The organism is Pseudomonas sp. MF08875, from assembly GCF_059862525.1.
This window is the reverse complement of sequence record NZ_JCBCUW010000030.1, coordinates 1-56,572: the sequence shown is the minus strand read 5'-3', so window position 1 is coordinate 56,572 and position 56,572 is coordinate 1. Positions and strand designations below refer to the sequence as shown.

Here is a 56,572-nt window from a genome sequence, read left to right as displayed (position 1 = left end):
CGCTCAGGCCCAGGCTTTCGCCCACCATGTAGCCGTTATTGAGGATGTTGTAGTGGCTCAGGGTCGCGCCCTTGGGGAACCCCGTAGTGCCGGAGGTGTACTGGATATTCACGGCCTGGTCGAAATGCAGGCTGTGTTGGCGTTCGTGCAGTTGCGCCGCAGTCACCGCCTCGCCCAGCGCCGTCAGTTGCGACCAAGGCAGGAACCCCGACGGCGGCTGCGCCTGCAGGCTGATGACCCCTTGCAAGTGCGGCAAGCGCTCGCTTTGCAGCAGGCCGATGGATTGCTCGGCCAACTCCGGCACCAGCGCTTGCAGCATGGCGTGGTAATCGCTGCTCTTGAACGCCCCGGCGCACACCAGCCATTGGCAGGCGGACTGCTTCAACACGTATTCCAATTCGCTGCTGCGGTAGGCCGGGTTGATATTGACCAGAATCACGCCGATCTTGGCGCTGGCGAACTGGCTGATGCACCACTGCGCGCAGTTGGGCGCCCAGATGCCGAGGCGGTCGCCCGGGCGCATGCCCAGGGCCATCAACGCCCGCGCATGCAGATCGACCGCGTGCGCCAACTGCGCCCAGGTGTAACGCAACTGCTGGTGGCGCACCACCAGGGCCTCCCCCTCGGGGTAACGGGCAACCGTGTTGTCGAAGGCCTGACCGATGGTCTGGGCGAGCAAGGCTTTTTCCTGGGAGCCGCGGCTGTAGCTCTGGCTTGGGTGCACACCTAGTTGATCCATGACGACCCCTATTGTCTTTTTTTGGCGGGATGGACGGGGAGCGCTGAGCTCCACACAAAGCGCCCTTACTCTCGCGCAAGTTGACGTTAACGTAAAGGTCGGGACGGAAAATTCTCCAGCAGTGCGTTGTAAAGCGACCGACGGCAAGGGGACTCAGGCGTTGCCGGCTGACGACATTGACGCCGGCCTAGAAATCCCAGCGCGTAGTGAGCATCACGTTGCGCGGGTCGCCGTAGTACGACGCGTTGAAAAAGCCAATGTTGGTCATGTACTTCTTGTCGAACGCGTTGTTGACGTTGAGGGTGGCCGAGAGGTTTTCGCTGACCTGGTAGCGGGCCATCAGGTCCACCAGCCAGTACGCTTCCTGGCTGTACTTCTCCTGCGTGCCCTTGCCGTAGTTGCTCAGGATGCGCCAACCCTGCGCCTGCCAGCGCGCGCCGCCGCCCAAGGTCAGTTGGTCGAGGGCGCCGTGGAGTTTGTAGCGGGTGTACACATTCAACTGGTCCTCGGGTTCGAAGGTGGCCACTTTGGCACCGCTTTCGTCGCGGCTGATCTTGTGGGTGTAGCCGCCCTGCAATTGCCAGCCCGGCGCCAGTTCCCCGGAGATTTCCGCCTCGAACCCCTTGGTCTTGGACTTGATGCCCATCACCGCATAATCGATCACGTCGTAGTTGGGATTGGCGTTGTATTCGGTGTCTTCTTCGGCGCGGTTTTCTTCGTGCACCTCGAAGTACGCCAGGCTGGAATTGAGCCGCCCGTCAAAGAATTCACCCTTGATACCGACCTCGTAGTTCTTGCCTTCGTTAGGGTCCAGCGGCTTGTTGTTACGGTCGCGGTTGTCCCGTTGGGGCAGGAAGATCTCGGTGTAGCTGGTGTACAGCGAGAAGTTGTCGTTGAGGTCATAGACCAGCCCGGCATAGGGCACGACCTTGCCGCTTTTCTGGACGTCGGAGGTGCCGGTCACCTGGAAGTTGGCCACCCGCGCGCCCAGCAGCAGCGACAAGTCATCGGCCAGGCTGAAGCGCCCGGTGAGGTAGCCGGCGCTCTGGCGTGTGGTTTCGTCGTTGTAGCGCGACACTTTGCTCCAGTCCGGCTCGCGGCCGTCGCCGTCCCAGTTGAAATAGTCGTAGGCGTTGCCGACCTGGATGGCATCGGTGAAGTTCTTGCCGGTCCAGTGGGAGGTGGACAGCGAGGTGCCCACCACCAATTGGTGTTCACGCCCCAACAGGTCGAACGGCCCGGAAACGTACAGGTCGCCGCTGTTGCTGACGGTTTCGCCGGTGTACTTGCGCGACAGCAGCGAGGCGATGCCGGTGTCGGCGTTGGGCGGCATCAGCGCGCCCAGCGGTGCGTTGTAGCCGTTGATCTGGTGGTTGTACTGGCCCTTGGCGACCCAACCGTTGGCAAAGCTGTGCTCCAGGGTGGCAAATGCGGTACGCGTGTACTGCGACCAGTTGCTGAAGTGGGCGCCGTTGTTGTAGGACCGCGGCGTGCTGATGCGGTTGCCCTTGGAGTCGTACAGCGCGGCGCTGCCGGACCAGCTCGAACCCTGCGGGTCGGTGTCCTGGTAATCGCCGCCCAGGGTCAGCAGGGTGTCGGGGCTCAGGTCCACTTCGAGAATGCCGTAGAACACGCTGGTCTGGCGCTGGTAGTGGTCCATGAACGAATGCTTGTCCGAATAGGCCGCCACGGCGCGGCCACGCACATTGCCGGTTTCGCTCAGCGGGCCGCTGACATCCAGTTGCGAACGGTAGTTGTCCCAGGAGCCGGCGCCCAGTTCCACACTGGCCTTGAACGTGTGGGTCGGTTTTTTGCGCACCAGGTTGATAACCCCGCCCGGGCCGCCCGCCCCGGCGAGCAGGCCCGGGGCGCCCTTGAGCACTTCCACGCGGTCATAGATGGCCATGTCGCTTTGGGTCTGGCCGGCGGAGTACTGCGGGTCCTGCAGGGTGGGGATGCCGTCGTACTGGAAGTTCTGGATGGCGAAACCGCGGGAGTAATAGCTGGTGCGGTCGCTGTCGTAGGCGGTCACGGTGATGCCTGGCGTGTGGCGCATCACGTCATCGATGGAGGTCAGGCCGAAGTCGTCCATGGCCTGGCGGGTCACCACCGAGATCGACTGCGGGGTTTCCCGCGGCGTAAGCACCAGGCGCGTGGCGGTGGCGATACTGCCGGTGGTGTACGAGCCCGAGCCTTCGGTGATGGTGCCCAACTGGTTGGCGCTGACCTGGGTGGCGCCCAGTTCCAGGGCCGTGCCGGAGGTGGGTGCCGCTTGCAGCAAATAGCCATTGGCGCCCTGCACCACCTCGTAGCCGCTGCCCTGCAACAAGGCTGCGAAGCCCTCCTCCACCGGGTAACGGCCGTGCAGGCCCTGGCTGCTCAAGCCACCAAGGTTGTGGGACTGGAACAGGATCGCCACGCCCGCTTGCTGGGCGAAGCGGTTCAGCGTATTGCTCAGCGGCCCCGCCGGGATGTCGAATGGTTGAGCAACCGCTTGGCTGGCCTGGGCCCAATTGACACTTAGGGCGCCCGCCGCCGTGGCGGCAACCAGGTGGATGGCTAGCGCCAGCGGACGCAGGTTCGAGGAAGGGGTCGGCATGGTGAAGGCAGTCCTTTATTCGGTTATGTACCTCCCTTGACGGGCAACCCGAAAAAAAGCGGAAGCAATGCGAATAATTATTTTTCAGCACCTGGCGACGGCTTCACCCACAACAGCCAGGGCGTGAATTGGCGCACCTGCACCGGCAAGCTCTCGGCGATCAGTTGCAACGCCCGGTCGGTGTCGTCCAGGGGCAGCACGGCCGACACCCGCAGGTGCGCCAGGGCAGCGCGGTCGAACTGCACCCGGCCGTGGCGGTGGCGGGCCAATTCATCCAGCACCTCGGGCAGCGGGCGGTCGTCCACCACCAGTTGATGGCGGCGCCAGGCTTCGTCGATGCTGCGCGGGTCGATCGCACCCAGGCGTTGCACGCCATCGGCGCGGATCAACGCCTGCCCTCCCGCTGCCACTTCCAGGGTTTGCCGCGCGTCCAGGCTCTGCGCGGCCACGCGCGAGTGGAGCATGGTCAACACGGTGGTGTCCTGGTCGCGGCGCACCACAAAACGGGTGCCCAGGGCGCGCATCGTGCCTTGGGCGGTCTGCACGATAAACGGCCGCGCAGCGTCAGGGGCCACCTCCACCAGCACCTCGCCCTGGAGCAATTCGATGCGCCGCTGCTGGCCGTCGAAGTGCAGGTTCACCGCGCTGGCGCCATTGAGCACCAGGGTGGACTGATCCTCCAGGCGCACGGTTTTCCAGTCGGTGGGGCCGCTGCTCAAGTCCGCCGTCCAACGGCCAGGGTAGGAACTGTTGAGTAGCAGCATCGCCGGCACCACCAGGCACGCGGCCAACGCCCAGTGGCGCATGGCACGCTGGCGCACCGCCCGCTTGCCGCTGCCGGCGAACGCCGCGCTGAGCCCGGCCTTGGCCGCCGCCGGGCGGCCGCGCAAGGCTTGCATGCGCCCCACCACTTCCTGCATCCGCGCCGCCGCCGCCGCGTGTTGCGGGCCTTGCTGTTGCCAGCACTCGAACGCCGCCCGCTGTTCTTCGCTCAGCGGCCCTTCATGCAGGCGCAGCATCCATTCGGCAGCCTGCTCGTCGATCTGTTGGCGCGAAGACATGGGCATAGCGCGCTCAAACATCCAGGCTGTGGCTGCAATGCAGCAGTGCTTGAATCAGGTACTTGCGCACCGTGCGTTCGGACAGCCGCAACTGGCTGGCAATCTGCCGTTGGGTCAGGTCGTCCAGGTAATACAGCACAAACGCCTGGCGGGGTTTTTCCGCCAGGCCTTCGAGCAGGAAGGCGATCTGCTCCAGGGCTTGCAGGGTGGCATGGAGCTGTTCCGGCGACTGGAAGCCTTGCAGGGTATCGACGGTCAGCATCAGTTCCTGCAGGTAAGCACTCTCGATCTGCCTGCGCCGCGCCTGGTCGATCATCAGCCGCCGCGCAGTGGTGCTCAGGTAAGCCCGGGGCTCGCGAATGGCCCCCACCGACTCGCGGGTAGCGAGAATCCGCGCAAAGGTGTCCTGTGCCACGTCGGCGGCATTGTGGGCACAACCCAACTTGCGCCGCAGCCAGCCCAGCAGCCAACCGTGGTGCTCGCTGTAGAGGTCGTGAATCACGCGCTGATACGGCGGCTCGACGAGGGGCATAGGAATTGGCTCAAAAGTTATTAAGAATCATTGCTAATGGTAAGGAGAAGTGTCCGCACAAAGCAAGGCACAACACTGGCAGGTTGCCTTCATGGGCCAGCAGCCGATTGACAGTCTGCAGGCTCAGGTTTACGTTAACGTAAAGGTGAGAGCGAGTCCCGCGCCCTTCCCGCCCGACAAAAACATCAAAAGGTGACCCATGAGCTACCCCTCCCTGAATTTCGCCCTGGGCGAAACCCTCGACATGCTGCGCGATCAGGTCCAGTCCTTCGTTGCCAAAGAAATCGCCCCGCGTGCGGCGCAGATCGACATCGACAACCTGTTCCCCGCCGACCTGTGGCGCAAGTTCGGGGACATGGGCCTGCTGGGCATCACCGTGCCTGAGGAATACGGCGGCGCGGGCCTGGGCTACCTGGCCCACGTGGTGGCCATGGAAGAAATCAGCCGCGGTTCGGCCTCGGTCGCGCTGTCCTACGGCGCCCACTCCAACCTGTGCGTAAACCAGATCAACCGCAACGGCACCCACGAACAGAAAGCCAAGTACCTGCCCAAGCTCATCAGCGGCGAGCACGTCGGCGCCCTGGCCATGAGCGAGCCCAACGCCGGCTCCGACGTGGTGTCGATGAAGCTGCGCGCTGACAAACGCGGCGACCACTACGTGCTCAACGGCAGCAAGACCTGGATCACCAATGGCCCCGACGCCAACACCTACGTGATCTACGCCAAGACCGACCTGGACAAGGGCGCCCACGGCATCACCGCGTTCATCGTCGAGCGCGACTGGAAGGGCTTTAGCCGCAGCAACAAGTTCGACAAGCTCGGCATGCGCGGTTCCAACACCTGCGAGCTGTTCTTCGATGACGTGCCCGTGCCCGAGGAAAACATCCTCGGCGTGCTCAATGGCGGCGTGAAAGTGCTGATGAGCGGCCTGGACTACGAGCGCGTGGTGCTCTCCGGCGGCCCCACCGGCATCATGCAGGCCTGCATGGACCTGATCGTGCCCTACATCCACGACCGCAAGCAGTTCGGCCAGAGCATCGGCGAATTCCAGCTGATCCAAGGCAAAGTCGCCGACATGTACACCCAGCTCAACGCCAGCCGCGCCTACCTGTACGCAGTGGCCCAGGCCTGCGAGCGCGGCGAGACCACGCGCAAGGACGCCGCCGGGGTGATCCTCTACAGCGCCGAGCGCGCCACCCAAATGGCCCTGGACGCCATCCAGATCCTGGGCGGCAACGGCTACATCAACGAATTCCCCGCCGGGCGCCTGCTGCGCGACGCCAAGCTCTACGAAATCGGCGCCGGCACCAGCGAAATCCGCCGCATGCTCATCGGGCGCGAACTCTTCAACGAAACGAAATAAGGGCAGCGGCAAGGGGTGAGCGACAAGCTGCAAGCCACCCGCAGCAGCCCTACGCTCTTGCCGCTTAAAGCTTGCCGCTTGCCGCTTGCCGCTATGACGGAGTCATCCATGCATTTGCATTCCCAGCTCAATCCCCGTTCGGCGGATTTCGCCGCCAACAGCGCGGCCATGCTTGAACAGGTCGCAGCCCTGCGCACACTGCTTGAGTCGATCCGCCAAGGCGGCGGCGCCAAGGCCCAGGAGCGCCACACCTCGCGGGGCAAACTGTTGCCCCGCGAACGCATCAATCGCCTGCTCGACCCCGGTTCGCCCTTCTTGGAGCTGAGCCAACTGGCGGCCCATGAGGTGTACGGCGAAGACGTGCCAGCAGCGGGCGTGATCGCCGGCATCGGCCGTGTCGAAGGCGTCGAGTGCATGATCGTGGCCAACGACGCCACGGTGAAGGGCGGGTCCTACTACCCGCTGACAGTGAAAAAACACCTGCGCGCCCAGACCATCGCCCAGCAGAATCGCCTGCCGTGCATTTACCTGGTGGACTCCGGCGGCGCCAACCTGCCGCGCCAGGACGAAGTCTTTCCCGACCGCGAACACTTCGGGCGGATCTTCTTCAACCAAGCCAACATGAGCGCCCAGGGCATCCCGCAGATCGCCGTGGTCATGGGCTCCTGCACCGCGGGCGGCGCCTATGTGCCGGCCATGGCCGACGAAGCCATCATGGTGCGCGAGCAGGCGACGATCTTTCTCGCCGGCCCGCCGCTGGTCAAAGCCGCCACCGGCGAGGTGGTGAGCGCCGAGGATTTGGGCGGTGCCGACGTGCATTGCCGCACTTCCGGGGTGGCCGACCACTACGCACAAAACGACGAACATGCCCTGGCCCTGGCCCGGCGCAGCGTCGCCAACCTTAACTGGCGCAAATTGGGCCAGGTGCAGCAACGCACGCCCATCGCGCCGCTGTACGCCAGCGATGAGTTGTACGGCGTGGTGCCGGCGGACGCCAAGCAGCCTTTCGACGTGCGCGAAGTGATCGCACGCCTGGTGGACGGCTCGGTGTTCGATGAATTCAAGGCCTTGTTCGGCACCACCCTGGTGTGCGGCTTCGCCCACCTGCACGGTTACCCCATCGCGATCCTGGGCAACAACGGCATCCTCTTCGCCGAAGCCGCGCAAAAAGGCGCGCACTTCATCGAACTGGCCTGCCAGCGCGGCATCCCGTTGCTGTTTTTGCAGAACATCACCGGTTTCATGGTTGGCCAGAAGTACGAGGCCGGCGGCATCGCCAAGCACGGCGCCAAACTGGTGACAGCCGTGGCCTGCGCCCAGGTGCCCAAGTTCACCGTCATCATCGGCGGCAGTTTTGGCGCCGGGAACTACGGGATGTGCGGGCGCGCCTACGACCCGCGCTTTTTGTGGATGTGGCCCAACGCGCGCATCGGCGTGATGGGCGCCGAACAAGCCGCCGGCGTGCTGGTGCAGGTCAAGCGCGAACAGGCCGAGCGTAGCGGCCAGGCGTTCAGCGCCGCCCAGGAACACGAGATCAAACAACCGATCCTCGACCAGTACGAACACCAGGGGCACCCGTACTACTCCAGCGCCCGCCTGTGGGACGACGGCGTCATCGACCCCGCGCAAACCCGCGACGTGCTGGGCCTGGCCCTATCCGCCGCGCTGAACGCGCCTATCGAACCGAGCCGCTTTGGCGTGTTCCGGATGTGATCGCTCCCGTGGCAGGCGCCAGCGCGCGGCCACCAGCACCGTGGAGACAGACAACGATGAACAGCTTCAACACCCTGCAACTGAGCCGCGACCCGCGCGGCTTTGCCACCCTGTGGCTGAACCGCGAGCAGAAAAACAACGCCTTCAACGCCGAAATGATCCGCGAACTGATCCTGGCCCTGGACCAGGTGCAAACCGACCCCAGCCTGCGCTTTTTGCTGCTGCGCGGGCGCGGCAAGCACTTCAGCGCCGGCGCCGACCTGGCCTGGATGCAGCAATCGGCCGAACTGGACTACAACACCAACCTGGACGACGCCCGGGAACTGGCGGAGCTGATGTACAACCTGGCCAAGCTGAAAATCCCCACCCTGGCGGTGGTTCAGGGCGCGGCGTTCGGCGGCGCGCTGGGCCTTATCAGCTGCTGCGACATGGCCATCGGTGCCGACGACGCGCAGTTCTGTCTTTCCGAAGTACGCATCGGCCTGGCCCCGGCGGTCATCAGCCCCTTCGTGGTGCAGGCCATCGGCGAACGCGCGGCGCGGCGCTATGCCCTCACCGCCGAGCGTTTCGACGGCCAGCGTGCGCGGGAAATCGGCCTGCTGTCCGACAGCTACCCGGCCACGGAGCTGGAGCAACGGGTCGAGCAATGGGTCGCCAACCTGCTGCTCAACAGCCCCGCCGCCATGCGGGCGAGCAAAGACCTGCTGCGTGAAGTGGGCAGCGGCGCCTCCACACCGGCCCTGCGCCGCTACTGCGAAAACGCCATCGCCCGTATCCGCGTCAGCCCCGAGGGCCAGGAAGGCCTGCGCGCCTTCCTGCAAAAACGTACGCCCAGCTGGCAAACCGACACCACCGCCCAGGAGCCCCGTTGATGAGCGCCCCCCGTATCACCACCGTGCTGGTGGCCAACCGCGGCGAAATCGCCTGCCGGGTCATGCGTACCGCCAAGGCCATGGGCCTGACCACCGTGGCCGTGCACAGCGCCACCGACCGCCAGGCGCGACACAGCCGCGAAGCGGACATTTGCGTTGACCTGGGCGGCAGCAAGGCCGCCGACAGCTACCTGCAAATCGACAAACTGATCGCCGCCGCCCAGGCCAGCGGCGCCCAGGCGATTCACCCCGGCTACGGCTTTCTCTCGGAAAACGCCGGGTTCGCCCGCGCCATCGAGGCCGCCGGGTTGATCTTCCTCGGCCCGCCCGCCTCCGCCATCGACGCCATGGGCAGCAAGTCCGCGGCCAAGGCCCTGATGGAAACCGCGGGCGTGCCCCTGGTGCCCGGCTACCACGGCGCCGAGCAAGACCTGGAAACCTTCCGCCTCGCCTGCGAGCGCATCGGCTACCCGGTGCTGCTCAAGGCCACGGCGGGCGGCGGCGGCAAAGGCATGAAAGTGGTCGAGCACGTCGGCGAACTGGCCCAAGCCCTGGCCTCGGCGCAGCGCGAAGCACTGTCGTCGTTCGGCGACTCGCGCATGCTGGTGGAAAAGTACCTGCTCAAACCGCGCCACGTGGAAATCCAGGTGTTCGCCGACCAGCACGGCCACTGCCTGTACCTCAACGAGCGCGACTGCTCGATCCAGCGTCGCCACCAGAAAGTCGTCGAGGAAGCCCCGGCCCCCGGCCTGAGCCCAGCCCAGCGCCAGGCCATGGGCGAATCCGCCGTGCGCGCCGCACAAGCCATCGGCTACGTGGGCGCGGGCACCGTGGAATTTTTGCTCGATGCCCGCGGCGAATTCTTCTTTATGGAGATGAACACTCGCTTGCAGGTCGAACACCCGGTCACCGAAGCCATCACCGGCCTGGACCTGGTAGCGTGGCAGATCCGCGTCGCCCAGGGCGAGGCGCTGCCCATGACCCAGGCCCAAGTGCCCCTGCACGGCCATGCCATCGAAGTGCGGCTGTACGCCGAAGACCCCGGCCACGACTTTCTTCCGGCCGCCGGGCGCCTGGCGCTGTACCGCGAATCCGCGCCGGGCCCGGGGCGGCGCGTGGACAGCGGCGTGGCACAGGGCGATGTGATTTCACCGTTCTACGACCCCATGCTGGGCAAGCTCATCGCCTGGGGCGAAAACCGCGAACAGGCGCGCCTGCGCTTGCTGGCCATGCTCGATGAGTTCGCCATCGGCGGGCTGAAAACCAATATCGGCTTTTTGCGGCGCATCATCGCCCACCCGGCCTTCGCCGAGGCGCAGCTGGACACCGGGTTCATCCCGCGCCACCAGGCGCAACTGCTGCCAGCACCAGGCGAACTCAGCGACGAGTTCTGGGAAGCCGCCGCCCAGGCATTTATCCAGAGCCAACCGGCCCTTCAGCGTGACGATGAGCGCGATTCGCCCTGGGCGGCCACCACCGGCCTGCGCTTGGGCTTGGCGGCCCAAACCAGCCTGCACCTGAGCTGCGAGGAACAGGACCGCGCCGTCAACCTCGCGCCCGACGGCGCCGAACTGCACGGCGAATACCTGCACCGCACCCAGCAGGGCGTGCGCCGCCAGCACCGGGCCATCCGCCAGGGCGACAGCCTGTACCTGCACTGGGGCGGCGAACTCCACTGCATCAAAGCCTACGACCCCATTGCTGCCGCCGACGCCAGCCACAGCCAACAGGGCGGGCTGACGGCCCCAATGAACGGCAGCATCGTGCGGGTGCTGGTGGAAGTCGGCCAACAGGTAGAAGCCGGGGCGCAACTGGTGGTGCTCGAAGCGATGAAAATGGAACACAGCATCCGCGCGCCCGAGGCCGGTGTGGTCAAGGCGTTGTTCTGTGCTGAAGGGGAAATGGTCAGCGAAGGCAGTGCGCTGGTGGAGCTGGAGTGACCGCGAAAAACCACGGCCCGGTGTCAGGCACCGGGCCGTGGGCTGTCAGAATTTGGCAGTGGCCTGCATGACGACGCCGATGATCCGGCATTCTTCGCTGTACAGCGCCTTGGGGTACGTCGGGTTGAGCGGCACCAGGTAACGCTGGCCGCCCTCCTCGATCAACTTGCGGAAGGTCGCCTCAGCGCTGCCCGGCCAACGGGCGATCACCAGTTTGCCCGGCACCGCCTCCACCGCCGGGTCCACCAGAATCAACATGCCCTCGGCAACGCTCAAACCGCTGGGGGCGGTCATGGCATCGCCAATGACCCGTAGCCAGAACGCCGCGCCCTGGGCGTGGTAATCGGTCAATTCATAACGATTGGGGTTGTACGCCCCGGGTGGGGATTCGCGCGTCTGGCAAGGGTCTTTCCAGTCGCTTACCGGGTAGCGGAAGTACGGGTTGTACTTTTCTGCCAGGGTCAAACCGTAGGCCTCGTCTTCGCCATCCAGCGTCTGTTGTGTGGCTGGCTCGCGGATCACCAGCGCCACTTCGAGAAACCCCAGGCCCAGTTCCTCGAGCACACGGTTCATGTCGGTGATTTTCGGCTCGCGACGTTTGTTGAGCCAATGGCCCACGCCACCTTGGGACATGCCCAGGCGTTCTGCGAGTTTCTCTTGAGTGATTTTAAGCTCACTCATTTTGGCCTTGACCAATTCGATCCATTTATCCATGGCCGGAACAATACTTTGTGTACTCGGGCCCTCAATACACATATTGTAGTATTTAATTTTTCGGAATAAATACGTGATGTACTAACTTTACCGGTGACTCATTTCAATACGTACCGGAGTACCCGCCCCATGACAATACCCAACGACGACCCACTGGACATGGACCTACGCCCCGTCGCCGCGTCCAATAAAGACTGCACCGCCGCCCAGCGCGCCCTGGATTATTACTTGAAACCAACTGTTTCAGTGGGCAGCGCCGACGCGCCGGCCCTCGAGGATTCGCTGTTCGAGGTCAAGGCTGGCATCAGCGGCGAAGAAGCGATGATCCACGCCTCGGACCTGCTGCGCTGTGCCGCGGCCGCAGCCTACGAATCGGCAGGCAGCCTCAACGGCACGCCCAGGGACCTGGCGTTCTCGGTGGTCTACATGATTGATCTGGCCAAGGCCATGGTCGACAGGTCCCTGAACGGGAACCGGACCGCATGAACAGCACGCGCAATCAGCGTGAGGTTCCAGGTGTGCGGGGGTAGCGAGAAGGCGCCAGAAAATAATTTCGGCAAAGCACAGAAAGTCATTTGACTTTCAAATGATAATGATTATTATTGCAGCAACTGATCGCGAGATCAGTGATAGACCAAGTGACCTTAGGTCGGTCGCCTGGGCTATCTCCTCATCAGGCTAATCACGGTTTTTGACCCGGCTCTTTGGCCGGGTCTTTTTTTTGCCAGTTTTCTGGCTTGCGCTTCAGGCTAATGAAGACGGTGGGCAGTGGTCACTGCCTCTGAATGGCCGCGATGATAGCAAAAGAATATCGCGTTGCAAGGCTGCGGCGGCATGTATCCCTATTTAGCACTTGAGAATCAATCGCATAAACCCTAAGCTTGCCCAGCGTCAAGGATGACGCCCCCTTCCCCATTTCCCTGATCTACCCCCCTGTTTTTCCCGGCCCCGGGTGTAAAGTAGCCGCCACAACAATCATATTCAGGGACCCAGACTATGACCGTGGCGCACCGCAGTTTTCAGATCACCGACGCTTTCGACAGCGGCAATATCAAGGTGCTGGACACCAGCAACCCACTCCAAGTACTGCTGGAGATCAAGCCCGACACCCACAGCCAGCACTTTCAATGGTTCCACTTCAAGGTCAGCGGCCTGCATGTGGGCCAAGAGCATTGGTTTCGTCTGGGCAACGCCAGCAAGTCCTTCTTCAACAAGGCGTGGGACGGCTATCAGGCAGTGGCGTCCTACGATCACGTCAACTGGTTCCGCGTACCCACCATCTTCGAAGGCGACACCCTGCGCTTCAGCCTCGAGGCCGAGCACACCCACGCCTGGTTCGCCTACTTCGAGCCCTACAGCCGTGCCCGCCACGACTGGTTGATCGACCACGCCCTGACCAAAGCCGGCACCGAACTGCTGGCCACCGGCAAAAGCGTCGAGGGCCGCGACATCCCGTTGCTACGTAAGGGCAGCGGCGCCGAAGGCCGGCGCAAGGTCTGGATCATTGCCCAACAACACCCCGGCGAGCACATGGCCGAATGGTTCATGGAAGGCGTGATCGAGCGCCTGTGCCGTCACGACGACACCATCCTGGAAAAACTCCTGGCCGGCGCCGACCTGTACCTGGTGCCGAACATGAACCCTGACGGCGCCTTCCACGGCCATTTGCGCACCAACGCCAAGGGCCAGGACCTCAATCGGGCGTGGCAGAACGCCAGCGAAGAACTGAGCCCGGAAGTGTTCTTCGTCCAGCAGCAAATGAAGCTGCATGGTGTTGACCTGTTCCTCGACATCCACGGCGACGAGGAAATCCCCTACGTGTTCACCGCCGGTTGCGAAGGCAACCCCGGCTACACACCACGCATCGAAGCCCTGGAAAAGCATTTTCGCGAGCACCTCAAAGGCCTCACCAAAGACTTCCAGAGCAAACACGGCTACACCCGCGACCTGCCCGGCCAGGCCAACATGACCCTGGCGTGCAACAGCGTTGGCCAGGCCTTTGACTGCCTGTCCCTGACCCTGGAAATGCCGTTCAAGGACAACAACGATGCGCCGAACCCAATCACCGGTTGGTCAGGCAAGCGTTCGATGCAACTGGGCAAAGACGTGTTGAGCACCGTGGCCGCGCTGGTGGGCACCCTGCGCTAAGGCGCATCAACGGCAATGGGCCAAGCGTTCTGCCAGGGCCTTGGCCTGAATCGCCACATCCGTCACCGCCGTGCTTTCCCACCACATACCTCGCAGAGGCGGGCCCAGGGCGAACAGGCACTGGGCCACCTGGCCCTGGGCGTCGATCAGCGCACCGCCCGGGTCGGCAGCGATCCCCAGCGCCAGAGGGCCAGGCTGGATCAGGCCGCTGGCCAGCAATTGCTGGGGCAGCGGCTTGGCCACCCGGCGCCAGTCGTATTCGATGCCGCTGGAGTTAATCAGCGCTGCCCCGCACACCACTTCGCTCTGGGCCTGGCCGCGGCGGCGCAGGCGGATGCACACCTGGCCCGATGGCGCGGGCTCCAGGCCCTGGAAGGACGCGGCGTGGATGCGCAGTCGCCCTTGCTGATGCAAGCGTGCCACCAGGGCCGCACTCAGCGGTGGCGAACGGTGGTGATGGCTTTCCCACCAGGGCCGCACATGGCGCACGAATTGGCGGCGCTGGGCATCACTGGCCTGGCTCCACAGGCGCGGGATATGGCTGCGCACCGTGTCCAACGGCGCTTGCCAGTCCACCCCCTGCTGTTGGGCCGCGCGGCATTGGCGACGCAGTTCGCGCAGCAGTTGACGGGGGCTGCGCAGGCTTAGGTCCTGGGCGAGGAAGTCCACCCAGGCCGGGGGCTGACGGCGCACATGGGGCAACAGGCCATGACGGGAAAACACCTCGATGGGCCCGCGGTGCCCGGCTTGCTCCAGCGACACCAGCGCATCGACCATGGTCAACCCGGAGCCGATTATCAGCACCGGCGCCTGGGGGGCCAGGCGCGCCATGGCGGCCACGTCCCATGGGTCGAGGGCCGTCGCGTTGACACCAGTGGCGTGAATTTGGGGCGTGTGGGCCGCGGCAAACATGCCGGTGGCCAACACCGCCACATCCCCCTGCAAGCACTGGCCATCTGCCAGTTGCACCTGCACACCTGGGCCATCGGGGCTTACCCGCACCGCTTCGCCACGGATGTGCTCGACGCTGGAGCCCTGAGGCTCGCCCACAGCTTGCGCCTCGGCCAAACGCTGCTGCACGTACAAACCGAAAAGGCCCCGGGGCGGGAACAACTCGCTGACCGACACCCGTTGCTCATGGGCCTCGGGCCAGCCGCCGCCGTCGATGAACTCGCTCAGCCATTGGCTCAGGTCATCGGCGTTGTCCGGGTCAACGCTCATGCGCGCCGCGTTGCCGTTAAGGGTGTGGCCCAACTCCACCGCGCTATAGGCCTCGCCCCGCCCTAGTTCGGCGCGGGGTTCGATAACCCGCACCCGCCGGCGCCCCGGCAGGCGCATCAACTGCGCCGCCAGCAGGGTACCGCTCAGGCCGCCGCCGACAATCAGGATATCTGTGTGCCCTGCCCGATCGCTCATGCCGTTCTCTCTGTGGTTATCCATTGCGCCCACCCTCTTGGCGTGAATCATAAACCGGGGCACGCATCTTAATTTCACAAGCAGTACTAAAGGCCAGTATTGCACCGCCACCTGCGTCTATAAAAACAAGGGCGGGGTTGTTATTCGCCCTGAACTAAACAGGCCATGGGCCCCGTTTTAATGGGGTTATACGGGTAACAGGCTTGTATTGATTCGGACGAATAGAGGCACAAATCCTCCAGTCTTCCGACGAAAAAACCTACCATCATCATCATTTCCTACACAAAAAACACGACAACCTTACAAGTCATGAAAATGTTGCCGACATTAATTTATTTTTCGCCTGAGTACAGTTCCGCCGCTGCAAATACGGAACACAACAACTCTGGAGCTTTACAATGAAAAAACTGTGGATGCCCGCACTGGTTGTCGCTGCACTTATCACCACCAGTGGTTGCACAAGTCATAACATCAATCAACCAACGGCTCCCCTAGTTGGCCAAGTAGATGCCAAGTTGAAGGCCGATGTTAAAGTCGGCGAAAAAATCACTGGCCAGTCCTCCACCAACATCCTGTTCGGATGGCTGCAAGTGGGCGGCGACAGCCAGTTCGCCGATGGCGTTGGCTACGGTGGCAGCAGCGGCTCGGGTTTCAGCCTGCTGGACCCAGTGGCGTCGGCCAAAGCCGCAGCGGCTTACAAGGCTGTAAAAAGCTCCGGTTCGGACCTGATTGTTGCACCGCGTTATGAAGTCAATGTCGCCGACTACTTCATCTTCAAGAAAGTGGACGTGACCGTTACCGGCAACAAAGGCACCATCAATAACATTCGCTGAAACGCGTAATGCTTTGGTTCTCCAGAAATAACACCCGGTGTTTCCCCAGGCATCGGCAACTCCTTCAAGTAGCGCTCACTCCCACTCTTGATAAGGGGCTGCTTTAGGTGTTGTTTCTGGACTTCCACACTAGCGAGGCCTGGCCTCGCTAGTGCTTTTTAGATCACCACATTTCGCACAAACCGCACCGGCCCAGGCCCGTCATTGCGATAAGCATGGGGTTGATGGCTGGCAAACATATAGAACTCTCCCGTACCAATCCGCTGGTCGCCCCCGGTCAACTCCAGGGTCAGGCACCCCTCAAACACATAGAACTGCTCGCTCCAGCCAACGGCATCCGGTTGCGAGGGATAGCGCTCGCCCGCCTCCAGGCGCCATTCCCACAGTTCCACTTCCCGCGTGGCGCTGGCCTTGGACAGCAGTACCGCTTTACTACCGGCAATTTCGCCGACCCAGGCCAACTCATCGATGCGGCTCGGGTCGCGGGCATCAGGGGCTTGGATCAGGTCGCTGAACACCACGTCCAACGCCTCGGCGACCCGGTCCAGGGTGGTCAGGCTGACATTCTTTTCGCCGGCCTCAATGGCCACCAGCATGCGCCGGCTCACCCCGGACTTTTCCGACAGCGCACTCTGACTGAGCCGGGCGGCATGGCGCAGGCGCCGTACGTTCTGGCTGACATGTTGTAGGACCGAAGTACGGGGGGCGGTTTCTTTGTGCACTATATTGCTCACCAAATGGCGTTGGGCAGTATACTGCCCAACATTTCGCGCATTGTGCGTCTCACTCCAGGTGTGTGCAAGGTCATGACATCAGCGAAACCCTCGTCTTCCTCCCCTCTGTTCTCGCGGTTCAGCAAAGCCGAGTGCGTACTGGTGTTTATCACCATGATTTGGGGCGGCACCTTTTTACTGGTGCAACATGCGATGACGGTCAGCGGCCCGATGTTTTTTGTCGGCCTACGCTTTGCCGCCGCCGCTGTCATCGTCGCGCTGTTCTCGGCCCGCAGCCTGCGCGGGCTGACGTTTTTTGAGTTGCGCGCCGGAGCCTTTATCGGCGTGTCGATCATGCTCGGCTACGGCTTGCAAACCGTGGGCCTGCAAACCATCCCCAGCAGCCAATCGGCGTTCATCACGGCGCTCTATGTGCCTTTTGTGCCGCTGCTGCAATGGTTGGTGCTGGGGCGCCGCCCTGGGTTGATGCCGAGCATTGGCATCATGCTGGCCTTTACCGGGTTGATGCTGTTATCGGGGCCAGCAGGTGCTTCGTTGAATTTCAGCAGCGGCGAAATTGTCACCCTTATCAGCGCCGTGGCGATTGCTGCGGAAATCATCCTCATCAGCACCTATGCCGGGCAAGTGGATGTGCGCCGGGTCACCTTGGTGCAACTGGCCACTGCCTCGGTGCTGGCCTTTGTGATGATTGTGCCCACCGGCGAGGCGATTCCGTCGTTTTCCTGGCTGCTCCTGGCCAGCGCCGTGGGCCTGGGCGCGGCGAGTGCGGCGATCCAGGTGGCAATGAATTGGGCGCAGAAGAGCGTTTCACCCACTCGGGCCACCCTGATTTACGCCGGTGAACCGGTGTGGGCCGGCATCGCCGGGCGCCTGGCGGGGGAGCGCTTGCCTGCCATCGCCCTGTTCGGCGCGGCACTGATCGTGGTCGCGGTGATCGTCAGCGAACTCAAAACCAAGGGCCAACGCAACACCCCGCCCGGACCGCAAGAAACCCTGGAAAACGAATTGCAGCCCTGACTCCTGTAGTAAGCGGGCTCGCCCGCGCTCAGGCGCGTAGCGACCGTAAATAGGCCGCGCGGCCACTCTATTAGGGCTGCTGCGCAACCCAGCGCGGGCAAGCCCCCTTGCTACTGGGTTGGAGCAACATGGAATCGGTTTTTTCCATACACTCTGTAGGATTCTGCCACAGCTTGGCGGTTGGTGATCTGGGGCACGGCATGTATGATCCTTCGCAAACTTCCGCAGATTAGAAGCCTATGTCCCTGATAGTTCTACTGCTTCTGCCCTTTATAGGCAGCTGTCTAGCGGCCCTGCTGCCGCACAACGCACGCAACACCGAATCCCTGTTGGCCGGCCTCGTTGCCCTGGCCGGCACTATTCAAGTCGCCCTGCTCTACCCGCAAATCGCCGATGGCGGCGTGATCCGTGAGGAATTTTTCTGGTTGCCCAGCCTGGGGCTGAATTTTGTCCTGCGCATGGACGGTTTCGCCTGGCTGTTTTCCTTGCTGGTGTTGGGCATCGGCACCTTGGTGTCGTTGTATGCGCGCTACTACATGTCACCGGACGACCCGGTGCCGCGTTTCTTCGCGTTTTTTCTGGCGTTCATGGGCGCCATGTTGGGCCTGGTGATTTCCGGCAACCTAATCCAGATCGTATTTTTCTGGGAACTGACCAGCCTGTTTTCGTTCCTGTTAATCGGCTATTGGCACCACCGTTCCGACGCCCGCCGCGGTGCCTATATGGCGCTGATGGTGACGGGCGCGGGCGGTTTATGCCTGTTGGCGGGGGTAATGCTGCTCGGCCATGTCGTAGGCAGCTATGACCTGGACAAGGTCTTGGCGGCCGGTGATCTGATCCGCGCCCATGCCCTCTACCCCGTTTTACTGCCCCTGATCCTGATCGGTGCGCTGAGCAAGAGCGCGCAGTTTCCCTTCCATTTCTGGCTGCCCCACGCCATGGCCGCGCCGACGCCGGTGTCGGCTTACTTGCATTCGGCAACCATGGTCAAGGCCGGTGTGTTCCTGCTGGCGCGGCTGTGGCCCGCGCTGTCAGGCAGTGAGCAATGGTTCTACATCGTCAGCGGCGCCGGCGCCTGCACCCTGTTGCTGGGTGCCTACTGCGCGATGTTCCAGAACGACCTCAAGGGCCTGCTGGCCTATTCCACCATCAGCCACTTGGGGCTGATTACCCTGCTGCTAGGCCTCAACAGCCCGCTGGCGGCGGTGGCGGCGGTGTTCCACATTCTCAACCACGCCACGTTCAAGGCCTCGCTGTTCATGGCCGCCGGGATCATCGACCACGAAAGCGGCACCCGGGACATCCGCAAGCTCAGCGGCCTGATAAAACTGATTCCATTCACCGCCACCCTGGCCATGGTGGCCAGTGCCTCGATGGCTGGCGTGCCGCTGCTCAACGGTTTCCTGTCTAAGGAGATGTTCTTCGCCGAGACGGTGTTCATCTCCGCCACCGCGTGGGTGGAAACCGCGCTGCCGGTGATCGCGACCATTGCCGGTACGTTCAGCGTCGCCTATTCCCTGCGCTTCACCGTGGACGTGTTCTTCGGCCCGCCTGCCACCGACCTGCCCCATACACCCCACGAACCGCCGCGTTGGATGCGTGCGCCGGTGGAGTTGCTGGTGTTTACCTGCCTGTTGGTGGGGATTTTTCCGGCACAAATGGTCGGTTCGCTGCTGGCCGCTGCGGCACTGCCGGTGGTGGGCGGCACCTTGCCCCAGTACAGCCTGGCCATCTGGCACGGCTGGAACGCGCCGATGATTATGAGCCTGATCGCCATGACCGGCGGCATCGTGCTGTACCTGGTGCTGCGCAATCAGTTGCGCCACGGCCGCTTCGCCCATGCGCCGCTTATCAACCGTTTTAACGGCAAGCGCCTGTTCGAGCGTGGCCTGGTCATCATGATGCGTTGGGCCCGGCGCCTGGAGCGCTTCATCAGCACCCGGCGCTTGCAGACCCAGTTGTTTTGGCTGGTGCTGGCGGCGGTGCTGGCCGGCCTGATCCCCATGCTCCACAGTTCCCTGAGCTGGGGCGACCGGCCGAAGATCCCCGGTTCCATCGTGTTCGTCACCCTCTGGCTGCTGGCTATCGCCTGCGCCCTCGGCGCCGCGTGGCAGGCCAAGTACCACCGGCTCGCGGCCCTGACCATGGTCAGCGTCTGCGGCCTGATGACCTGCGTGACCTTCGTCTGGTTCTCCGCGCCAGACCTGGCCCTGACCCAGTTGGTGGTTGAGGTGGTGACCACGGTGCTGATCCTGCTGGGCCTGCGCTGGTTGCCACGGCGCATCGAAGAGGTCTCGCCATTGCCCAGCAGCCTGCGCAAGGCACGGATGCGGCGCCTGCGCGATTTGCTGCTGTCCACAGTGGTCGGCGGCGGCATGGCGTTGTTGTCCTACGCGATGCTGACGCGCCAGACCCCCAACGACATTTCCTCCTTCTACCTCAGCCGCGCCCTGCCTGAAGGCGGCGGCAGCAATGTGGTGAATGTGATGCTGGTGGATTTCCGGGGTTTCGACACCCTGGGCGAAATCACCGTGCTGGCCGCCGTGGCGCTTACCGTCTACGCCCTGCTGCGCCGCTTCCGCCCACCCAAGGAGAGCATGCAGCTCCCCGCCCAGCAGCGCCTACTGGCGCCGGACGTGGTCACCGACCTGGTCAACCCACGCCAGGCCAGCGACACCGCGCTGGGCTTCATGATGGTGCCGGCGGTGCTGGTACGCCTGCTGCTGCCGATTGCCCTGGTGGTGTCGTTCTACCTGTTCATGCGCGGGCACAACCAACCTGGCGGTGGTTTTGTCGCCGGGCTGGTGATGTCGGTGGCGTTCATCCTGCAGTACATGGTCGCCGGCACGCAGTGGGTCGAGGCGCAGATGAGCCTGCGCCCCATGCGCTGGATGGGCACCGGGCTGCTGTTCGCCAGCGTCACGGGGTTGGGCGCCATGGCGGCGGGCTATCCGTTCCTGACCACCCACACCTGGCACTTTGCACTGCCGCTTTTGGGGGATATCCATATCGCCAGCGCGCTGTTCTTCGATGTGGGCGTGTACGCGGTGGTGGTCGGCTCCACCCTGTTGATTCTCACTGCCCTGGCGCACCAATCGGTGCGTGGCCACAAGCCTGGCATCCCATCCAAACCCGTCCTCGCGCCTGGAGCCGCCTAATGGAAGAAGTCATTGCAATTGCCATTGGGGTGCTCGCCGCGTCCGGCGTCTGGCTGGTGCTGCGGCCACGGACGTTCCAAGTGGTGATGGGCCTGTGCCTGCTGTCTTATGGGGTCAACCTGTTCATTTTCAGCATGGGCAGCCTGTTTATCGGCAAGGAGCCGATCATCAAGGACGGCGTGCCGCAGGATTTGCTCAACTACACCGACCCGTTGCCCCAGGCCCTGGTGCTTACGGCCATCGTCATCAGTTTCGCCATGACCGCCCTGTTCCTGGTGGTCTTGCTGGCCTCCCGGGGCTTGACCGGCACCGACCATGTCGATGGCCGGGAGCCTAAAGAATGAACGGGATGACCCACCTGATCGCTGCCCCCATCCTGTTGCCGCTGCTCACCGCCGCGTTGATGCTGATGCTGGGCGAGAAGCGGCGCCCGCTCAAGGCGCGCCTGAACCTGTTCTCCAGCATTCTGGGGCTGGGCATCTCCATCGCCCTGCTGCAATGGACGATACGCACCGAGGTGCCCGGCGCCATCGGCGTCTACCTGCCGGGCAACTGGCAAGTGCCCTTCGGCATCGTGCTGGTGGTCGATCGTCTGTCGGCACTGATGCTGGTGCTGACCGGGATCATCGGCGTGTGCGCCCTGCTGTTTGCGATGGCGCGCTGGGACCGTGCCGGTTCGAGCTTCCACGCCTTGTTCCAGATCCAGTTGATGGGCCTGTATGGCGCGTTCCTCACGGCGGATCTGTTCAACCTGTTCGTGTTCTTCGAGGTACTGTTGGCCGCCTCCTACGGCTTGATGCTCCATGGCTCTGGGCGCCCGCGGGTGTCGGCGGGCCTGCACTACATCTCGATCAACCTGCTGGCCTCTTCGCTGTTTCTGATTGGCGCGGCGCTGATTTATGGGGTGACCGGCACCCTGAACATGGCCGACCTGGCGCTGAAGATTCCCCTGGTGCCCGAGGCCGATCGCGGCCTGCTGCACGCCGGTGCGGGAATCCTGGCCGTGGCGTTTCTGGCCAAGGCCGGGATGTGGCCGCTGAATTTCTGGCTGGTGCCGGCCTACTCCGCCGCCAGCGCACCGGTGGCGGCAATGTTCGCGATCATGACCAAGGTTGGCGTGTACACCTTGCTGCGCCTGTGGACCTTGCTGTTTTCCGGGCAGGCCGGCGCCTCGGCGTACTTTGGCGGCGATTGGCTGATCTACGGGGGTATGGCCACCATTGTCTGCGCCGCCCTGGCGATTCTCGCCGCCCAGCGCCTGGAGCGCATGGCCAGCCTGAGCATCCTCGTCTCCGCCGGGATCCTGCTGTGCGCCGTCGGTTTCGCCCAGCCCAGCCTGGTTGCAGCGGCGCTGTTCTACCTGGTCAGCTCGACCCTGGCCTTGAGCGCACTGTTCTTGCTGGCCGAGTTGATCGAGCGCTGCCGTTCGGTCCATGAATCGGCATTGGAAGACGAGGCCGAAGCCCTGCCGCGCATCCCGGCATCGGCGCAACCGATCAAGGGCACCAACCTCGATGACGATCAAAAAGCCGTAGTCGGCCAGGTAATCCCCTGGACCATGGCGTTCCTGGGCCTGAGCTTCATCGCCTGCGCGCTGCTGATTATCGGCATGCCGCCACTGTCGGGGTTTATCGGCAAGCTGAGCCTGATGAGCGCCCTGCTCAACCCCATGGGCCTGGGCGCCGACAGCGACGCGCCGATCCCGGGCGCGGCCTGGGGCCTGCTGGCGCTGCTGATTCTCTCGGGGTTGGCGTCGTTGATTGCCTTCTCGCGCCTGGGCATCCAGCGCTTCTGGACCCCCGAAGAACGCCCCTCGCCGTTGCTGCATCGCCTGGAGTGCGTGCCCATCATCTTGCTGGTGGGCCTGAGCATCGGTATGACCTTCAAGGCCGAGCCGCTGCTGCGCTACACCCAGGCCGCCGCGCAGAGCCTGAATAACCCCGAGCAATACGTGATGGCCGTGCTCGGCACCCGGGCAGTTCCCAGCCCCGAAGCCCGTGCCGCAGGCGCGCAGGTGCAACCATGAAACGTCTGTTCCCGGCTCCCTGGCTGTCCCTGGCGCTCTGGCTGTTGTGGCTGGTGCTGAACCTGTCCTTGAGCGCTGGCAATCTGCTGCTCGGCGCGCTCCTGGGGCTTGTCGCACCCTTGATGATGCGGCCGTTGCGGCCGCTGCCAATCCGCATCCGCCGCCCCGGTGTGATCCTGCGCCTGGTCCTGCGGGTGGGCCAGGATGTGCTGGTGTCCAACTTGTTGGTGGCGTGGGGCGTGCTCAGGGCCGGGCGCTGCCCGCCGCGCTCGCGCTTTGTCAAAGTGCCGCTGCAACTGCGCGACGCCAATGGCCTGGCCGCGCTGTCGATGATTACCACGGTGGTGCCCGGCACGGTGTGGTCGGAACTGGCCCTGGACCGCAGCGTACTGCTGCTGCACGTGTTCGACCTGGATGACGAAGCGCAGTTTATCCAGCATTTCAAGGCGGCCTATGAGCGGCCATTGATGGAGATCTTTGAATGAGCCCCCTGCTCGCCAACGCGATACTCGTGAGCCTGTTCATTTTTTCCCTGGCCATGGTCCTGACCCTGGTGCGCCTGTTCCAGGGCCCCTCGGCCCAGGACCGGGTTCTGGCGCTGGACTACCTGTACATCATCGCCATGCTGATGATGCTGGTGCTGGGCATCCGCTACGCCAGTGACACCTACTTCGAGGCCGCGCTGCTGATCGCCCTGCTGGGTTTTGTCGGCTCGTTTGCCTTGGCCAAGTTCCTGCTGCGCGGCGAGGTGATCGAATGAACAGCGTCAGCCAATTGTCGATCTGGATCGAACTACCGGTGGGCATCCTCTTGGTGCTCAGCAGCCTGTTCACCCTGGCAGGCGCCTGGGGCATGGTGCGCATGAAGGACTTCTTCCAGCGCATGCACCCGCCGGCCCTGGCCTCCACACTCGGGGCGTGGACCGTGGCGCTGGCCTCGATCCTCTACTTTTCGGCGCTCAAGGAAGGCCCCGTGCTGCATGCCTGGCTGATCCCGATCCTGCTGTCGATCACCATGCCGGTGACCACCCTGCTGCTGGCCCGGGCGGGTCTGTTCCGCAAGCGCATGGCCGGCGACGACGTGCCGGCGGAAATCAGCAGCCGCCGCACCGATGGCGGCAATTAACCCCAGGCCACTGCCAGCAAGCCCAGGCCCAGCAACACGCACAGCGGCGAGTAGGCCCAGGTATCGCGGCGGGCAAAGGTGGAACCGCGGATACGCTTGAAAAAACCCACGGCCTTGAAATCGCCAATGGCCCGCAGGAACATCCCCAGGGCCACCGCACTGAGAAACCACTGCAAGGCCCCATGGGTGATGGCCGGCAAGCCCAGGCCGGCGCGCAGGCACACCAGGGTGGCAATCACCCACAGCACCACCGCCACCTTGAACGTGCCCGCAGGCGTGGGCACGAATGCCGGGCGCATTTCCCCGGTTTTGCCCGGCACCTTGGGCACCGCCGCATCACACCCCGCCTTGCCGCCCAGCGACCAATAGACGTGAACCAGGCTGAGCACGGCGAACACCGCCGCCAACGTGTAGGCAATCAAAAGCGTCATGAACCGTCTTCCTTGCGATCAAGAGGAAGCAAAGCATGCCTGCGCGCGGGGGATTTTGTAAGGCTCAGTTGCCGGCGCTGGCCTGCAATTGCGCCAGTTCCCGGCGCACCATGTTCGCGTAGGCCGGCGGGCGCAGGCTGTAGAGCTGGGCGGCGACCCAGTTCAGCCATGCAGCCTGCAGGGTGGCCTTTTGCGCGAAGAGTTGCTGCGCCTGGGCCTTGGCGCTGGCCTCATGCTCACGGTGAAAGTCGGCACGCCCAGGGAGTGTCACTCGCTGGCCTTGAAGGTCAGTTCGCCCTTGCGCCATTTGGCGGCTTTGGCCGTGGCGGCCTTGAGGGACTTGGTAAGGCCTTCGCTCAGTTGTTGGTGGGCGGCGAACACCGTCACCACGCTCTGCCCTTCCTTGAACACGATGCCGTGACCGTCGGCGGTGGTAACAAAGGCGTAGTCACCCAGGCCATAAACCGTGAGCTTGATTTCGCGGAACTTGATTTCCAGCTTGCCGCCTTCACGGCTGGGCAACACCGCGGCGCGAAAATGATCGCCGACCTTGAGTTCCAGCCCAGGCTTGTCATCGACTACCAGCGCGGTTTCGGTGTCGAGTTCGGCAATGTAAATGCCTTCGGCGGTTTGTTCGGTGATGTAAACAAAACGTGATTGAAACTGTTTGACCAGTTTTGCGCGTAAATCGCCGAGCACGAACAACGCGTGCATATCCAGATTACTTACTGCCAAGGAGACGTCCCCGAATATAAAAATGACTCCGCCTGCGCGAACGGCAGACAGCACAAAAAAACGACCAGGTCGACAGTGTCACCCTATGGGCTAAGGCTCATCCCCCTGAGAACCGGCCCAGGAAGCCTAACGGAGCGAGGTCGATACTGCGCGCTTAAGCAGTCATCAGGCCTTGTAGGAATTCACCCCTATAGCGTCCAGAAAAAAATGGACTATCGATCCTGGGGAAAAACCGCGACAAAAAAAGCACTTTTCCGGCAGAAGGCATGCAAAAAAATGCCTTAGATAAAAGGCAGCCGCTGCGCAAAGAACGCAATTCTAGAGCAGCGACGCTGACCGAAACCAGCTATTCAACGAATTTACGCCGGTACGAACCGAGAAAAGGACTTCCCATGCACACTTTCCAACCTTGCGCGCAACACCCCCTCACCCGCATCGGCAATCAGGTGCCCAGCGCCAGTACCACAGACTTTTCTGCCCAGCCGGAGCGCGAATATATACCTTTGCTGCGTTATCAAGTGATACCTGCAGGTAAGAATTTTTTCCATATCCAGGAGATATCCACGGGTCGGATACGAGGATTCCGACGTCTTCATCGTGAGGCTTGTGCTCTGGCCCGGCATTTGGAAGAACTTATCTGACGTCTACACAGCCCCGACAGCCCTGTTGTTTTGTCGTCCCCCTGACTTAACTCAGCTACCGCCGGGCAACAACTGCCATACTGCCCCGATTCTTGAGGGGGGCCTGCCAGCCACCCCTCAAAACCCACAATAATTTCCAGGGGAACGCGCTACGTGACGGAATTTGATATCGGTGAGTTTTTCATCCATGGCGAGGCCAGGGAAGTGGAAGGCGAATTCCAGGCAGTGATCGTGATGCGCGCCAAGCCGCCGCTGAAAACCGTGACTTGCCATCAGGTCGAGAAAGATCGCTGGTTCAAGACCGCCGAAGTCGCCGCCGTGGCCGCGCGGGAAGCGGCGCTGTCACTCAAGGCCGCCGTTGACCAGGGTGCGTTGAACGCCTGATACCGAGCGCCGGGCCTTCAGAATGCGCCCGGCAGACCGATACAGCAGGCGAGCCCCCGTTTAAGAGCATCATGATGATTAACTTGAATCCGCCCGCTCGCCTGCCCGAGACCCTCGCCCCTACGGCGCCCGTCTTCCAGGAAGCCGCTCCTCTGAACGCCAGAATGCCCAGCACCTCAGCCCCCAGCTCGGGCAGCACCCTGGAAGCGAAGAAAGAGCGGGTCAAGCAGCTGAAAAAACAGATCGAGCAACTGCAACAGAAGTTGCGCCGCGCCACTGCCCGCGCGGCGGCGGTGAAAAGTGCCCGCTACACCTCGCAAACCGCTCGGATGCAGGCCGTGTCCGCAGCCCAGGCCAAGGTGCTGGCCTTGAGCAGCGCAATCACCCTGGCCACCACGGCCCTGCTCCAGGCTGAAATCAGCCTGATCGGCACCGTAGACACCTCGGCCTGAAGCCTCAGCGCGGCGCCTCGGGTTTGTAGCCCAGGCGCAAGCCGCCCCAATGCCGGCCCTTGAGCATGATCGGCACTGACAGGTCGTGCATCAGTTCGCCAGTATCGCGGGTGTAGGTCTGCAACAGCACAGCCTGCTCATGGCTACCGCAACGGATGCCGGTGCGGTCGGCGAATTTGCGCTTGGTGCGGTTGCCCACCGCGTCCACCTGCTGGTCGCCCGTCAGCGGTTGGCTGAACACCTTGTTGTGGGTCGGCACATAGCCCTGTTGAGTGCAGGCGATGGCAAACACCAGGCCATCGTGGCGCGGCAGCAGCGACTCCTGGATCGGCGGCAGGACCTGATCGGTGTAGCGGTCGAAGCGGGTCTGGTATTTGGTGGGCGAGGTGTTGGGAATGGCCTGGTAATGGCGGTCGAACAAATCGTCGAGGCTGATGCGGCCCTGGTCGATGTCCGCCTCGAACTGCTCGGCAATTCGGCTCGCGCCTTCGCGGGCCAGGTCGTAGACACGCTGGTGGTAGTCATCCAAGCCCACTTCCGCCAGGCGTTCGCTGATGGTTTCGGCCTGGCCTTCCATCTGCACCGCCGCCACGGCCAGGTTTTGCGTTTGCTGGTCGCTGATGGCCAGGTCGCTGCGCATCTGCTCCACGGCGTGGAACAGGCTGTCGAGTTGCTCGCGGTTGGTTTGCGCGCCCTTGGCGATGTCGCTGACCTGATCCTCCACCCCCGCCGCAAGGCGCGCGATGTGGTCCAGGGACTGGCCGGTGAGCTCCACCTGCTCCACGCCGGTGTTGAGGTCGGTGGACAACTGGCGGATCTGCTCCACCACTTGGGCCGTGCGCTGCTGGATATCGGCCACCATCACCCCGACCTCATCGGTGGCCGTGGCAGTACGCCCGGCCAAACCGCGCACCTCGTCCGCTACCACGGCAAAGCCGCGCCCGTGTTCGCCGGCCCGTGCCGCCTCGATAGCCGCGTTGAGGGCCAGCAGGTTGGTCTGGTTGGCGATGGACTGGATCACCAGGGTCACCCGCTGGATTTCCTCGCTGCGCACGCTCAGGGCCTCGATCAACTGGCGGCTGTCGCTGGCGCGCTGGCTAAGCAGGTGCATGCGGCTGATGGACTCGGCCAGCACCGCCCGCCCCTGGGCGCTGCTCTGGTGCGCCTCGCTGGCCGCGCTCAGGGCCTGGAGGCTGAGTTGGGAGGTGGTTTTCTCGGTGTCGATCATCACCTCGGCGCTGCCGACGATGCGGTCGGCGGCATCCAGTTGCGACTGCAACTTGCCCGCCAGTTGCTTGACCGCATAGGCCACGCCAGCGGCAGACAGTGCGTTATGGCTGGTGGTGTAAGACAGGTCTCGCGTCAGTGCGGCCATGTTTGTGTCCGCTTGTGGCTCGACGTCCTCGGTGGCCTTGCGCAAGCGCAGGCGCGGCAGCCAGACGATCACTATGGCCAGCGGCAGGCACAGGTAGGCAGGCCAGCCACCCAGGGCCATGGCGGCGAACAACGCAGTGAGGCCCAGGCTTTGCAGGGTCGGCGCCCACCAGCGCGCCGGGGAGCGGGCCTTGGAAGGCTGGACCAGGGATCCATCTCTTGTCATGTCTATTATCCCGCTGCTTTTTATTGTGTCCGGATTAAACGCCACTATCAGGCCATTATCCATGGTCCCTTAGTCGTGGGTTTGCAGCAGATCAATACAAGTGCGTGGCGCGGGATGCAACCGTCGCCCGCGCGGCGGGCAAAGGCTGGCAGAACGGGGATCAGGCTTGACGCTGGTGCTTGTCGATTTGCTCGTGGCGCTCTTGCGCTTCGATGCAGTACTTGGTGGTCGGGCTAATCAGCAGGCGCTTGAGGCCGATCGGCTCGCCGCTGTCGTCGCACCAGCCAAAGGTATCGTCGGCGATCCGGCCCAGGGCCATTTCCAACTGCGGCAGCATGCGCTGGTCGCGGTCGATGACGTTCACCAGCCAGTGACGTTCTTCCTCGACCGACGCCGCGTCAGCCGGGTCGGCCGGGGTGTCCAGGCTTTCAATGGCAATGCGGCTCTGCTCGATACGCTCGTGGGTTTCGACCTTCATGCCCTGCAACAGCTCGGTGAAGAAAGCCAGTTGCTCGGCATTCATGTAGTCATCCGCCGGCATGGCCAGCAACTTATCCTTTGTCATTGATTTCTCTATAAAAAATACGTGCATTAAGGCGAATAAGGGAGCGTTCCGCTCGACCTCTGCAGGCCATCGCAAAGGCGCCATACATTCCAAGCGCCACCCGGCACTCAATTTACGAGGGGCGGCAGTCTAAGGCCGACTTGAGGGCGCAGCAACTGAAATGACAGCGAATGTGTCCTACAACAGCGTTTCAGTGCGCTGGCGCAGGGTTTGGGCGGTCATCGGAGTGCGTTTATAGCAATAAATTCAATGATTCGGGGCGCCAGGCAAGACAAACCGCTATCGCAAACCCCCCCTGCTGGCTTACTTTCAGGCACAAAAAATCGCTTTCACACTGGCCGATACTCCGGGGGCTTACTTACGTTTGTAGCTTTTATTACCCGCAGGTGTCAGGCAGTACACACCGCCTCGCGGCCCGGTGCAGAAGCTGCCCGTGCCACAGGCACAGCCCTCGGCGTCTTGCACCAGAGTGTTGGCCCGGGTCGCGGTACTGCCGCCGTATCGGGCCGAGCAACTTCTTTTTGAAGCACTGATGGAGCCGTCGTTGCACAGAAACAGCTCGCCATCGCAGCGGTCAATACCGCCTTTCTTGCCCGAACATGGCGTGTTGCCGGCCCAGGCATCGGCGCTGATGAGCAACGACAAAGCGACCACAAGTAACGGCATCCAGCCACGGCATTTGAGTGCGCCCACGGTTCAACATCCTTTTTGAGAGATGGCCTAATGATATCAGCGTTTTTTCGCCCCACGGGGGTTTAACCGATGAGCCGCGTGCTCATCATCGACAGCGACACGGCTACGGCCCGGCAACTGGGCGCCGTGCTCCAGAGCCTTGGCCTTGAATGGGATTGGCGCAGCGACCCGCGCGAAGGCCTCGAGTGCGCGGTGGGCGGCCAGTATGCGCTCATCATCCTCGCCCCCTCCCCGGCAGGCCTGGATGCGGCAGCCATGGCCAGCACCCTGCGCGCCCTCGGCGTATTGACGCCGCAGTGGGTGTTGGACAACCCGCCACCAGCGCCTGCGGACTTGCTCGCCGGCGTGCGCCGTTTACTGCAAGCGCGGCCCGCAGGGCCTGGGGAGCGGCTGCGCCTGGCCAACCTGGAACTGGACTTGCGCCAACGCCAGGCCCACCGCGCAGGCCAACTGCTGGCCCTGCAACCTACCGAATACAAAGTATTGGAATGCCTGATGCGCCACAGCGGCACCCTGCTCTCACGCCAGCGAATTTTTGAAACCGTGTGGGGGTATCGCTTCGACCCGGGCACCAACCTGATCGACGTGCATATCGCACGTCTACGCCGCAAGGTCGATAGGCCGGGGCAGATTGCGTTGATCCGCACCGTGCACGGGCGCGGGTACTTAATGGTGGCGCCCGCCTGAGTCGCCTCCGGCTCCTTTTAACCGCAGGCCCAGGCCTGACATGGCTACATCGCCGCGAGGCCGTTGCTTTGCAGCTCGTAGCGCAGTTCTTCGATCAGGGCATCGACGTCCCGAGAGGTCATCAAGCGCTCCAGGCGCAGCCCTGTCACCACCAGGTCCACACGATCACTGTAGGGGTCATAGATACGCACGGTCAGCGACGGTCCCGGATGCACATCGCACTCACAAGCCAGGGGCTCGAAACTGCGGGCCAGGGTTTCACGCAACGCGGCAAGAGCAGTCAATGGCGAACCCTCGGCAGGGGCGCCGTCAACGTCCATTGGCACAGGCCCGCGTGGCGCGGGAGGCAGGTTTGTTGGTACATGGCCTTTCCTTTTATGGCTTCGAATCGACGACGACACCCCCATGGGCGGTGTCGCCAGCCCAAAGATTAGGAAACGCTCACGCCAGGCAACAGCCGAATTTGCACTGCTTGTACTAGTGCATTTGCACCCAGGGCTTATTTGCTGCCGCGCCGTTCGCCGGCGAACAGGCCGCGCTCACGGGCCCAGACAATCGCCTCGCTGCGGCTGTGCACGTCGAGTTTGGAGTACACCGTGGCCACGTGATTGCGCACGGTGTTGGGCGCCAGGCCCAGGCGTGCGGCCACTTCTTTATCGGCCAGGCCTTCGCAGATCAAGCGCAGCACATCGCGCTCGCGGGCCGTGAGGTCGGTGAAGGACACACTCGAAGGTGTGGCCGAGCGCACGCTCTTCACGTTGGCGAGTTTTTCGATCAGGGTCTGGCTGAACCACGAGGCATCCTGCATCACCTCTTCAATGGCGGCCACCAGCTCAAGCTCGGTGCGCTTGCGCTCGGTGATATTCATCAGCACCAGCAAGTAACAGGCGCTGTCGTGGATGCTGACCGTGTCCGCCGACACCACGCAATCGATCAACCCGGCCTGTTTGCTGCGGATCTTCAGGTCATGGCCCTCGACACTGCCGTTTTTTTGCAACTGGGCGAACAGCCGCGAGCAGGCTTGCTGGTCGTCGATCACACCTATTTCGTCCACGGTTTTACCCAGCAACTCCTGCGCGCTGTAACCGGTAATGGTGAGGAAGGCTTCGTTGACGTCCAGCAGGCACTGGTCCTCGGCGCGGCACACCAGGGTCGGCACGGGCGTGAGGCGAAACGACTTGGCAAAGCGCTCCTCGCTTTGGCGCAATGCCAGTTCGGCGCGGCGCCGCGGCTCCAAGTCCATAAAGGAAAACAGCATGCAGTCCTGGCCGTTCAAATCCAGCGGCTGGCCCGCGACGATCACCAGTTTGCTGCTGCCATCGGGCAGGCGCAGCTCGGCCTGCATCTGCGGGATGGTCGCGCCGCGGCTCAGGCGTTCGACGGCCAGGTCCTTGTCGTCGGCGCCTTCAAGCACATCCAGTTCATACACCGAGCAGCCGATTACCTGGTCGCGGCCGTAGCCGGTCATCTCCACAAAGCCCTGGTTGACCTTGAGGTAGCGCAAGTCGCTGAGGCGGCAGATCACCGCCGGCGCGGGGTTGGCGTTGAAGGTTTTCTCGAAACGCTGCTCGGCGCTGGCCCACTCGGTGGCGTCGCTTAGGATCAGCACCAAAGACTCCGGCTCGCCGCTGCGATCGGTGAGGATCATGCTGCGGATGCGATGCACCCATGTGCGCTCGGGCGTGGCGCGGCGCACCACTTCCACCAACAGGTCGCTGAACACTTCGCCCTTGGCGACGCGGCTGATGGGGTAGTTGTCGACGGACAGAGGGTGGTTGTTGCGATAGCGCAGGGCGAAATGCCGGGCGTACTCGCGGGCATTGGCACCCAACTCGCTGACCTGGCTGACGCCGTGCATGGCCAGCGCAGCGTCATTGGCCCAGAGGATGCTCTGGTCGGTTTCCATCAGGATCACGCCGTCCGACAGGCCGGAAATGATCTGTTGCAACTGGCGGCGCGTGGTTTCGGTGGCTAGAACATCCCGGCTCATGGCATCTCCTCAAAGTGCATGAAGAGTACGACCGCGGGCGGTGGCGATCGTGCGCCTGACGTTTGTAGCAAGCGGGCGAGCCCGCTTGCTACAACAACGGCATCAGGCGCTGCTGGTTTGCGCGTTGCTGGCCTTGGGGCTGCGCAGCGGCTCGGCGGTTTCTTCTACCAGGGAAATCTCGTTGCCTTCGGCATCGTGCAGCTTGCCGCCCTTGAAGTAGTCGCCCTCGCGCAGCGCCGCGATGTCCTGGAAGCACAGGCTGCGCTCGGTGCCGGCGACGAACACCGACTGCTGGTCGGAGTTGCCGGCCTTGAAGTGGTTGAAGGTCAGGTTCAGGACGATGGCCATGATCGCCGAGGAACTGATGCCGGAATGAAAAATGGTCGCAAACCAGCTCGGGAAGTGGTCGTAGAAGTTCGGCGCGGCGATGGGGATCATGCCAAAGCCAATGGAGGTGGCGACGATAATCAGGTTCATGTTGTTGCGGTAATCGACCTTGGACAGGCTGCGGATACCGCTGGCCGCCACGGTGCCGAACAGCACGATTCCGGCGCCGCCCAGTACCGAGGTGGGCACTGCGGCAATCACCCGGCCCATCACCGGCAACAGGCCGAGGATCACCAGGATCAAGCCGCCGGTGGCCACCACATAGCGGCTCTTGACCCCGGTCACCGCCACTAGGCCCACGTTCTGGGCGAACGCGCTCTGGGTGAACGACCCGAACACCGGGGCGAACATGCTCGACAGCATGTCGGCGCGCAGGCCATTGCCCAGGCGCTTGGAATCGACCTTGGTGTTGATGATTTCACCCACGGCCAGGATATCGGCGCTGGTTTCCACCAGCGTCACCATGACCACGATGCACATGGACAGGATGGCCGCCACATGGAACGTGGGCATGCCGAAGTGGAACGGCGTGGGGAAACCAAACATCGGGCCCTGGGTGACGGTGGAGAAATCCGCCATGCCCAGCGCCACGGCAATCAGGGTGCCGATGACCATCGCCAGCAGGATCGACAGGCGGGAAATGGTGGCGCTGCCGATTTTGCTCAAGAACAGCACCAGCACCAGGGTGATGGCCGCCAGGCCGATGTTGGCCATGCTGCCGAAGTTTTCGGCGCGGCTGTTGCCGCCCATGGCCCAGCGTGCCGCCACGGGCATCAGCGTCAGGCCGATGGTGGTGATGACAATGCCGGTGACCAGGGGCGGAAAGAACTTGGTGATCCGCGAAAACACCGGGGTTATCAAGAGCCCGATCAACGACGCGACAATCACCGCCCCCAGGATCGCCTGGATACCGCCACCGCCATCGCTGCCGACAATCGCCACCATGGTCGCCACGCCGGCAAAGGACACGCCCTGCACCAGCGGCAACTGGCAACCGAAAAACGGCAGGCCCAGGGTTTGCAGCAGCGTCGCCAAGCCGCCGGCGAACAGCGACGCGGCGATCAGCAGGCCGATGTCCGCCGGCGAGAGCCCGGCCGCCTGGCCGACGATCAGTGGCACGGCCACGATCCCCCCGTACATGGTCAACACGTGTTGCAGGCCATAGGCCATGTTGGCGCCCACGCCCAGGTTCTCGTCTTCGGGCCGCTGCGGTGAAACAGGAGGGGTATTCATGGTGTGAGGGTTCTCTCTGTTTTTTGTTATGGCGCCACTGTATGCAACATTCAGAACAACTGTCTATAGAGTTGTATACAATTTGTCGCGCCATCGCCTTGACCCTGGCACCAAACCTGTGATCCAGAGCCTGCGACCACCGATCCGCCAACGGATCTCGTGCCGGTCGAAACCGACCAGCGGTCAGCCTGTGCAAACCCCTTGCCAGCCTACGCCTGGGAGGAAGCGGGCCAGCCTGCGCGGGGGTGCGCAGCAGCTTTAAAACAGGGGTTAGCCGCAAGCCGAATGGCGGCCGCTACGCAGCCGGGCGCGGGCGATCCCGCTTGCTACAGGAAGACCTGTACGCAATTTCCGAAGTCTTTGTTTCTGATTAAACGCACGCGTAGGTCCACTCTTAATTAAGGTTGCGCCCAACCCTAGTGCACAATCGCGCCTCCCGCCCGCCATCGGGCAATCAGCGGGTGATCGGCGACGGATCGGCACTCTATTAATGAAGGGCGACGGGGACGTGTCGTTGCGGGAGGCTACGCAGGGGAGAAATTCGTATACCATATCCGCACCTCACTTCGAACGATCGCCACCGTGACCCTACCTAAACTCAACGCGCCGGACCTGGGCAACACGCCTTCGACTTCGGAAATCATCACCCGGCACCTGCGCGACGCCATCGTCGCCGGGCATTTCGACGAGGACGAGCCGATCCGCCAGGACGACATCGCCCGCCAGTTCAATGTCAGCAAAATCCCCGTGCGCGAAGCCCTCAAACGCCTGGAGGCCGAAGGCCTGGTGATCTTCCAGCGCAACCGCGGGGCGATGGTCACGCGTATTTCCGAGCCGGAACTGGCGCAGATGTTCGAGGTGCGCATGCTGCTCGAAGACAAGGTGCTGCGCCTGGCCATCCCCAACATGACCGAAGAAACCTTTACCCGCGCCGAAAGCATCTGCCAGGAATTCATCGGCGAAAACGACGTGGGCCGCTGGGCCGAACTGAACTGGGAACTGCACGCCTGCCTCTACGAACCGGCGCAGCGGCCGTTTCTGGTGAGCCTGATCCGCTCGGTCAACGACAAGCTGGAGCGCTACCTGCGCATGCAAATGAGCCTCTCGGCGGGCAAGGAGCGGGCCGACCACGAACACCGCGACATCCTCGACGCCTGCCGCGCCAAGGACGTGGAACGCGCCGTGGCCCTGCTGGACGAACACATCGCCGGCGTCTGCGCCACCCTGCTCGAACACTTGCCCCGGGCCAACTGAAACACGCCTGCCATAGGCCGCCATCGCGAGCAGGGCTCGCTCCCACAGTTGAACTGTGGTGTGGGTGAGATTTTCATTTTTCCTCGGTGGGAGCGAGCCTGCTCGCGATGGCGGCATTGCATCTGCTAAAAGTGCATCGCCTGCCCCGGCCTCATCCCGGGCAAGCCCGCTCCCACAATGTGGGCGGGATTGATGGCAGGCGTTCATTTTTTCTCTGTGGGAGCGAGCCCCTGCTCGCGATAGAGCCTGAGGCGCGGTCGGCAGGCACGCCGCCACGCCCCATCACTGTGCCGATTTCGTCATCCGTCGCCACTAAATCCATCAAGCCGCCGCCCCCCGGCGCAGGCCACTCTGCAAGCCACTTACCTGAACGGACGTGGCCCCTTGATGAAACGCATCTCTGTGATCGACTCCCACACCGGCGGCGAGCCGACGCGCCTGGTGATCGACGGTTTTCCTGACCTGGGCAATGGCAGCATGGCCGAACGCCGCCAGTTGCTGAGCCAGCAGCACGACGCCTGGCGCGCCGCGTGCGTGCTCGAACCCCGGGGCAGCGATGTGCTGGTGGGCGCGCTGTTGTGCGCGCCCGTGGACCCCACGGCCTGTGCCGGAGTGATTTTTTTTAACAACACCGGCTACCTGGGCATGTGCGGCCACGGCACCATCGGCCTGGTGGCGTCCCTGGCCCATTTGGGCAAGATCGGCCCAGGCGTGCACCGCATCGAAACCCCGGTGGGCACGGTGGAGGCCACCCTGCACGGCGACCACTCGGTCAGCGTGCGTAACGTACCGGCTTATCGCTACCGCCAGGCCCTGGCCCTGGACGTGCCCGGCATCGGCGCCGTAGTCGGCGACGTGGCCTGGGGCGGCAACTGGTTCTTCCTGATAAGCGACCATGGGTTGGAGGTCAACGGGCGCAACCTCGACGCCCTCACCGCCTACACCTACGCCGTGCAGCAAGCCCTGGAGGCCCAGGGCATCCGTGGCGAAGACGGCGGTTTGATCGACCACATCGAGCTGTTCGCCGCCGACCCCCACGCCGACAGCCGCAACTTCGTCCTCTGCCCGGGCAAGGCCTACGACCGCTCGCCCTGCGGCACCGGCACCAGTGCCAAACTGGCGTGCCTGGCCGCCGACGGCAAGCTGCAAGCGGGGCAGATCTGGCGCCAGGCCAGTGTGATCGGCAGCGAGTTTGAAGGCTCCTTCGAGGTGGACGGCGAGCGCATCGTGCCGACCATCCGCGGCCGCGCCTACATCAGCGCCGAAGCCACCCTGCTGATCGACCAGGACGACCCGTTCGCCTGGGGCATCCGCCTATGAGTCCGGGCGCCGTGGCCGACGTCATCGTTATCGGCGCCGGCATCATTGGCGCCGCCTGCGCCCAGGGCCTGGCCCGGCGCGGCTTGCGTGTGCTGGTGCTGGACGCCGGCCTGCCCGGCGCCACCGCCGCCGGCATGGGCCACTTGCTGGTGCTGGACGACAACCCCGCCGAACTGGCCCTGAGCCAATACTCGTTGCGGCGCTGGCGCCACATCGCCCAGGACCTGCCCCAGGGCTGCGCCTACCGCAGCAACGGCACCCTGTGGCTGGCGGCCAACGCCGAAGAAATGGCCGTGGCCCACAGCAAACACCTGAACCTGCGCGACCACGGCGAAGCCTGCGAGTTGATCGGCCGCGCCGAACTGCGCAAGCGCGAGCCGGCCCTGCGCGAAGGCCTGGAGGGCGGGTTGTTGATCCACGGTGACGGCATCCTTTACGCCCCGGCCACCGCCCAGTGGATGCTCGACGAAGCCAACATCCGCCAGCGCCAGGCGCGGGTGGTGGAAGTGGACGGCAACCGCGTGTGCCTGGCCGACGGCACCTGGCTCGGCGCCGAGGCCGTGGTGCTGGCCAATGGCATTGCCGCCAACGCGCTGTGCCCGGAACTGCCCATCGAACCGAAAAAAGGCCACCTGCTGATTACCGACCGCTACCCCGGCACCGTCACCCACACCCTGGTGGAACTGGGCTACGTCACCAGCGCCCACAACGCCAGCGGGCCGTCCACCGCGTGCAACATCCAGCCGCGCCCCACCGGGCAACTGTTCATCGGCGCCTCGCGGCAGTTCGGCACCACCGACCCGCAAGTCGAAGGCTGGATGCTGGCCAAGATGCTCAAGCGCGCCACCGAGTACATGCCGGGCCTGGCCGACCTCAACGCCATCCGCGCCTGGACCGGGTTTCGCGCCGCCAGCCCCGACGGCATGCCCCTGGTGGGCCAGCACCCGCACCGCCCCGGCCTGTGGCTGGCGGTGGGCCATGAAGGCCTGGGCGTGACCACCGCCCCCGGCACCGCTGACCTGCTGGTGGCACAGCTGTTCAATGAGCCGCCACCGCTGCCACCGCACGCTTATTCGCCACAACGCTTTCTCGGAGAACCGCCCCATGCCTGACTTGACCCTCGACGGCCGTGCCCTGCACGTGGCCGCCGGCACCAGCGTGGCGGCGGCCCTGGCCCTGGGCGGCGACGGCAGCAGCCGCACTTCGGTCAGCGGCCAGCGCCGTGCGCCGCTGTGCGGCATGGGCGTGTGCCAGGAATGCCGCGTCACCATCGACGGCCAGCGCCGCTTGGCTTGCCAGACCCTGTGCCGTGACGGCATGCACGTGGAGACCCGGCCATGAACGCATTCGCCGACCTGCTGATTATCGGCGCCGGCCCCGCCGGCATGGCCGCCGCCCTCGCCGCCGCCCCCAGTGGTGCGCGCATCGTGGTGCTGGACGACAACCCATTGCCCGGCGGGCAAATCTGGCGCGACGGCCCCCAGGCCAGCCTGCCCGCCCAGGCCCGCGCGATGCGCGAGCGCATGGCCGCGTGCGCCAACATCCGCCACTGCCCGGCCACCCGGGTGATCGCCAGCGCCGGGGCCAAGGCTCTGCTGGTGGAAGACCCGGAGCGCGGTTGGACCCTGGCCTACGACAAATTGATCCTGTGCACCGGCGCCCGCGAACTCCTGCTGCCCTTCCCCGGCTGGACCCTGCCCGGGGTAACCGGCGCCGGCGGCCTGCAAGCGCTTATCAAGGGCGGCGTGCCGGTACACGGCGAGCGGTTGGTGATCGCCGGCAGCGGCCCGTTGCTACTGGCCAGCGCCGCCACCGCGCGGCACAACGGCGCCCAAGTGTTGCGCATCGCCGAGCAGGCCTCGCGGGCGGCCGTAGCCGGGTTCGCCGCGCAGTTGCCGCGCTGGCCGCGCAAATGGCTGCAATCGTTCGCCCTGTTCGACCGCCATTACCGCACCGCCAGCCACGTGGTCGCGGTGCTGGGCAGCCACCGCGTCGAAGGCGTGCGCCTGCACCAGCAGGGCAAAATCGTCGAAATCGAATGCGAGCGCCTCGCCTGCGGTTTTGGCCTGATCCCCAATACCCAGCTCGGCCAGGCCCTGGGCTATGCCCTCGACGGCCAGGCCCTGGCGGTGGACCCCTGGCAAGCGGCGAGCCTGGCCGACCATTACGCGGCCGGGGAATGCACCGGGTTCGGCGGCAGTGAACTGGCCCTGGTGGAAGGCCGCATCGCCGGGCTTGCGGCGGTGGGCGAGCAGGACGCGGCGCGGCGCCTGTGGCCGACCCGCGCCCGCTGGCAGGGCTTTGCCCGCGCCTTGCACCACGCCTTCGCCCTCGACCCGGCACTCAAGACCCTGGCCGCCGACGACACCCTGGTGTGCCGCTGCGAAGACGTGCCCTATGCCGCCCTCGCCCAGCACCGCCAATGGCGCGAGGCGAAACTGGCCACCCGCTGCGGCATGGGCGCGTGCCAGGGCCGGGTGTGCGGCGGTGCCACGGCGCACCTGTTCGGCTGGCAGGCCCCGGCGCCACGGCCACCGTTCAGCCCGGCGCGCATCCAAACCCTGCTGAGCCTCGACGACCAGCCGCCGGCATGAAACCAAGGCTTTGCGCGGCACCGGCGAGTCACTATGATCCGGCAGGTCCCCATCAGGCCTGCCACGCCATGTACGTCTCGCTCAACAGCCTCACGCCGTGCGACCTGCCCAGCCTGCTGCGCAGCCTGCAACCCATCGCGCCGCTGCTCGACACCCTCACGGACGTGGTGTTCTTCATCAAGGACGACCAGGCGCGCTACGCCTTCGTCAACCAAACCCTGGCCCGGCGCTGCGGCTTCAAACACCGCCATGAACTGCTGGGGCGCACCGCCGAAAGCGTCTTCCCCGAACGCTTCGGCCCGCTCTACACCGAGCAGGACCGCCGCGTGCTGGCCAGCGGCCGGGAACTGGCCGATCAACTGGAGCTGCACTTGTACTTCGGCAACCAACCGGTGTGGTGCCTGACCCACAAACTGGCCCTGCGCGACGAACAGGGGCGCATCGTCGGCCTGGCCGGGATCTCCCGCGACCTGCAATTGCCCCAGTCCAGCCACCCGGCGTTCCCCAAACTGGCGGCGGTGGACGCCCACATCCGCCAGCATTTCGCCCGCCCCGTGAGCCTGGCCGAACTGACTGCCCTGGCCGGGCTCTCGGTGGCGCAACTGGAGCGCCACTGCAAGCGGATCTTCCAGCTCACGCCCCGGCAGATGATCCACAAGGCGCGCCTGGAAGAAGCTTCGCGCCTGCTGCTGGAACACGAGCTGCCCATCACCGACATCGCCCTGCGCTGCGGCTACACCGACCACAGCGCCTTCAGCCGCCAATTCCGCGCCCTCACTGGGCTATCGCCGAGCCAGTACCGCGAGAGCCATCGCTGACACTGCGGGGCTTGCCCGCAATGGGGCCCATACCGCCGACAGATCATCACTGCCCAGAAGGCCGCCATCGCGAGCAAGGCTCGCGCCCACGAAAGTGGCCCCCAAAGCCCCACACACAACCCTGTGGGAGCGAGCCGGCTCGCGATGCGGCCGACATAGCCGCGCCAGAAATACCGCCGCCCAGGCCAGCCCACTTGCACAGAAGATCACGTACAGGCCCATGCCCCAGGTGTTCCTTTAAAGCGCGCCACAGTGGGGCGATGCTCCCTTATGTAACACCCGGTTTTACCCTACGCCCCACCCGCCTCCATTCCGCGCTTTGTAGCGCAGCCTTGTAGGACATACGCCATAAGGCCCAGTTAAAAATTACCGGCAAATATCAGAAACAGGCACGCGGATTGCTAAATAAATATCGTATACGAAATTCCCAATACGATAGCCAACAGCACTTTCCCCACCACGAGGCCTCTATGAAAAACCCCGCATTTGCCGTAGCCCTCAGCGCTGTTCTCAGTTCTTCCTTTATGGCCACCGCTCACGCCGACAAACTCGATGACATCATCGGTTCCGGCAAGCTGCGCTGTGCCGTGACCCTGGACTTCCCGCCCATGGGTTTTCGTGACGAGGCCAACAAACCCGCCGGTTTCGACGTGGACTACTGCAACGACCTGGCCAAGGTGCTGGGAGTGGACGCCGAGATCGTCGAGACGCCGTTCCCCGACCGCATCCCGGCGTTGGTGTCCGGCCGCGCCGATGTGATCGTCGCCTCCACCTCCGACACCCTGGAGCGGGCCAAGACCGTGGGCCTGACCGTGCCTTACTTCGCCTTCCAGATGGTGGTGCTGACCCGCGACAACACGGGCATCAACAGCTTCGCCGACATCAAGGGCAAACCCTTGGGCAACACCAGCGGCACCTATGAAGCCATCGCCCTGGAAAAAGACGTGAAGTCATGGGGCACCGGCAGTTTCCGCGCCTATCAGTCGCAGAACGACACCCTGCTGGCCGTGGCCCAAGGCCATATCGACGCCACCGTGGTCACCAACACCGTGGCCGCCGCCACCATCAAGTCGGGCAAGTACAAGGGCCTGAAAGTGGCCGGCAACGCGCCGTATGTGGTCGATTACGTGTCCCTGGGCGCCAAGCGCAACGAGTACGGCCTGCTCAACTACCTCAACCTGTTCGTCAACCAGCAAGTGCGCACCGGGCGCTACAACGAGTTGTTCGTCAAATGGGTCGGCACCGAGATCGCCCCCGCCGACCTGACCGTGCCGAAGGTTTACTACTGAGGTGTCGGCCATGCCTGGCAAACCCACTTCCCTGACCGGGCGTAGCCTGGTCGCGGGCGCCGCCCAAGGCGCCCTGCTGTTTGCCGATGTAGGCTTGAGTTTCTGGGGCGGTGTCGATTCGGCGAGCGGCGAGGTGATTGACCGTCACCACCCGCTCAGCGGCGCGCACCTGGCTGGCCGCGTGCTGGCCATCCCCAGCGGCCGCGGCTCCTGCACCGGCAGCAGTGTGATGATGGAACTCATCAGCAACGGCCACGCACCGGCAGCCCTGGTGCTGGCCGAGCCCGATGAGATCCTGACCCTGGGTGTGCTCGTGGCGCAGACCATTTTCCAGCGTTCCCTGCCGGTGCTATGCATCGGCCGGGAGGCGTTCGCCGCCTTGCGCGGCCACGCCTTTGCGCGGGTCGATGGCACGGCGCTGACGCTGTACGAGCAGCTCCCGGTCGAACCTTGGCAGGGTTCAGCGCCACTCACTGACACCACCCCGGGCGACACCGCCCTGGCCCTTACCAGCCTGGACCGCAGCCTGCTGGCGGGCGAGCACGGCAAAGCCGCGCAAGTGGCAATGCAGATCGTCTTGCGCATGGCCGCGCTGCAAGGCGCCACCGCCCTGGTGGACATCACCCAGGCCCATATCGACGGCTGCATCTACACCGGCCCGGCGAGCCTGCGGTTTGCCGAGCAACTGGTGCAATGGGGCGCGAAGGTGCGGGTGCCGACCACCCTCAATTCCATCTCCGTAGACCAGCGCCGCTGGCGGGAACTGGGCATCGACCCGGCCCTGGGCGTACCGGCCAGTGCGTTGGGCGATGCCTACATGGCGATGGGCGCGAGCCTGAGTTTCACCTGCGCGCCGTATTTACTCGACAGCGCGCCCAAGGCCGGCGAACAGATCGTCTGGGCCGAATCCAATGCGGTGGTGTACGCCAACAGCGTGCTCGGCGCGCGCACCCTCAAGTACCCGGACTACCTCGACATCTGCATCGCCCTCACCGGCCGCGCGCCGCTGATCGGCTGCCACCTGGAGGCCCGGCGCAAAGCCCAGTTGCTCATCGAGTTACCCCAGTTGGGCACCCTGGACGATGCCTTTTACCCGCTACTGGGCTACCACGTCGGCGCCCTTGCCGGCTCGCGCATTCCCCTGGTGCTGGGCCTGGCCGCCGCCCAGCCGTCGCTGGATGACCTCAAGGCCTTCGGCGCGGCGTTCGCCACCACCTCGGCGGCGCCGTTGTTCCATATCGCCGGGGTCACCCCCGAAGCCCTCGACCCGGCCGCCGTGCTGGACGCCGACCAACCCCTGGCGGTGGAACGCATTGCCCTCAAGGACCTGCTGCTCAGTTGGCGCGAACTCAACAGCGCCCGCGACAGCCAGGTGGATGTGGTGTCGTTGGGCAACCCGCACTTTTCCCTGAGCGAGTTCGCGGCCCTGGCGCGCCTGTGTAGCGGCCGCCGCTGCCACCCGGATGTGGTGCTGGCGATCACCTGCGGGCGCGCCGTGCTGGAGCAGGCCCGCGCCGCCGGGCACATCGCCGTGCTCGAAGGCTTTGGCGTGACCCTGGTCACCGACACGTGCTGGTGCATGCTCGGCGAGCCGGTGATTCCACCCGCCGCGCGCACGTTGATGACCAACTCGGGCAAGTACGCCCACTACGCCCCTGGCCTGGCCGGGCGCACGGTGCATTTCGCCAGCCTGGGCGAGTGCGTCGACGCGGCCTGCACGGCCCGGGCCAGCGGTCACCTGCCTGCCTGGCTGCAACCTGCCGCCCCTTTGGAGAGCCCCGCGCATGTTTGACTACACCTTCCAATGGCGCTCGGCCCTGCGTGCCCTGCCGGACATGCTGGCCGGCGCCTGGGTCACCTTCGAGACCGCCGCGCTGTCGATGATCTTCGGCGTGCTCATCGCCCTGGCCCTGACGGTCATGCGCGAAGCCCGCCACCCACTGTTGCGCGGCATCGGCAACGGCTGGGTGTCGATTGCCCGCAACACGCCGTCGTTGTTCCAGATCTATGTGCTGTATTTCGGCCTGGGTTCGTTGGGCCTGCACGTCAGTTCCTGGGTGGCCCTGCTGGCCGGTATCACCTTCAACAACGCCGGCTACCTGGCGGAAAACTTCCGTGGCGGCCTCAAGGCCGTACCCGGCACGCAGATCCGCGCCGCACGGTCGTTGGGCATGAGCGCGTTCCAGACCTACCGGATGATCGTCGTGCCGCAATTGCTGCGCATCGTCTTCTACCCGCTGACCAACCAAATGGTCTGGGCGGTGCTGATGACGTCGCTGGGGGTGATCGTGGGCCTGAACAACGACCTCACCGGCGTGACCCAGGACTACAACGTCAAGACGTTCCGCACCTTTGAATACTTCGCCCTCGCCGCGGTGCTGTATTACCTGATTGCCAAGTTGATCGTAGCGGTAGCCCGGCTGATGGCCTGGCGGCTGTTCCGTTACTGAGGACGCGCCTATGTTTTCCACCAGTTTTTCCTGGAATGACCTGCTGTTTTTGCTGGATGGCGCCTGGGTGACCCTGCAACTGACGTTCTGGGCGATCCTGCTCGGCTCGTTTGCCGGGTTGCTGTTTGGCCTGCTGCGCGCCCTGCTGCCCCGGGCCAGCCTGCCGCTGGCGTGGGTGCTGGACGTGTTCCGTAGCGTGCCGTTGCTGATCCAGTTCGTGCTGTTCAACTCGTTCAAGAGCATCGTGGGCCTGAACATCAGCGCCTTCAGCGTCGGCTGCATTGTGCTGGGGGTGTACGCCGCCGCGTACTTCACCGAAATCGTGCGCAGCGGCGTGCTCTCGGTACCGCCCACCGTGCGCCGGGCCAGCCGTTCCCTGGGCTTGAGCTATATGCAGGACCTGCGCTGGATCGTGCTGCCGATGGCTTCGCGCGTGGCCTTCCCCGGGTGGCTGAACCTGGTACTCAGCGTGATGAAAGACACCGCGCTGGTGATGTGGATCGGCATCGTCGAACTGCTGCGCGCCTCGCAAACCATCGTCACCCGCATTCAGGAACCCCTGCTGGTGCTGTGCATCGCGGGCCTTATCTACTACGTCATGAGCCTGGTGGTCGCTCGCCTGGGCGCTCGTCTGGAAAGAAGGTGGCAAGAAAATGATTGAGATCGACAACGTCTACAAATCCTTCGGCGACCTGGAAGTGGTCAAGGGTGTCAGCCTGACCGTGAACAAAGGTGAAGTGGTGTCGATCATCGGCGGCTCCGGCTCCGGCAAATCCACCCTGCTGATGTGCATCAACGGCCTGGAGCCAATCCAGAAAGGCAGCATCCGCGTCGACGGCATCGAGGTGCACAGCAAGGCCACGGACCTGAACCGCTTGCGCCAGAAGATCGGCATCGTGTTCCAGCAGTGGAACGCCTTCCCCCACCTGACGGTGATGGAAAACGTGATGCTGGCGCCGCGCAAGGTGCTGGGTAAAACCAAGCAAGAGGCCGAGGAACTGGCGGTCAAGCAACTGACCCACGTGGGCCTGGGCGACAAGCTCAAGACCTTCCCCGGCAAGCTGTCCGGCGGCCAACAGCAACGCATGGCGATTGCCCGTGCCTTGGCCATGTCGCCGGACTACATGCTGTTCGACGAAGCCACCTCGGCCCTGGACCCGCAACTGGTGGGCGAGGTACTGGACACCATGCGCATGCTCGCCGAGGACGGAATGACCATGGTGCTGGTGACCCACGAAATCCGCTTCGCCCGCGACGTGTCCGACCGCGTGGCGTTCTTTCGCAATGGCCTGGTGCACGAAATCGGCTCGCCGGACCAGGTCATCGGCAACCCGACGCAGCCGGAGACGGCGGCGTTTCTCAAGTCGGTGAAATAGCCGCGGGCGCCCTCGCGGGCAAGCCCGCTCCCACAGATTTTTGGATCCTTGTGGGAGCGGGCCTGCCCGCAATAGACCCCCCACCAACAACCAAGGAGCAAGCAGCCAATGCGCTCATCCAGAGTGGTACACGTGGTCAGCTGTCACGCCGAAGGGGAAGTCGGCGATGTGATTGTCGGCGGCATCGCGCCGCCGCCGGGGGCGACAGTGTGGGAGCAGTCGCGCTGGATCGCCCAGGACCAGACCCTGCGCAACTTCGTGCTCAACGAACCGCGCGGCGGGGTGTTCCGCCACGTCAACCTGCTGGTGCCGGCCAAAGACCCACGGGCGCAGATGGCGTGGATCATCATGGAACCGGCCGACACCCCGCCCATGTCTGGTTCCAATTCACTGTGCGTGGCCACCGTGCTGCTGGACAGCGGCATCCTGCCCATGACCGAGCCGCAGACGCGCCTGGTGCTCGAAGCCCCCGGCGGGCTGATCGAAGCCGTGGCCGAGTGCCGAGACGGCAAGGTGCAGCGGGTGGAGATCAAAAACGTGCCGTCCTTCGCTGACCGCCTCGACGCCTGGATCGAGGTCGAGGGCCTGGGCTCACTCCAGGTGGACACGGCCTACGGCGGCGACAGTTTCGTGATTGCCAACGCCCAAAGCCTGGGCTTCACCATTGCCCCGGACGAAGCGGCAGACCTGGTGGCCACGGGGCTGAAAATCACCCGCGCCGCCAACGAGCAATTGGGCTTCGTGCACCCGCTCAACCCCGAGTGGTCGCATATTTCCTTCTGCCAACTCGCCGCGCCCATCGTCCACGAAAACGGCATCGCCACCGGCCGCAACGCGGTGGTGATCCAACCCGGCAAGATCGACCGCTCCCCCACCGGCACCGGGTGTTCGGCGCGCATGGCGGTGATGCACGCCAAGGGCCAGATGCGGGTGGGTGAGCGTTTTATCGGCCGTTCGATCCTCGATTCCGAGTTCCATTGCCGCATCGATTCGGTCACCGAAGTGGCCGGGCGCACGGCGATCTACCCGTGTATTGCCGGGCGGGCGTGGATCACCGGCACCCACCAATTGCTGCTCGACCCTGACGACCCCTGGCCCCAGGGCTACCGACTGTCGGACACCTGGCCCGGCGCCTGAGCGTTAAACCGCTGTTTTTTATGAACAAATAAGCGACGCAAAAAATAACCCGAAAAAAGTCTTGGCCTAAGTTCAACGCATCAAATATCGTATACGAAATACAAAATAGACAACCGGAGGCAATTATGAGCAAGCGCGTAACCTGGAGTGGCGTGTTCCCCGCGGTGACCACTCAATTCAATGACGACTTCTCCATCAACCTGGAGAAAACCCACCAAGTGATCTCCAACGTGATCCGCGATGGCGTGTCGGGCCTGGTGGTGTGCGGTTCGGTGGGCGAGAACACCTCCCTGACCGCCGAAGAAAAAATCGCTGTGACCGAAGTCGCGGTCGATGCCTCCCGCGGCCGGGTGCCGGTGATCTGCGGCGTGGCCGAGTTCACCAGCGTGGCGGCGGCGAAAACCGCCAACGCGGTGCGCAAGGCCGGGGTCGATGGGGTGATGCTGATGCCGGCGCTGGTCTACGGTTCCAAGCCATTCGAGACCGCCGAGCACTACCGCTACGTGGCAAAAAACGCCGACGTACCGCTGATGGTCTACAACAACCCACCGATCTACAAAAACGACGTGACGCCGGACATCCTGATTTCCCTGTCCGACTGCGACAACGTGGTGTGCTTCAAGGATTCGTCCGGCGACACCCGCCGCTTCATCGACATCCGCAATGAAGTGGGCGACCGCTTCGTGCTGTTCGCCGGCCTCGACGACGTGGTCCTGGAAAGCATGGCAGTGGGCGCCGAGGGCTGGGTTTCGGGCATGTCCAACGTGTTCCCCAAAGAAGGCGAAACCATCTTCCGCCTGGCCAAGGCCGGGCGTTTCGCCGAAGCCATGCCGATCTACGAATGGCTGATGCCGATCCTGCACCTCGATGCCCGCGCCGACCTGGTGCAGTGCATCAAGCTGTGCGAAGCCATCGCCGGGCGCGGCAGCGCGCTGACCCGCCCGCCACGCCTGGCCCTGCCCAAAGAAGACCGTGAATACGTCGAGCAGATCATGGCCAAGGCCCTGGCCAACCGCCCGCACCTGCCGGACGTCGGTCTCTGAGTGATTCCCGGGCGGGCGCCGAGGCGAGGTATGACAAAGCCGCGCAAACTGCCCGCGCGGGGAACTCCCTCGCCTAAGAAAAACGGCAAACCACTGCCCCTCTCTGTGGCAGCGGGCTTACCCGCGATGAGGGCATCACCTTCAACATCATTGTTGGCGGATGTTCTGTCATCGCGGGCAAGCCCTCTCTTACAAGAGGCGGCGCAACCTCCATCTTCTCCAGAGGAAGTGTTCATGCCCCAGATCCTCGGCCACAACTACATCGGCGGCGCCCGCAGCGCCGCGGGTACCGTCACCCTGCACAGCCACGACGCCAGCACCGGCCAGGCCCTGCCCTATAGCTTCGTGCAAGCCACCGCCGCCGAAGTGGACGCCGCCGCCCAGGCTGCGGCCGCAGCCTACCCCGCGTTTCGCAACCTGCCCGCCAGCCGCCGGGCGCAGTTCCTCGACGCCATCGCCGCACAACTCGATGCCCTGGATGACGACTTCGTCGCCCTGGTCACCCGCGAAACCGCGCTGCCCAGCGCCCGTATCCAAGGCGAGCGCGGCCGCACCAGTGGGCAGATGCGCCTCTTCGCCCAGGTGCTGCGCCGCGGTGATTTCTACGGCGCGCGCATCGACTGCGCCCTGCCCGAGCGCCAACCCCTGCCCCGCGCCGACCTGCGCCAGTACCGCATCGGCGTGGGCCCGGTGGCCGTGTTCGGCGCCAGCAACTTCCCCTTGGCGTTCTCCACCGCGGGTGGTGATACCGCTGCCGCGCTGGCGGCCGGTTGCCCGGTGGTGTTCAAGGCCCACAGCGGCCACATGGCCACTGCCGAGCGCGTGGCCGATGCGATCCTGCGCGCCGCCGAACAAACCGGCATGCCCAAGGGTGTGTTCAACATGATCTACGGAGCCGGCGTGGGCGAAACCCTGGTCAAGCACCCGGCCATCCAGGCCGTGGGTTTTACCGGCTCGCTCAAGGGCGGCCGTGCCCTGTGCGACATGGCCGCCGCCCGGCCGCAACCGATCCCGGTGTTCGCCGAAATGAGCAGCATCAACCCGGTGCTGGTGCTGCCCGAGGCGCTACAGGTGCGCGGCGAACAGATCGCCCGTGAACTGGTGGCGTCGGTGGTCCAGGGCTGCGGCCAGTTCTGCACCAACCCTGGGCTGGTGATCGGCCTGCGCTCGCCCCAATTCAGCGCATTCACTGCCCAACTCAGCACCCTGATGGCCGCCCAACCGGGGCAAACCATGCTCAACGCCGGCACCCGCGCCAGCTATGAAAAAGGCGTGCGAGCGTTACTCGAACACCCCGGCATCCGCCACCTGGCGGGCCAGGAACACAGCAGCAATCAGGCGCAACCGCAATTGTTCCAGGCCGACTTCAGCCTGCTGCTTGAGGGCGATCCGCTGTTGCAGGAAGAAGTCTTCGGCCCGACCACGATAGTGGTGGAAGTGGCGGACAGCGCCGAACTGCACGCCGCCCTCGCCAGCTTGCACGGCCAACTCACCGCCACCCTGATCGGCGAACCCCACGACCTGGAAACCCACGCCGGCCTGCTGGTGTTGCTGGAGCAAAAGGTCGGCCGGGTGCTGTTCAACGGTTACCCGACCGGCGTGCAAGTGTGCGACGCCATGGTCCACGGCGGCCCGTACCCCGCCACCTCCGACGCCCGCGGCACATCGGTCGGCACCCTGGCCATCGACCGCTTCCTGCGCCCGGTGTGCTACCAGAACTGCCCGGACAGCCTGCTGCCCCAGGCCCTGCAAAACGCCAATCCGTTGGGGATTGAGCGGTTGGTTGACGGGGTCAGTGGGCGACACGCGTTGTAGCCGTCCCTGCGGCCTCTGTGGGAGCAAGCGCTGCTCGCTCCCACAGAGGCACAGCCCTGGCTCAGGCCAGCAAGGCCTTGAGGTCGTTGTACAACGCCTGCGGGATCTGCACTCCCTCTACCTCGCTGCGCAGCCGCGCCTCATAGCGCCGTTGCGACGGCAAGCGCGCGCCCTGCCCCTGAATGCTCTCGAACACCCCCTCAGCCCGGGCCAGGTGCTGCTCGGCGGCGTCCCCCAAAAAGCGCTTGGGGTCCAGGGCAATCAACAGCTCGCCATGATAAGGCGAGGATTTGCTGCCCGCGTCATAAGCCAGGGACTCGGCGCTGGTCAGGTCACCGATCAAGGGCCCGGCGATCAACTCCACCATCGCCGCCAGGGCCGAGCCCTTGTGCCCGCCGAAGGTCAGCATCGCGCCGTGGTCGAGCACTACGTTAGGGTCGGTGCTCGGCTGGCCCTGGGCGTCTACGCCCCAGCCTTCGGGGATGGCTTTGCCGGTGCGACGGTGCAGCTCAATGTCGCCCCGGGCAATGGCGCTGGTGGCGAAATCAAAGACAAAGGGGTTCTTGCCGGCGCGCGGCCAACCGAAAGCGATGGGGTTGGTGCCAAATACCGGTTGGCTGCCGCCCGCCGGTGCCACCCAGGCGTGGCTGGGGGTGAAGGCCAGGGCCACGAGGCCCGCATCGGTCAACTGCTCGATCTCCACCCACAATGCGGAAAAGTGCACACAGCGGTTGATCGCCAGAGCCGCAATGCCAGTGGCCTGGGTTTTCTCCTTGAGCAGCGGCAACCCAGCCTTGAACGCCAATTGGGAAAACCCACCCGCCGCATCGACCCGCACGATCGACGGTGCCTGGTCGACGACTTGCGGCTCGGCGTTGGCCGCCACCTTACCCGCGCGCAGGGAATTGACGCAGCCCAGCACGCGGTACAAGCCATGGGAGGCGCAACCATCACGCTCCCCGGCGACCACCGTGTCCGTCACGGCCTGGGCCTGGGCCGCACTGAAACCGTTATGTAACAGGATCGATTCGGCCAGCTCGCGGGCCTCGATCAGGGTCAATCGGATCATAAATCAACTCCTTGGACAGACCGTCCAGCCTGCCCCATGCCAGGAGGCGCGGCTTGATCGCTTTAGCCCCTTGGGATGACGAACTCGGCACAGCCCAACGGATGTACAAAACCGACCAGCCCGCTTGCTACACGCCTCACGCAGCACAGGCCGCTGTCATGGTTTGCCAAGTGGCCTCGTCGGCGGGAATCAGGTGTTCGATACGTAAGGAGGCGACCGTGATGTCCTGGGGCATGCCGAACGTGGTGAAGGTCGAGAGGAAACGCAGCTCGCCTTGGAGTGAACGCAAGCGCGTGAGCAGCAACGGGCTGATCGCGCCATCGGCCATCGCAGCCATGTCACCGGGCGTCGGCAACGTCGCCAACAGGCTGGCCAACCCGGCGTCTTGCAACGCCTCGCGGGAGGCGCGCTGCCAAGCTACCGCGCGGATTTCCTCGGGGTTGACCAGGTAATCCCCCAGCCCCCCGGGCGCCAGCAGCGTGTGCAGCAGGTTAAAGCCGCCCCCGGCCGAATCCACCGGCAACCCCATCAAAGCAAACAGCGCCGCGGTCGCCGTATTGGCGGCCAGCACCTGCCAGCCACTGTCGATGACAATCGCCGGCGCCGGATTGTTCGCCTTGAGCACATGACCAATGGCACTGCGCACCAGCGCCATCGACGGGTCACTCAGGGGCAACGCCGCATAACGCGGCGCATGGCCAGCCGCCAGAAACCCTGCATTACGCTCCGCCAGCGGCGTATCCAGGGCTGTGAACAGCGCATGCAGCGTCGCCGGCGCGGGACGGGCGCGGCCGGTTTCTATGCAGCTCAAATAGCGCTGGGAAATGCCTGATTGCAGGGCCAGGTCCAATTGGCTCAGGCGGGCGCGTAGGCGCAAGCGGCGTAACTGGGCCCCCACTGACGTGGGTAAGGCGTGTGAAATGCTTGTGTTTTCAGTCATGGACCAACCTCGGCAATTGCTTGTAGGGCTGGCGCCGACCTACCAGGCCAGAGCCAGCCCAATGGGTGGGCAACGCGCCGTAGGAAGTAGGGCTCGTGGGCAGGCGGAGGTCGCTCCCTTTCAGCCCCTTGAGGTATACGACACTTGCATCGCCCCTGAAGCCCCCGTACCCTTCGCGCCGCGATGCATCCTACAAGCATGCGGGAATTATTCTGATCAGATTTACCGTGATATCGATTAAACGTGGGGCAATGTGAAGGTGGTCGTCCGGCCTATTCGATGCTGCGTGTGCACCTGATGCAGAACTGGATCGGCTACAGCGACCTTGCGATGGAAGATGCGTTGTATGAGACGACCATTCTGCGTCCATTTTCCGGTCCGACCCTGGAGCGTGTCCCGGATGAAGCCACCACTCTTAACTTCCGACACCTATTGGGAAAACATGAGTTGGCCAGCGGGATTCTTGGTGTGATTAATAGCTATCTGGGCGACCGTTGTGTATCGCTGAGTCAAGGCACCATAGTCGATACCATATTGATTCAGGCGCCTGGTTCGACCATGAACAAGGATGGCAAGCGCGGCCCAGAAATGCATCAGACCAAGAAAAGTAACCCTTATTATTTAGGCGCCAAAGCCCATATCGGCGCCAACGACGAGTCAGGCTTGGTGCACAGTGTGATGGTCACGGCGGCCCATGTTGTCGACGTCACACAGGTCAAAAAACTACTGCATGGCGAGGAAAAGATGATGTGCCTCGGTGCGAGTTATGTCGGTGTCGAAAAAAGCGAAGAACACGCGGGACGTGGGGTCATTTGGCAGATTACAGCCCGACGCGGCCCTTACAAAAAACACAGAAAATGCTGCGTCTTGTACAAGGCGATACGCAAGATCGAGAAGGCCAAGGGCCAAGTTCGGGCCAAGGTCGAGCATCCACTTCGGGTAATCAAACGTCAGTTTGACTATGAAAAAGTGCGCTTTCGGGGTTTGACCAAGAACAGCGCACAAATGGTGACGTTATTCACCCTGCCGAACCTGTGGATGGCGCGCCGATATTTGTGGGCGAAGGCAGGAGAGGTGCACATGTGATGCAGGAAATGATCGCTGCAACGTTTTTTGCAGCGGCCGAAAGAGCTGGAAAACGAAGAGGATTGAGCAAATTTCGACGTGCGTCGTTTTTTTGAAAAGTGCTGACGACTCGATAGCGGGAAAAAATCCAGCTATTTCAGAGCATCATTAGCTGACATGCAGGAGCATCAGGGTGTTATATAACATTTTAAATACCGAACAACATAATAACCTCACCATGGAAGACGTTTCACTCTGCATAGACAGCCCTTCCTTAGGAATCTCACCAAACAAAAACACCACTATCTTCAGCGGATGGTTTTTATCCACTACACAAGAAAAAAACTTACAAATAGAGTGCATTCAGGGCCAATTTAAAAACAAAGGGATTCCAAATCGCGCCCGAAAAGACGTAGCAGAACACTTCCTAAACAGTAGAAAGATTAACGTAAGTGAAATATGCGGCTTTTCATTTGAAATCACGGGCGAGGCGGTCATAAACTTTATTGTGGATGACTCAGTATTTTCAAGCGTAACACTCAGCCTTGAAAGCCATGAATATCCTCATGACTTTGAACTTTGGAAAGGGATGCATACTCTGGAGTCTAGACACACCGCAAACGAGGCCAAACTGTTAGCACACAAGATTATTGACTATTATCCGCACAACAAACTAGCAACAAAAGTTGAGTCGCTAGATCATTTTTTCGATGAAGATCTTGAATGCAGGAGCCGAATAAAAGAGTTCATCAAATCATCTTCAACTAAAGATTTTTTGATAAGCGCCGTCAGCATGGCCTTAGAAAAAAACAGAATAACAATAAAATCTTTATACTCCAATGGACATGCTTACTGCAATGATTCTTACTACGCCCCCCCATTCAACTATCTTAAATTTGTAGACGAATCCACTGGCGATTTTTTTTACATAGTTCAGCATTTTTCTGTATTCGACGCTCTTTACGCACCTAAATATGATTTCATTTTTGCAAAACCAACTACCACACCAACAAAGCATGCTCGCGATATCATAATCGCTTCCGGCATACTTTCTAGCAGAAATTCGGCAGGGGGATTTAATGGCTTGGCCTGCATTCATTCACGGCCCTATCATTTCCTATACGACATATCATACGGCTTATGGATTCTTTACAACTCCCAGGCGTTATCAAAAATAACCAACATCCTACTTGACAAATCACAGGCATATTACTCAGTCCGCAATTTATTCGGCCTGGAGACCACGGAAAAAATCCTTACTACCGAAGAGTGTATCTACGAATTAAATGCGCCTGGTTTCAGCATTTTCCCGGGCTTCACAGATTTTAACTTTAAAGATGAAAGCACTCTAAAAGAATATAATGCCTTAGACAACCTATTAATTACAAAATGCAAAAACACTAGAAATCGCGCCACTTCATTAATAGAACACGCTAGCCGAATGAGCCCTATATTTTGGTTCGGGATAACCAGCCAAAAAAGGAAACTAACAAATCAGATCAAAGAAATCAGCGATGCGATATCAGGGATTTTGAAGCGCTACCCCAAGGCCACATTTTTTATTGACGGATGGACCTCACCTATCAAACCTAGCGACTATGATTTGAAGGAGATCTCTAGTGATGAAACTGTTTTTTCGGAGATCGTGGAAGCAGTGCCAGACGACACACCTATATTTTCCATCATAGGCTTTACATCCGAAGAAAAAATTGCACTCGGATCAATCGTAGACTTTTTCATTTCAAACAACAGTACGGGCTCTATGCATATTGATCGAATATGTGGAAAACCCGGGCTTACGCACACGTCTAATGCTTGGACTGATGATATGGATACGGCCATCCACAAAAAATCGAAGCGAATCAACCGAGACCACATACACGATTTATCGAATGACCAATCAAAAATCGACCAAATAGATTATTATACTGACAGCGGCACTCTATTAAGAGAGATATTAGCATCTCTAGACGAATACAACCTTAAATAAACTCTGGAAAAACCCTAATTTAGCAGTGCGAGCTTTTTGATGATGAACTGATGACCTTTGTGATGCCGAGTACACTGGCAAACGTAAGCAGACCTTAAAGGAATTGTTCCTAAACAAGATGGATCAAGTATCACCCTGGAAGGGTTTGATTGCCCTGATCGAACCGCATTATCCAAAAGGCGAACCATCCTGCGTCCGTTTTTCGGTCCGACCCTGGAGCGTGTCCCGGATGAAGCCACCACTCTTAACTTCCGACACCTATTGGGAAAACATGAGTTGGCCAGCGGGATTCTTGGTGTGATTAATAGCTATCTGGGCGACCGTTGTGTATCGCTGAGTCAAGGCACCATAGTCGATACCATATTGATTCAGGCGCCTGGTTCGACCATGAACAAGGATGGCAAGCGCGGCCCAGAAATGCATCAGACCAAGAAAAGTAACCCTTATTATTTAGGCGCCAAAGCCCATATCGGCGCCAACGACGAGTCAGGCTTGGTGCACAGTGTGATGGTCACGGCGGCCCATGTTGTCGACGTCACACAGGTCAAAAAACTACTGCATGGCGAGGAAAAGATGATGTGCCTCGGTGCGAGTTATGTCGGTGTCGAAAAAAGCGAAGAACACGCGGGACGTGGGGTCATTTGGCAGATTACAGCCCGACGCGGCCCTTACAAAAAACACAGAAAATGCTACGTCTTGTACAAGGCGATACGCAAGATCGAGAAGGCCAAGGGCCAAGTTCGGGCCAAGGTCGAGCATCCATTTCGGGTAATCAAACGTCAGTTTGACTATGAAAAAGTGCGCTTTCGGGGTTTGACCAAGAACAGCGCACAAATGGTGACGTTATTCACCCTGCCGAACCTGTGGATGGCGCGCCGATATTTGTGGGCGAAGGCAGGAGAGGTGCACATGTGATGCAGGAAATGATCGCTGCAACGTTTTTTGCAGCGGCCGAAAGAGCTGGAAAACGAAGAGGATTGAGCAAATTTCGACGTGCGTCGTTTTTTTGAAAAGTGCTGACGACTCGATAGCGGGAAAAAATCCAGCTATTTCAGAGCATCCTTAGTGAAATGGTGCATAGCTCTGGCTCAAAACCTATACAATCGTAAACGAGGGCAACATGCTACCATCCGCCCGCAGCGCAATGAGCAATAACATAAAGGAGTATTTTTTGCTAGACCTACCGATTCAGTCAGCAGGCATCAAGGCGTAACCATCATGCGCCAGGACTCTGTCAGTGAACCGGACCGTTGCCGGAAAACCATTTTTACCTCGTTGATATGCCTGCGAACGCAGGCCTCAGAATCGGCGAAAAGCGTAAATCAATGTCCAGCGCGGACTACTACCACCCTCCCGCACCCGAGCAGCTTTTCGCATATGAAAAGCCGCCAATCGCGAACATCGGCATCGCCACACCTCTGGATAACTTCGGTCTTTGAATTCGCCCCACAACACTACAAAGGAACGTCAGGCACATGCGCCTAGAACATGCACGACACAGCATTTTAAAAGATAAATTCTGGAATTCGACATTTCTAGGTTACATCTTAATTGGTTTACCCATTCTTAGTTTGGTCGTAAACGCCATTACTTGGTTGAAATATGGCTTGAATCTCCCCTATGCAGATGACTGGCGGCAATACGCCGATGGAGGAATGGGACGGCTTGACCTGCCATACTTGATGACGTCAGCCAACGATACACTTTCACCGGTGGGGCTGTCCCTTGACTCGCTTGCAGTGAGATATCTGAGTGGCAACGGGATCGCCTACCAGTTCCTCTCCATGGTGTTGGTACTCGGCTCACTGACCTACCTTCAATGGCGTCTTATCTGCTTTTGCACTGATAACAAGATCATCAGGGCCCTGAGTTTCAGCCTGACCCTCTTGATGTTGCAGCCAGATAATTACTGGGGCTTGCAGAATCTCGCCTACCATCAGGCGATCCCTCTGGTTTGCTTGCTCGGTGTGTTGTTCGTTACTTTTTCGAAGACATGGGCGCGGGGTTGGGTAATACCAACCCTGTTCATCCTTGCACTGATTTCCGGGTTCTCTTACACCAGCGGAGCCTTCGCGATGCTGGGTACCAGCTTGGTCGCGATCGCGATGCAGTTCTTCGTGATTGCCGCTGATGATAAAAGCAGAATCCGGACTACTGGCTGGACGTTACTGCTGCCATCGCTGATAGCAACCGCCGCTCAAGTATGGGTTATTGTCGGCGTTCAACATGGCATACATAAAAAATCGGTCCCTATGGCATTTCCTTGGGAATCGGATTTTTGGCTCTACATCATGGGGAAAATCGCACGTTCTCTGATGCTCCCCATCAACCAGCCGGTGTTGGCTTTTTCGATAACCATATTGTTGGTCGCCGCTATTTTTTGCGCACTGGGCTATATTGCTTTTCAGATATACAAAAACAAACTTGACCCACAACAAACCCGCTTCAGTTTTATTTTCGCTTCACTGTTATGTTCCATTCTCTTGTACCTTTTCCTCCCTGAATTCATAGAATAAGCGCAACGCTTGAAACGAGAGGCAGAGAGCCAGCCACCGGTAGAATCCAGGCTCTCACACCGAAGGATTCAAGCGCAGATGACTACGCATTACCGGCAGCTGACTCAG

General features: G+C 62.5%; 52 protein-coding genes and 2 pseudogenes (1 of these 54 cut by a window edge). 36 read left to right on the top strand and 18 right to left on the bottom strand.

Annotation, left to right across the window (positions count from 1 at the left end; translation table 11 throughout):
- From AC19YT_RS18015 to AC19YT_RS18000, 4 genes are all read right to left on the bottom strand, one after another.
- On the bottom strand, positions 1-739 hold the 5' end (the start) of the coding sequence (locus AC19YT_RS18015) for an AMP-binding protein (protein ID WP_500610745.1). Its footprint begins 962 nt before the window's first position; 739 of the gene's 1,701 nt are visible here — the first part of the coding sequence; the start codon lies at positions 737-739; its stop codon lies off the left edge, out of view.
- Positions 740-926: 187 nt separating this feature from the next.
- On the bottom strand, positions 927-3,338 hold the full coding sequence (locus AC19YT_RS18010; protein ID WP_500610744.1) for a TonB-dependent siderophore receptor: 2,412 nt from the start codon (positions 3,336-3,338) through the stop codon (positions 927-929).
- Positions 3,339-3,415: 77 nt separating this feature from the next.
- Positions 3,416-4,405 (bottom strand): FecR family protein, encoded by a 990-nt coding sequence (locus tag AC19YT_RS18005; RefSeq protein ID WP_500610743.1) that lies wholly within the window; start codon positions 4,403-4,405, stop codon positions 3,416-3,418.
- Between the two features lie 7 nt (positions 4,406-4,412).
- Positions 4,413-4,931 carry a sigma-70 family RNA polymerase sigma factor gene (locus AC19YT_RS18000; protein WP_095109999.1) on the bottom strand — a complete coding sequence of 173 codons (519 nt, stop codon included), beginning with the start codon at positions 4,929-4,931 and terminating at the stop codon, positions 4,413-4,415.
- A 199-nt stretch (positions 4,932-5,130) separates the two neighbouring features.
- Between AC19YT_RS18000 and AC19YT_RS17995 the strand changes: the two genes are divergently transcribed.
- From AC19YT_RS17995 to AC19YT_RS17980, 4 genes are all read left to right on the top strand, one after another.
- Positions 5,131-6,294: an isovaleryl-CoA dehydrogenase gene (locus AC19YT_RS17995; RefSeq protein ID WP_500599086.1), complete on the top strand. Its 1,164-nt coding sequence runs from the start codon at positions 5,131-5,133 to the stop codon at positions 6,292-6,294.
- A 108-nt stretch (positions 6,295-6,402) separates the two neighbouring features.
- On the top strand, positions 6,403-8,007 hold the full coding sequence (locus AC19YT_RS17990; RefSeq protein ID WP_095110001.1) for a carboxyl transferase domain-containing protein: 1,605 nt from the start codon (positions 6,403-6,405) through the stop codon (positions 8,005-8,007).
- 56 nt (positions 8,008-8,063) lie between these two features.
- Complete coding sequence (locus AC19YT_RS17985; protein WP_500599084.1) at positions 8,064-8,879, top strand: gamma-carboxygeranoyl-CoA hydratase; 816 nt, start codon at positions 8,064-8,066, stop codon at positions 8,877-8,879.
- Entirely contained in the window at positions 8,879-10,819 is a 1,941-nt protein-coding gene (locus AC19YT_RS17980) for an acetyl/propionyl/methylcrotonyl-CoA carboxylase subunit alpha (protein WP_095110003.1), read from the top strand. The genes AC19YT_RS17985 and AC19YT_RS17980 overlap by 1 nt, the downstream gene beginning before the upstream one ends.
- Before the next feature lie 45 nt (positions 10,820-10,864).
- On the opposite strand, the gene AC19YT_RS17975 is transcribed toward AC19YT_RS17980, so the two are convergent.
- On the bottom strand, positions 10,865-11,533 hold the full coding sequence (locus AC19YT_RS17975; protein WP_095110004.1) for a LexA family protein: 669 nt from the start codon (positions 11,531-11,533) through the stop codon (positions 10,865-10,867).
- Between the two features lie 129 nt (positions 11,534-11,662).
- On the opposite strand from AC19YT_RS17975, the gene AC19YT_RS17970 reads away from it, so the two are divergent.
- Together AC19YT_RS17970 and AC19YT_RS17965 are read left to right on the top strand one after the other, a co-directional pair.
- Complete coding sequence (locus AC19YT_RS17970; protein ID WP_500610742.1) at positions 11,663-12,019, top strand: DUF6124 family protein; 357 nt, start codon at positions 11,663-11,665, stop codon at positions 12,017-12,019.
- A 510-nt stretch (positions 12,020-12,529) separates the two neighbouring features.
- Complete coding sequence (locus AC19YT_RS17965) at positions 12,530-13,681, top strand: M14 family metallopeptidase (protein ID WP_500610741.1); 1,152 nt, start codon at positions 12,530-12,532, stop codon at positions 13,679-13,681.
- A 6-nt stretch (positions 13,682-13,687) separates the two neighbouring features.
- Here AC19YT_RS17965 and AC19YT_RS17960 read toward each other — a convergent pair whose 3' ends face one another.
- A complete protein-coding gene (locus AC19YT_RS17960) occupies positions 13,688-15,121 on the bottom strand; it encodes an FAD/NAD(P)-binding protein (protein ID WP_500610740.1) in 1,434 nt (477 codons plus the stop codon).
- Positions 15,122-15,495: 374 nt separating this feature from the next.
- Between AC19YT_RS17960 and AC19YT_RS17955 the strand changes: the two genes are divergently transcribed.
- On the top strand, positions 15,496-15,930 hold the full coding sequence (locus AC19YT_RS17955; RefSeq protein WP_095110008.1) for a hypothetical protein: 435 nt from the start codon (positions 15,496-15,498) through the stop codon (positions 15,928-15,930).
- A 158-nt stretch (positions 15,931-16,088) separates the two neighbouring features.
- Here AC19YT_RS17955 and AC19YT_RS17950 read toward each other — a convergent pair whose 3' ends face one another.
- Positions 16,089-16,652, bottom strand: coding sequence for a helix-turn-helix domain-containing protein (locus AC19YT_RS17950; protein ID WP_095110009.1), 564 nt, complete (start codon positions 16,650-16,652; stop codon positions 16,089-16,091).
- 15 nt (positions 16,653-16,667) lie between these two features.
- Between AC19YT_RS17950 and AC19YT_RS17945 the strand changes: the two genes are divergently transcribed.
- From AC19YT_RS17945 to AC19YT_RS17915, 7 genes are all read left to right on the top strand, one after another.
- The gene (locus AC19YT_RS17945; protein ID WP_176465139.1) at positions 16,668-17,681 is read left to right on the top strand and encodes a DMT family transporter; all 1,014 of its coding nucleotides are present in this window, start codon (positions 16,668-16,670) and stop codon (positions 17,679-17,681) included.
- A gap of 239 nt (positions 17,682-17,920) precedes the next feature.
- Positions 17,921-20,839 carry a monovalent cation/H+ antiporter subunit A gene (locus AC19YT_RS17940; protein WP_500610739.1) on the top strand — a complete coding sequence of 973 codons (2,919 nt, stop codon included), beginning with the start codon at positions 17,921-17,923 and terminating at the stop codon, positions 20,837-20,839.
- The gene (locus AC19YT_RS17935; RefSeq protein ID WP_005789164.1) at positions 20,839-21,183 is read left to right on the top strand and encodes a Na+/H+ antiporter subunit C; all 345 of its coding nucleotides are present in this window, start codon (positions 20,839-20,841) and stop codon (positions 21,181-21,183) included. The genes AC19YT_RS17940 and AC19YT_RS17935 overlap by 1 nt, the downstream gene beginning before the upstream one ends.
- The gene (locus AC19YT_RS17930; protein ID WP_500610738.1) at positions 21,180-22,865 is read left to right on the top strand and encodes a monovalent cation/H+ antiporter subunit D; all 1,686 of its coding nucleotides are present in this window, start codon (positions 21,180-21,182) and stop codon (positions 22,863-22,865) included. Before AC19YT_RS17935 ends, AC19YT_RS17930 begins: the two co-directional genes overlap by 4 nt.
- A complete protein-coding gene (locus AC19YT_RS17925; RefSeq protein ID WP_500610737.1) occupies positions 22,862-23,350 on the top strand; it encodes a Na+/H+ antiporter subunit E in 489 nt (162 codons plus the stop codon). Before AC19YT_RS17930 ends, AC19YT_RS17925 begins: the two co-directional genes overlap by 4 nt.
- Positions 23,347-23,625, top strand: coding sequence for a K+/H+ antiporter subunit F (locus AC19YT_RS17920; protein ID WP_095110015.1), 279 nt, complete (start codon positions 23,347-23,349; stop codon positions 23,623-23,625). The genes AC19YT_RS17925 and AC19YT_RS17920 overlap by 4 nt, the downstream gene beginning before the upstream one ends.
- Positions 23,622-23,990: a Na+/H+ antiporter subunit G gene (locus AC19YT_RS17915; RefSeq protein WP_095110016.1), complete on the top strand. Its 369-nt coding sequence runs from the start codon at positions 23,622-23,624 to the stop codon at positions 23,988-23,990. The genes AC19YT_RS17920 and AC19YT_RS17915 overlap by 4 nt, the downstream gene beginning before the upstream one ends.
- Here the strand turns inward: AC19YT_RS17915 and AC19YT_RS17910 are convergent.
- The 3 genes from AC19YT_RS17910 to AC19YT_RS17900 form a co-directional block, all read right to left on the bottom strand.
- Complete coding sequence (locus AC19YT_RS17910; RefSeq protein ID WP_095110017.1) at positions 23,987-24,421, bottom strand: DUF3995 domain-containing protein; 435 nt, start codon at positions 24,419-24,421, stop codon at positions 23,987-23,989. The two genes, AC19YT_RS17915 and AC19YT_RS17910, sit on opposite strands and share 4 nt — an antisense overlap.
- A gap of 64 nt (positions 24,422-24,485) precedes the next feature.
- Positions 24,486-24,692: a hypothetical protein gene (locus AC19YT_RS17905; RefSeq protein ID WP_500599072.1), complete on the bottom strand. Its 207-nt coding sequence runs from the start codon at positions 24,690-24,692 to the stop codon at positions 24,486-24,488.
- Positions 24,689-25,156 (bottom strand): hypothetical protein, encoded by a 468-nt coding sequence (locus AC19YT_RS17900; RefSeq protein ID WP_095110019.1) that lies wholly within the window; start codon positions 25,154-25,156, stop codon positions 24,689-24,691. Before AC19YT_RS17900 ends, AC19YT_RS17905 begins: the two co-directional genes overlap by 4 nt.
- 392 nt (positions 25,157-25,548) lie before the next feature.
- Between AC19YT_RS17900 and AC19YT_RS17895 the strand changes: the two genes are divergently transcribed.
- The 3 genes from AC19YT_RS17895 to AC19YT_RS17885 all read left to right on the top strand — a co-directional run bounded on the left by AC19YT_RS17895 (position 25,549) and on the right by AC19YT_RS17885 (position 26,633).
- A complete protein-coding gene (locus AC19YT_RS17895) occupies positions 25,549-25,797 on the top strand; it encodes a S1 domain-containing protein (RefSeq protein ID WP_095110020.1) in 249 nt (82 codons plus the stop codon).
- Between the two features lie 153 nt (positions 25,798-25,950).
- Entirely contained in the window at positions 25,951-26,181 is a 231-nt protein-coding gene (locus tag AC19YT_RS17890) for a hypothetical protein (RefSeq protein WP_095110022.1), read from the top strand.
- A gap of 71 nt (positions 26,182-26,252) precedes the next feature.
- Entirely contained in the window at positions 26,253-26,633 is a 381-nt protein-coding gene (locus AC19YT_RS17885) for a hypothetical protein (protein WP_095110023.1), read from the top strand.
- Between the two features lie 4 nt (positions 26,634-26,637).
- Here AC19YT_RS17885 and AC19YT_RS17880 read toward each other — a convergent pair whose 3' ends face one another.
- The 3 genes from AC19YT_RS17880 to AC19YT_RS17870 all read right to left on the bottom strand — a co-directional run bounded on the left by AC19YT_RS17880 (position 26,638) and on the right by AC19YT_RS17870 (position 29,464).
- On the bottom strand, positions 26,638-28,233 hold the full coding sequence (locus AC19YT_RS17880) for a methyl-accepting chemotaxis protein (RefSeq protein WP_500599068.1): 1,596 nt from the start codon (positions 28,231-28,233) through the stop codon (positions 26,638-26,640).
- 160 nt (positions 28,234-28,393) lie between these two features.
- A complete protein-coding gene (locus tag AC19YT_RS17875) occupies positions 28,394-28,798 on the bottom strand; it encodes a TraR/DksA family transcriptional regulator (RefSeq protein WP_500599066.1) in 405 nt (134 codons plus the stop codon).
- A gap of 354 nt (positions 28,799-29,152) precedes the next feature.
- Complete coding sequence (locus AC19YT_RS17870; RefSeq protein WP_095110083.1) at positions 29,153-29,464, bottom strand: YdcA family protein; 312 nt, start codon at positions 29,462-29,464, stop codon at positions 29,153-29,155.
- A gap of 96 nt (positions 29,465-29,560) precedes the next feature.
- On the opposite strand from AC19YT_RS17870, the gene AC19YT_RS17865 reads away from it, so the two are divergent.
- A complete protein-coding gene (locus tag AC19YT_RS17865) occupies positions 29,561-30,178 on the top strand; it encodes a winged helix-turn-helix transcriptional regulator (protein ID WP_095110028.1) in 618 nt (205 codons plus the stop codon).
- Positions 30,179-30,222: 44 nt separating this feature from the next.
- On the opposite strand, the gene AC19YT_RS17860 is transcribed toward AC19YT_RS17865, so the two are convergent.
- The 3 genes from AC19YT_RS17860 to AC19YT_RS17850 form a co-directional block, all read right to left on the bottom strand.
- Positions 30,223-30,462, bottom strand: coding sequence for a DUF1652 domain-containing protein (locus AC19YT_RS17860; protein WP_095110030.1), 240 nt, complete (start codon positions 30,460-30,462; stop codon positions 30,223-30,225).
- A 215-nt stretch (positions 30,463-30,677) separates the two neighbouring features.
- A complete protein-coding gene (locus AC19YT_RS17855; protein ID WP_500610736.1) occupies positions 30,678-32,168 on the bottom strand; it encodes a PAS domain S-box protein in 1,491 nt (496 codons plus the stop codon).
- Positions 32,169-32,270: 102 nt separating this feature from the next.
- Positions 32,271-33,788, bottom strand: coding sequence for a nucleobase:cation symporter-2 family protein (locus AC19YT_RS17850; RefSeq protein ID WP_500599064.1), 1,518 nt, complete (start codon positions 33,786-33,788; stop codon positions 32,271-32,273).
- A gap of 582 nt (positions 33,789-34,370) precedes the next feature.
- On the opposite strand from AC19YT_RS17850, the gene AC19YT_RS17845 reads away from it, so the two are divergent.
- The 14 genes from AC19YT_RS17845 to AC19YT_RS17780 all read left to right on the top strand — a co-directional run bounded on the left by AC19YT_RS17845 (position 34,371) and on the right by AC19YT_RS17780 (position 48,884).
- On the top strand, positions 34,371-35,042 hold the full coding sequence (locus tag AC19YT_RS17845; RefSeq protein WP_095110035.1) for a GntR family transcriptional regulator: 672 nt from the start codon (positions 34,371-34,373) through the stop codon (positions 35,040-35,042).
- A gap of 387 nt (positions 35,043-35,429) precedes the next feature.
- Complete coding sequence (locus AC19YT_RS17840; protein WP_500610735.1) at positions 35,430-36,362, top strand: 4-hydroxyproline epimerase; 933 nt, start codon at positions 35,430-35,432, stop codon at positions 36,360-36,362.
- Complete coding sequence (locus AC19YT_RS17835) at positions 36,359-37,474, top strand: NAD(P)/FAD-dependent oxidoreductase (RefSeq protein WP_500610734.1); 1,116 nt, start codon at positions 36,359-36,361, stop codon at positions 37,472-37,474. Before AC19YT_RS17840 ends, AC19YT_RS17835 begins: the two co-directional genes overlap by 4 nt.
- Positions 37,467-37,703, top strand: a complete 237-nt coding sequence (locus tag AC19YT_RS17830) for a (2Fe-2S)-binding protein (protein ID WP_095110040.1) — start codon at positions 37,467-37,469, stop codon at positions 37,701-37,703. The genes AC19YT_RS17835 and AC19YT_RS17830 overlap by 8 nt, the downstream gene beginning before the upstream one ends.
- Positions 37,700-38,956, top strand: a complete 1,257-nt coding sequence (locus AC19YT_RS17825) for an FAD-dependent oxidoreductase (RefSeq protein WP_500610733.1) — start codon at positions 37,700-37,702, stop codon at positions 38,954-38,956. Before AC19YT_RS17830 ends, AC19YT_RS17825 begins: the two co-directional genes overlap by 4 nt.
- 68 nt (positions 38,957-39,024) lie before the next feature.
- Positions 39,025-39,774 (top strand): AraC family transcriptional regulator, encoded by a 750-nt coding sequence (locus tag AC19YT_RS17820; RefSeq protein WP_095110043.1) that lies wholly within the window; start codon positions 39,025-39,027, stop codon positions 39,772-39,774.
- Positions 39,775-40,244: 470 nt separating this feature from the next.
- Positions 40,245-41,063 (top strand): ABC transporter substrate-binding protein, encoded by an 819-nt coding sequence (locus AC19YT_RS17815; protein WP_095110045.1) that lies wholly within the window; start codon positions 40,245-40,247, stop codon positions 41,061-41,063.
- Positions 41,064-41,073: 10 nt separating this feature from the next.
- Positions 41,074-42,855 carry a cis-3-hydroxy-L-proline dehydratase gene (gene lhpI / locus AC19YT_RS17810; protein ID WP_500610732.1) on the top strand — a complete coding sequence of 594 codons (1,782 nt, stop codon included), beginning with the start codon at positions 41,074-41,076 and terminating at the stop codon, positions 42,853-42,855.
- Positions 42,848-43,513, top strand: a complete 666-nt coding sequence (locus AC19YT_RS17805) for an amino acid ABC transporter permease (protein WP_095110048.1) — start codon at positions 42,848-42,850, stop codon at positions 43,511-43,513. The genes lhpI and AC19YT_RS17805 overlap by 8 nt, the downstream gene beginning before the upstream one ends.
- Positions 43,514-43,523: 10 nt before the next feature.
- Entirely contained in the window at positions 43,524-44,174 is a 651-nt protein-coding gene (locus AC19YT_RS17800) for an amino acid ABC transporter permease (RefSeq protein WP_095110049.1), read from the top strand.
- Positions 44,167-44,889, top strand: a complete 723-nt coding sequence (locus tag AC19YT_RS17795) for an amino acid ABC transporter ATP-binding protein (RefSeq protein WP_095110051.1) — start codon at positions 44,167-44,169, stop codon at positions 44,887-44,889. The genes AC19YT_RS17800 and AC19YT_RS17795 overlap by 8 nt, the downstream gene beginning before the upstream one ends.
- Before the next feature lie 108 nt (positions 44,890-44,997).
- Positions 44,998-46,026, top strand: coding sequence for a trans-3-hydroxy-L-proline dehydratase (locus AC19YT_RS17790; protein ID WP_500610731.1), 1,029 nt, complete (start codon positions 44,998-45,000; stop codon positions 46,024-46,026).
- Between the two features lie 125 nt (positions 46,027-46,151).
- Positions 46,152-47,069, top strand: a complete 918-nt coding sequence (locus AC19YT_RS17785; RefSeq protein WP_095110055.1) for a dihydrodipicolinate synthase family protein — start codon at positions 46,152-46,154, stop codon at positions 47,067-47,069.
- 234 nt (positions 47,070-47,303) lie between these two features.
- A complete protein-coding gene (locus tag AC19YT_RS17780; RefSeq protein WP_095110057.1) occupies positions 47,304-48,884 on the top strand; it encodes an aldehyde dehydrogenase (NADP(+)) in 1,581 nt (526 codons plus the stop codon).
- 61 nt (positions 48,885-48,945) lie between these two features.
- On the opposite strand, the gene AC19YT_RS17775 is transcribed toward AC19YT_RS17780, so the two are convergent.
- The gene (locus AC19YT_RS17775; protein ID WP_500610730.1) at positions 48,946-49,953 is read right to left on the bottom strand and encodes an Ldh family oxidoreductase; all 1,008 of its coding nucleotides are present in this window, start codon (positions 49,951-49,953) and stop codon (positions 48,946-48,948) included.
- Between the two features lie 136 nt (positions 49,954-50,089).
- Positions 50,090-50,893 (bottom strand): helix-turn-helix domain-containing protein, encoded by an 804-nt coding sequence (locus tag AC19YT_RS17770; protein WP_500610729.1) that lies wholly within the window; start codon positions 50,891-50,893, stop codon positions 50,090-50,092.
- Positions 50,894-51,148: 255 nt separating this feature from the next.
- Here AC19YT_RS17770 and AC19YT_RS17765 point away from each other — a divergent pair.
- The 4 genes and pseudogenes from AC19YT_RS17765 to AC19YT_RS17750 form a co-directional block, all read left to right on the top strand.
- A pseudogene (locus AC19YT_RS17765) lies at positions 51,149-51,979 on the top strand (IS5 family transposase); the annotation flags it as partial.
- A 172-nt stretch (positions 51,980-52,151) separates the two neighbouring features.
- Entirely contained in the window at positions 52,152-53,948 is a 1,797-nt protein-coding gene (locus AC19YT_RS17760; RefSeq protein WP_500610728.1) for a hypothetical protein, read from the top strand.
- 103 nt (positions 53,949-54,051) lie between these two features.
- Positions 54,052-54,863 (top strand): annotated as a pseudogene (locus AC19YT_RS17755) (IS5 family transposase).
- Between the two features lie 560 nt (positions 54,864-55,423).
- Positions 55,424-56,464: a hypothetical protein gene (locus AC19YT_RS17750; protein ID WP_500610727.1), complete on the top strand. Its 1,041-nt coding sequence runs from the start codon at positions 55,424-55,426 to the stop codon at positions 56,462-56,464.
- Positions 56,465-56,572: the final 108 nt, after the last annotated feature.

Excerpts from the sequence above, each read along its gene's own strand:
- AC19YT_RS18010 (WP_500610744.1), bottom strand. The coding sequence starts at position 3,338 with ATGCCGACCCCTTCCTCGAACCTGCGTCCGCTGGCGCTAGCCATCCAC.
- AC19YT_RS18005 (WP_500610743.1), bottom strand. The coding sequence starts at position 4,405 with ATGCCCATGTCTTCGCGCCAACAGATCGACGAGCAGGCTGCCGAATGG.
- AC19YT_RS18000 (WP_095109999.1), bottom strand. The coding sequence starts at position 4,931 with ATGCCCCTCGTCGAGCCGCCGTATCAGCGCGTGATTCACGACCTCTAC.
- AC19YT_RS17995 (WP_500599086.1), top strand. The coding sequence starts at position 5,131 with ATGAGCTACCCCTCCCTGAATTTCGCCCTGGGCGAAACCCTCGACATG.
- AC19YT_RS17990 (WP_095110001.1), top strand. The coding sequence starts at position 6,403 with ATGCATTTGCATTCCCAGCTCAATCCCCGTTCGGCGGATTTCGCCGCC.
- AC19YT_RS17985 (WP_500599084.1), top strand. The coding sequence starts at position 8,064 with ATGAACAGCTTCAACACCCTGCAACTGAGCCGCGACCCGCGCGGCTTT.
- AC19YT_RS17980 (WP_095110003.1), top strand. The coding sequence starts at position 8,879 with ATGAGCGCCCCCCGTATCACCACCGTGCTGGTGGCCAACCGCGGCGAA.
- AC19YT_RS17975 (WP_095110004.1), bottom strand. The coding sequence starts at position 11,533 with ATGGATAAATGGATCGAATTGGTCAAGGCCAAAATGAGTGAGCTTAAA.
- AC19YT_RS17970 (WP_500610742.1), top strand. The coding sequence starts at position 11,663 with ATGACAATACCCAACGACGACCCACTGGACATGGACCTACGCCCCGTC.
- AC19YT_RS17965 (WP_500610741.1), top strand. The coding sequence starts at position 12,530 with ATGACCGTGGCGCACCGCAGTTTTCAGATCACCGACGCTTTCGACAGC.
- AC19YT_RS17960 (WP_500610740.1), bottom strand. The coding sequence starts at position 15,121 with ATGGATAACCACAGAGAGAACGGCATGAGCGATCGGGCAGGGCACACA.
- AC19YT_RS17955 (WP_095110008.1), top strand. The coding sequence starts at position 15,496 with ATGAAAAAACTGTGGATGCCCGCACTGGTTGTCGCTGCACTTATCACC.
- AC19YT_RS17945 (WP_176465139.1), top strand. The coding sequence starts at position 16,668 with ATGGCGTTGGGCAGTATACTGCCCAACATTTCGCGCATTGTGCGTCTC.
- AC19YT_RS17940 (WP_500610739.1), top strand. The coding sequence starts at position 17,921 with ATGTCCCTGATAGTTCTACTGCTTCTGCCCTTTATAGGCAGCTGTCTA.
- AC19YT_RS17935 (WP_005789164.1), top strand. The coding sequence starts at position 20,839 with ATGGAAGAAGTCATTGCAATTGCCATTGGGGTGCTCGCCGCGTCCGGC.
- AC19YT_RS17930 (WP_500610738.1), top strand. The coding sequence starts at position 21,180 with ATGAACGGGATGACCCACCTGATCGCTGCCCCCATCCTGTTGCCGCTG.
- AC19YT_RS17925 (WP_500610737.1), top strand. The coding sequence starts at position 22,862 with ATGAAACGTCTGTTCCCGGCTCCCTGGCTGTCCCTGGCGCTCTGGCTG.
- AC19YT_RS17920 (WP_095110015.1), top strand. The coding sequence starts at position 23,347 with ATGAGCCCCCTGCTCGCCAACGCGATACTCGTGAGCCTGTTCATTTTT.
- AC19YT_RS17915 (WP_095110016.1), top strand. The coding sequence starts at position 23,622 with ATGAACAGCGTCAGCCAATTGTCGATCTGGATCGAACTACCGGTGGGC.
- AC19YT_RS17910 (WP_095110017.1), bottom strand. The coding sequence starts at position 24,421 with ATGACGCTTTTGATTGCCTACACGTTGGCGGCGGTGTTCGCCGTGCTC.
- AC19YT_RS17895 (WP_095110020.1), top strand. The coding sequence starts at position 25,549 with ATGCACACTTTCCAACCTTGCGCGCAACACCCCCTCACCCGCATCGGC.
- AC19YT_RS17885 (WP_095110023.1), top strand. The coding sequence starts at position 26,253 with ATGATGATTAACTTGAATCCGCCCGCTCGCCTGCCCGAGACCCTCGCC.
- AC19YT_RS17880 (WP_500599068.1), bottom strand. The coding sequence starts at position 28,233 with ATGACAAGAGATGGATCCCTGGTCCAGCCTTCCAAGGCCCGCTCCCCG.
- AC19YT_RS17875 (WP_500599066.1), bottom strand. The coding sequence starts at position 28,798 with ATGACAAAGGATAAGTTGCTGGCCATGCCGGCGGATGACTACATGAAT.
- AC19YT_RS17870 (WP_095110083.1), bottom strand. The coding sequence starts at position 29,464 with ATGCCGTTACTTGTGGTCGCTTTGTCGTTGCTCATCAGCGCCGATGCC.
- AC19YT_RS17865 (WP_095110028.1), top strand. The coding sequence starts at position 29,561 with ATGAGCCGCGTGCTCATCATCGACAGCGACACGGCTACGGCCCGGCAA.
- AC19YT_RS17855 (WP_500610736.1), bottom strand. The coding sequence starts at position 32,168 with ATGAGCCGGGATGTTCTAGCCACCGAAACCACGCGCCGCCAGTTGCAA.
- AC19YT_RS17850 (WP_500599064.1), bottom strand. The coding sequence starts at position 33,788 with ATGAATACCCCTCCTGTTTCACCGCAGCGGCCCGAAGACGAGAACCTG.
- AC19YT_RS17840 (WP_500610735.1), top strand. The coding sequence starts at position 35,430 with ATGAAACGCATCTCTGTGATCGACTCCCACACCGGCGGCGAGCCGACG.
- AC19YT_RS17835 (WP_500610734.1), top strand. The coding sequence starts at position 36,359 with ATGAGTCCGGGCGCCGTGGCCGACGTCATCGTTATCGGCGCCGGCATC.
- AC19YT_RS17830 (WP_095110040.1), top strand. The coding sequence starts at position 37,467 with ATGCCTGACTTGACCCTCGACGGCCGTGCCCTGCACGTGGCCGCCGGC.
- AC19YT_RS17825 (WP_500610733.1), top strand. The coding sequence starts at position 37,700 with ATGAACGCATTCGCCGACCTGCTGATTATCGGCGCCGGCCCCGCCGGC.
- AC19YT_RS17820 (WP_095110043.1), top strand. The coding sequence starts at position 39,025 with ATGTACGTCTCGCTCAACAGCCTCACGCCGTGCGACCTGCCCAGCCTG.
- AC19YT_RS17815 (WP_095110045.1), top strand. The coding sequence starts at position 40,245 with ATGAAAAACCCCGCATTTGCCGTAGCCCTCAGCGCTGTTCTCAGTTCT.
- lhpI (WP_500610732.1), top strand. The coding sequence starts at position 41,074 with ATGCCTGGCAAACCCACTTCCCTGACCGGGCGTAGCCTGGTCGCGGGC.
- AC19YT_RS17805 (WP_095110048.1), top strand. The coding sequence starts at position 42,848 with ATGTTTGACTACACCTTCCAATGGCGCTCGGCCCTGCGTGCCCTGCCG.
- AC19YT_RS17800 (WP_095110049.1), top strand. The coding sequence starts at position 43,524 with ATGTTTTCCACCAGTTTTTCCTGGAATGACCTGCTGTTTTTGCTGGAT.
- AC19YT_RS17795 (WP_095110051.1), top strand. The coding sequence starts at position 44,167 with ATGATTGAGATCGACAACGTCTACAAATCCTTCGGCGACCTGGAAGTG.
- AC19YT_RS17790 (WP_500610731.1), top strand. The coding sequence starts at position 44,998 with ATGCGCTCATCCAGAGTGGTACACGTGGTCAGCTGTCACGCCGAAGGG.
- AC19YT_RS17785 (WP_095110055.1), top strand. The coding sequence starts at position 46,152 with ATGAGCAAGCGCGTAACCTGGAGTGGCGTGTTCCCCGCGGTGACCACT.
- AC19YT_RS17780 (WP_095110057.1), top strand. The coding sequence starts at position 47,304 with ATGCCCCAGATCCTCGGCCACAACTACATCGGCGGCGCCCGCAGCGCC.
- AC19YT_RS17775 (WP_500610730.1), bottom strand. The coding sequence starts at position 49,953 with ATGATCCGATTGACCCTGATCGAGGCCCGCGAGCTGGCCGAATCGATC.
- AC19YT_RS17770 (WP_500610729.1), bottom strand. The coding sequence starts at position 50,893 with ATGACTGAAAACACAAGCATTTCACACGCCTTACCCACGTCAGTGGGG.
- AC19YT_RS17750 (WP_500610727.1), top strand. The coding sequence starts at position 55,424 with ATGCGCCTAGAACATGCACGACACAGCATTTTAAAAGATAAATTCTGG.